This window comes from Actinoplanes cyaneus (assembly GCF_016862095.1).
Classification (GTDB): domain Bacteria; phylum Actinomycetota; class Actinomycetes; order Mycobacteriales; family Micromonosporaceae; genus Actinoplanes; species Actinoplanes cyaneus.
The window spans coordinates 114,316-171,297 of record NZ_BOMH01000027.1 but is presented as its reverse complement, the minus strand read 5'-3'; the positions used below and the strand labels follow the sequence as shown (position 1 = coordinate 171,297).

At 71.4% G+C, this 56,982-nt stretch carries 51 protein-coding genes (2 of these 51 cut by a window edge); 27 read left to right on the top strand and 24 right to left on the bottom strand.

All coding sequences use genetic code 11. The features are described 5' to 3' along the window. From Acy02nite_RS17765 to Acy02nite_RS17755, 3 genes are all read left to right on the top strand, one after another. Nucleotides 1-1,291 carry the 3' portion of a cellulase family glycosylhydrolase gene (locus Acy02nite_RS17765; RefSeq protein ID WP_239174966.1) on the top strand. It extends 371 nt beyond the left edge of the window, so 1,291 of the gene's 1,662 nt are visible here — the last part of the coding sequence; the start codon falls outside the window, past its left edge; its stop codon occupies nt 1,289-1,291. Between the two features lie 60 nt (nt 1,292-1,351). After that, the gene (locus Acy02nite_RS17760; RefSeq protein ID WP_203741955.1) at nt 1,352-2,122 is read left to right on the top strand and encodes a metallophosphoesterase family protein; all 771 of its coding nucleotides are present in this window, start codon (nt 1,352-1,354) and stop codon (nt 2,120-2,122) included. A 363-nt stretch (nt 2,123-2,485) separates the two neighbouring features. Further along, nucleotides 2,486-3,097 (top strand): VOC family protein, encoded by a 612-nt coding sequence (locus tag Acy02nite_RS17755; protein ID WP_239174965.1) that lies wholly within the window; start codon nt 2,486-2,488, stop codon nt 3,095-3,097. Between the two features lie 92 nt (nt 3,098-3,189). Here Acy02nite_RS17755 and Acy02nite_RS17750 read toward each other — a convergent pair whose 3' ends face one another. Then, nucleotides 3,190-4,236, bottom strand: coding sequence for an alanine racemase (locus tag Acy02nite_RS17750; RefSeq protein ID WP_203741953.1), 1,047 nt, complete (start codon nt 4,234-4,236; stop codon nt 3,190-3,192). Nucleotides 4,237-4,470: 234 nt separating this feature from the next. Between Acy02nite_RS17750 and Acy02nite_RS17745 the strand changes: the two genes are divergently transcribed. Together Acy02nite_RS17745 and Acy02nite_RS17740 are read left to right on the top strand one after the other, a co-directional pair. After that, entirely contained in the window at nt 4,471-4,938 is a 468-nt protein-coding gene (locus Acy02nite_RS17745) for an Hsp20/alpha crystallin family protein (RefSeq protein WP_203741951.1), read from the top strand. Between the two features lie 109 nt (nt 4,939-5,047). Next, entirely contained in the window at nt 5,048-5,482 is a 435-nt protein-coding gene (locus Acy02nite_RS17740) for a tautomerase family protein (RefSeq protein WP_239174964.1), read from the top strand. Between the two features lie 58 nt (nt 5,483-5,540). Here Acy02nite_RS17740 and abc-f read toward each other — a convergent pair whose 3' ends face one another. Next, nucleotides 5,541-7,169, bottom strand: coding sequence for a ribosomal protection-like ABC-F family protein (gene abc-f, locus Acy02nite_RS17735; protein ID WP_203741949.1), 1,629 nt, complete (start codon nt 7,167-7,169; stop codon nt 5,541-5,543). Nucleotides 7,170-7,463: 294 nt separating this feature from the next. Between abc-f and Acy02nite_RS17730 the strand changes: the two genes are divergently transcribed. The 3 genes from Acy02nite_RS17730 (at nt 7,464) to Acy02nite_RS17720 (ending at nt 12,784) form a co-directional block, all read left to right on the top strand. Beyond that, a complete protein-coding gene (locus Acy02nite_RS17730) occupies nt 7,464-8,846 on the top strand; it encodes a serine hydrolase domain-containing protein (protein ID WP_203741947.1) in 1,383 nt (460 codons plus the stop codon). Nucleotides 8,847-8,859: 13 nt separating this feature from the next. Then, entirely contained in the window at nt 8,860-9,606 is a 747-nt protein-coding gene (locus Acy02nite_RS17725) for a MerR family transcriptional regulator (RefSeq protein WP_239174963.1), read from the top strand. A gap of 253 nt (nt 9,607-9,859) precedes the next feature. Further along, nucleotides 9,860-12,784: an AfsR/SARP family transcriptional regulator gene (locus tag Acy02nite_RS17720; protein ID WP_239174962.1), complete on the top strand. Its 2,925-nt coding sequence runs from the start codon at nt 9,860-9,862 to the stop codon at nt 12,782-12,784. Here Acy02nite_RS17720 and Acy02nite_RS17715 read toward each other — a convergent pair. The 5 genes from Acy02nite_RS17715 to Acy02nite_RS17695 all read right to left on the bottom strand — a co-directional run bounded on the left by Acy02nite_RS17715 (nt 12,766) and on the right by Acy02nite_RS17695 (nt 21,547). Next, on the bottom strand, nt 12,766-16,095 hold the full coding sequence (locus tag Acy02nite_RS17715) for a TIR domain-containing protein (RefSeq protein ID WP_203741943.1): 3,330 nt from the start codon (nt 16,093-16,095) through the stop codon (nt 12,766-12,768). The genes Acy02nite_RS17720 and Acy02nite_RS17715 overlap by 19 nt on opposite strands. A gap of 759 nt (nt 16,096-16,854) precedes the next feature. Continuing rightward, a complete protein-coding gene (locus Acy02nite_RS17710) occupies nt 16,855-17,766 on the bottom strand; it encodes an intradiol ring-cleavage dioxygenase (RefSeq protein ID WP_203741941.1) in 912 nt (303 codons plus the stop codon). Beyond that, nucleotides 17,763-18,743: a maleylacetate reductase gene (locus Acy02nite_RS17705; protein WP_203741939.1), complete on the bottom strand. Its 981-nt coding sequence runs from the start codon at nt 18,741-18,743 to the stop codon at nt 17,763-17,765. The genes Acy02nite_RS17710 and Acy02nite_RS17705 overlap by 4 nt, the downstream gene beginning before the upstream one ends. Further along, nucleotides 18,740-20,488, bottom strand: coding sequence for an FAD-dependent monooxygenase (locus Acy02nite_RS17700; RefSeq protein WP_203741937.1), 1,749 nt, complete (start codon nt 20,486-20,488; stop codon nt 18,740-18,742). Before Acy02nite_RS17700 ends, Acy02nite_RS17705 begins: the two co-directional genes overlap by 4 nt. Nucleotides 20,489-20,662: 174 nt before the next feature. Next, a complete protein-coding gene (locus tag Acy02nite_RS17695; protein WP_203741935.1) occupies nt 20,663-21,547 on the bottom strand; it encodes a LysR family transcriptional regulator in 885 nt (294 codons plus the stop codon). Between the two features lie 71 nt (nt 21,548-21,618). Here Acy02nite_RS17695 and Acy02nite_RS17690 point away from each other — a divergent pair, with 71 nt between their 5' ends. From Acy02nite_RS17690 to Acy02nite_RS17670, 5 genes are all read left to right on the top strand, one after another. Next, nucleotides 21,619-22,800: a thiolase family protein gene (locus Acy02nite_RS17690; RefSeq protein WP_203741933.1), complete on the top strand. Its 1,182-nt coding sequence runs from the start codon at nt 21,619-21,621 to the stop codon at nt 22,798-22,800. 73 nt (nt 22,801-22,873) lie between these two features. Further along, nucleotides 22,874-23,536, top strand: a complete 663-nt coding sequence (locus tag Acy02nite_RS17685; RefSeq protein WP_203741931.1) for a 3-oxoacid CoA-transferase subunit A — start codon at nt 22,874-22,876, stop codon at nt 23,534-23,536. After that, nucleotides 23,533-24,168 carry a 3-oxoacid CoA-transferase subunit B gene (locus Acy02nite_RS17680; RefSeq protein ID WP_203741929.1) on the top strand — a complete coding sequence of 212 codons (636 nt, stop codon included), beginning with the start codon at nt 23,533-23,535 and terminating at the stop codon, nt 24,166-24,168. The genes Acy02nite_RS17685 and Acy02nite_RS17680 overlap by 4 nt, the downstream gene beginning before the upstream one ends. 105 nt (nt 24,169-24,273) lie before the next feature. Then, nucleotides 24,274-24,786: a LytR C-terminal domain-containing protein gene (locus tag Acy02nite_RS17675; protein WP_239174961.1), complete on the top strand. Its 513-nt coding sequence runs from the start codon at nt 24,274-24,276 to the stop codon at nt 24,784-24,786. A gap of 561 nt (nt 24,787-25,347) precedes the next feature. Continuing rightward, nucleotides 25,348-27,111 (top strand): CocE/NonD family hydrolase, encoded by a 1,764-nt coding sequence (locus tag Acy02nite_RS17670; protein ID WP_203741926.1) that lies wholly within the window; start codon nt 25,348-25,350, stop codon nt 27,109-27,111. A 167-nt stretch (nt 27,112-27,278) separates the two neighbouring features. Here Acy02nite_RS17670 and Acy02nite_RS17665 read toward each other — a convergent pair whose 3' ends face one another. The 7 genes from Acy02nite_RS17665 to Acy02nite_RS17635 all read right to left on the bottom strand — a co-directional run bounded on the left by Acy02nite_RS17665 (nt 27,279) and on the right by Acy02nite_RS17635 (nt 36,145). Beyond that, nucleotides 27,279-28,256, bottom strand: coding sequence for a polysaccharide deacetylase family protein (locus Acy02nite_RS17665; RefSeq protein WP_203741924.1), 978 nt, complete (start codon nt 28,254-28,256; stop codon nt 27,279-27,281). Nucleotides 28,257-28,911: 655 nt separating this feature from the next. Continuing rightward, nucleotides 28,912-30,399: a COG1361 family protein gene (locus Acy02nite_RS17660; protein ID WP_203741922.1), complete on the bottom strand. Its 1,488-nt coding sequence runs from the start codon at nt 30,397-30,399 to the stop codon at nt 28,912-28,914. 195 nt (nt 30,400-30,594) lie between these two features. Continuing rightward, complete coding sequence (locus tag Acy02nite_RS17655; RefSeq protein ID WP_203741920.1) at nt 30,595-31,851, bottom strand: RNA polymerase sigma factor; 1,257 nt, start codon at nt 31,849-31,851, stop codon at nt 30,595-30,597. A 35-nt stretch (nt 31,852-31,886) separates the two neighbouring features. Next, complete coding sequence (locus tag Acy02nite_RS17650) at nt 31,887-32,330, bottom strand: YciI family protein (RefSeq protein WP_203741919.1); 444 nt, start codon at nt 32,328-32,330, stop codon at nt 31,887-31,889. Nucleotides 32,331-32,465: 135 nt separating this feature from the next. Next, nucleotides 32,466-34,028 carry a methyl-accepting chemotaxis protein gene (locus Acy02nite_RS17645; RefSeq protein WP_239174960.1) on the bottom strand — a complete coding sequence of 521 codons (1,563 nt, stop codon included), beginning with the start codon at nt 34,026-34,028 and terminating at the stop codon, nt 32,466-32,468. A 213-nt stretch (nt 34,029-34,241) separates the two neighbouring features. Continuing rightward, nucleotides 34,242-34,901: a response regulator gene (locus Acy02nite_RS17640; protein WP_264653314.1), complete on the bottom strand. Its 660-nt coding sequence runs from the start codon at nt 34,899-34,901 to the stop codon at nt 34,242-34,244. Then, nucleotides 34,898-36,145, bottom strand: a complete 1,248-nt coding sequence (locus Acy02nite_RS17635; RefSeq protein ID WP_203741917.1) for a sensor histidine kinase — start codon at nt 36,143-36,145, stop codon at nt 34,898-34,900. Before Acy02nite_RS17635 ends, Acy02nite_RS17640 begins: the two co-directional genes overlap by 4 nt. 267 nt (nt 36,146-36,412) lie before the next feature. Here Acy02nite_RS17635 and Acy02nite_RS17630 point away from each other — a divergent pair, with 267 nt between their 5' ends. Genes Acy02nite_RS17630 through Acy02nite_RS17620 form a run of 3 tightly spaced genes read left to right on the top strand, consistent with a single transcriptional unit; the run spans nt 36,413 to nt 38,381 of the window. Continuing rightward, complete coding sequence (locus Acy02nite_RS17630; RefSeq protein WP_203741916.1) at nt 36,413-37,357, top strand: radical SAM protein; 945 nt, start codon at nt 36,413-36,415, stop codon at nt 37,355-37,357. Further along, nucleotides 37,354-37,749 carry a hypothetical protein gene (locus Acy02nite_RS17625; protein WP_203741915.1) on the top strand — a complete coding sequence of 132 codons (396 nt, stop codon included), beginning with the start codon at nt 37,354-37,356 and terminating at the stop codon, nt 37,747-37,749. The genes Acy02nite_RS17630 and Acy02nite_RS17625 overlap by 4 nt, the downstream gene beginning before the upstream one ends. Next, entirely contained in the window at nt 37,746-38,381 is a 636-nt protein-coding gene (locus tag Acy02nite_RS17620; protein ID WP_203741913.1) for a hypothetical protein, read from the top strand. The genes Acy02nite_RS17625 and Acy02nite_RS17620 overlap by 4 nt, the downstream gene beginning before the upstream one ends. Nucleotides 38,382-38,764: 383 nt before the next feature. On the opposite strand, the gene Acy02nite_RS17615 is transcribed toward Acy02nite_RS17620, so the two are convergent. The 3 genes from Acy02nite_RS17615 to Acy02nite_RS17605 are packed head-to-tail and all read right to left on the bottom strand — an operon-like array spanning nt 38,765 to nt 40,907. Continuing rightward, entirely contained in the window at nt 38,765-39,718 is a 954-nt protein-coding gene (locus tag Acy02nite_RS17615; RefSeq protein WP_203741911.1) for a hypothetical protein, read from the bottom strand. Continuing rightward, complete coding sequence (locus Acy02nite_RS17610; protein ID WP_203741908.1) at nt 39,715-40,335, bottom strand: thymidylate synthase; 621 nt, start codon at nt 40,333-40,335, stop codon at nt 39,715-39,717. The genes Acy02nite_RS17615 and Acy02nite_RS17610 overlap by 4 nt, the downstream gene beginning before the upstream one ends. Before the next feature lie 2 nt (nt 40,336-40,337). Beyond that, nucleotides 40,338-40,907: a hypothetical protein gene (locus Acy02nite_RS17605; RefSeq protein ID WP_203741906.1), complete on the bottom strand. Its 570-nt coding sequence runs from the start codon at nt 40,905-40,907 to the stop codon at nt 40,338-40,340. Nucleotides 40,908-41,032: 125 nt separating this feature from the next. On the opposite strand from Acy02nite_RS17605, the gene Acy02nite_RS17600 reads away from it, so the two are divergent. The 4 genes from Acy02nite_RS17600 (at nt 41,033) to Acy02nite_RS17585 (ending at nt 43,934) form a co-directional block, all read left to right on the top strand. Continuing rightward, entirely contained in the window at nt 41,033-41,452 is a 420-nt protein-coding gene (locus tag Acy02nite_RS17600) for an NUDIX domain-containing protein (protein ID WP_203741904.1), read from the top strand. Nucleotides 41,453-41,605: 153 nt separating this feature from the next. Then, nucleotides 41,606-42,388, top strand: coding sequence for an ABC transporter ATP-binding protein (locus Acy02nite_RS17595; protein WP_203741902.1), 783 nt, complete (start codon nt 41,606-41,608; stop codon nt 42,386-42,388). After that, on the top strand, nt 42,385-43,146 hold the full coding sequence (locus tag Acy02nite_RS17590; RefSeq protein ID WP_203741900.1) for an ABC transporter permease: 762 nt from the start codon (nt 42,385-42,387) through the stop codon (nt 43,144-43,146). The genes Acy02nite_RS17595 and Acy02nite_RS17590 overlap by 4 nt, the downstream gene beginning before the upstream one ends. Nucleotides 43,147-43,160: 14 nt before the next feature. Next, nucleotides 43,161-43,934 (top strand): MerR family transcriptional regulator, encoded by a 774-nt coding sequence (locus Acy02nite_RS17585; RefSeq protein WP_203741898.1) that lies wholly within the window; start codon nt 43,161-43,163, stop codon nt 43,932-43,934. Between the two features lie 28 nt (nt 43,935-43,962). Here Acy02nite_RS17585 and Acy02nite_RS17580 read toward each other — a convergent pair whose 3' ends face one another. Further along, nucleotides 43,963-44,640: an HAD family hydrolase gene (locus Acy02nite_RS17580; protein WP_203741896.1), complete on the bottom strand. Its 678-nt coding sequence runs from the start codon at nt 44,638-44,640 to the stop codon at nt 43,963-43,965. 145 nt (nt 44,641-44,785) lie between these two features. Here Acy02nite_RS17580 and Acy02nite_RS17575 point away from each other — a divergent pair, with 145 nt between their 5' ends. Together Acy02nite_RS17575 and Acy02nite_RS17570 are read left to right on the top strand one after the other, a co-directional pair. After that, complete coding sequence (locus Acy02nite_RS17575) at nt 44,786-45,076, top strand: hypothetical protein (protein WP_203741894.1); 291 nt, start codon at nt 44,786-44,788, stop codon at nt 45,074-45,076. 75 nt (nt 45,077-45,151) lie between these two features. Continuing rightward, nucleotides 45,152-47,422: a putative bifunctional diguanylate cyclase/phosphodiesterase gene (locus Acy02nite_RS17570; protein WP_239174972.1), complete on the top strand. Its 2,271-nt coding sequence runs from the start codon at nt 45,152-45,154 to the stop codon at nt 47,420-47,422. Here the strand turns inward: Acy02nite_RS17570 and Acy02nite_RS17565 are convergent. From Acy02nite_RS17565 to Acy02nite_RS17550, 4 genes are read right to left on the bottom strand one after another with little or no spacing between them, the layout of a single operon-like run. Continuing rightward, nucleotides 47,419-48,297: an ADP-ribosylglycohydrolase family protein gene (locus tag Acy02nite_RS17565; RefSeq protein WP_239174959.1), complete on the bottom strand. Its 879-nt coding sequence runs from the start codon at nt 48,295-48,297 to the stop codon at nt 47,419-47,421. The two genes, Acy02nite_RS17570 and Acy02nite_RS17565, sit on opposite strands and share 4 nt — an antisense overlap. A gap of 28 nt (nt 48,298-48,325) precedes the next feature. After that, nucleotides 48,326-48,976 (bottom strand): response regulator, encoded by a 651-nt coding sequence (locus Acy02nite_RS17560; RefSeq protein WP_203741888.1) that lies wholly within the window; start codon nt 48,974-48,976, stop codon nt 48,326-48,328. Nucleotides 48,977-49,031: 55 nt separating this feature from the next. Beyond that, complete coding sequence (locus Acy02nite_RS17555; protein WP_203741885.1) at nt 49,032-50,174, bottom strand: sensor histidine kinase; 1,143 nt, start codon at nt 50,172-50,174, stop codon at nt 49,032-49,034. Beyond that, nucleotides 50,171-50,998, bottom strand: a complete 828-nt coding sequence (locus Acy02nite_RS17550; protein WP_203741883.1) for a CPBP family intramembrane glutamic endopeptidase — start codon at nt 50,996-50,998, stop codon at nt 50,171-50,173. The genes Acy02nite_RS17555 and Acy02nite_RS17550 overlap by 4 nt, the downstream gene beginning before the upstream one ends. Nucleotides 50,999-51,139: 141 nt before the next feature. On the opposite strand from Acy02nite_RS17550, the gene Acy02nite_RS17545 reads away from it, so the two are divergent. Continuing rightward, on the top strand, nt 51,140-51,685 hold the full coding sequence (locus tag Acy02nite_RS17545) for a hypothetical protein (protein ID WP_203741881.1): 546 nt from the start codon (nt 51,140-51,142) through the stop codon (nt 51,683-51,685). Between the two features lie 162 nt (nt 51,686-51,847). Next, nucleotides 51,848-52,816 (top strand): diacylglycerol/lipid kinase family protein, encoded by a 969-nt coding sequence (locus tag Acy02nite_RS17540; RefSeq protein ID WP_203741879.1) that lies wholly within the window; start codon nt 51,848-51,850, stop codon nt 52,814-52,816. Between the two features lie 49 nt (nt 52,817-52,865). Here the strand turns inward: Acy02nite_RS17540 and lexA are convergent, their stop codons facing one another. Together lexA and Acy02nite_RS17530 are read right to left on the bottom strand one after the other, a co-directional pair. Beyond that, nucleotides 52,866-53,507, bottom strand: coding sequence for a transcriptional repressor LexA (gene lexA, locus Acy02nite_RS17535; RefSeq protein ID WP_239174958.1), 642 nt, complete (start codon nt 53,505-53,507; stop codon nt 52,866-52,868). A 217-nt stretch (nt 53,508-53,724) separates the two neighbouring features. Continuing rightward, nucleotides 53,725-53,892, bottom strand: a complete 168-nt coding sequence (locus Acy02nite_RS17530; protein ID WP_203741876.1) for a hypothetical protein — start codon at nt 53,890-53,892, stop codon at nt 53,725-53,727. Nucleotides 53,893-54,222: 330 nt separating this feature from the next. Between Acy02nite_RS17530 and Acy02nite_RS17525 the strand changes: the two genes are divergently transcribed. The 3 genes from Acy02nite_RS17525 to Acy02nite_RS17515 form a co-directional block, all read left to right on the top strand. Continuing rightward, nucleotides 54,223-56,124 (top strand): PI-PLC domain-containing protein, encoded by a 1,902-nt coding sequence (locus Acy02nite_RS17525; protein ID WP_203741874.1) that lies wholly within the window; start codon nt 54,223-54,225, stop codon nt 56,122-56,124. Between the two features lie 126 nt (nt 56,125-56,250). After that, complete coding sequence (locus Acy02nite_RS17520; protein ID WP_203741872.1) at nt 56,251-56,658, top strand: hypothetical protein; 408 nt, start codon at nt 56,251-56,253, stop codon at nt 56,656-56,658. A gap of 302 nt (nt 56,659-56,960) precedes the next feature. Continuing rightward, on the top strand, nt 56,961-56,982 hold the 5' end (the start) of the coding sequence (locus Acy02nite_RS17515; protein ID WP_203741870.1) for a VanZ family protein. 635 nt of this gene lie beyond the right edge of the window; only the first 22 of its 657 coding nucleotides appear in the window; the start codon lies at nt 56,961-56,963; its stop codon lies off the right edge, out of view.

Here is a 56,982-nt window from a genome sequence, read left to right as displayed (position 1 = left end):
GACGGCGATGTGGACGCGCTTCGACGCCGCGCAGATCGACACCGACCTGGCCCGGATCTCGGCGCTCGGCGCGGACAGCGTCCGGATCGTCGTCTTCCCGCGGGTCTTCGGCTTCCCCGCACCGAAGCCGGAGTACCTCGACCGGCTCGACGACTTCGTCGACATCGCGGCGCGGAACAACCTGGCCGTGAAGCTGACCCTGTTCGACTGGTGGTCGTCCTACAAGCTCGTCGGCGGCAGCGTCGAGTGGACGCAGGCCGTGATCGGCCCCTACCTCGACGACCCGCGCGTGATCGCGGTCGAGGTCAAGAACGAGATGTCGCCGTACGATCTCCCGGCCGTGCGCTGGGCCCGCCGGGTCATCCCGGCGATCCGCGACTTCGCGCCGACGATGCCGCTGACCGTCTCGGTCGACGGGCACGCCGGCCCGGACGGCCTGGCCGAGCTGCGCGACGCGTTCGGCGACGTGCCGCTGGACTACCACGACTACCACTTCTACGGCCAGTCCGAGCAGGCGCTCCCCGACATCCTGCAGGCCCGGGACTCGGTCGCGCCGGAGCCCATGGTGATCGGCGAGACCGGGCTGAGCACCGGCGTCGGCAGCCCCGGTGAACAGGCCGCCTACCTGGCACGGGTGTTCCGGGCGGCCGCGGTCGCCGGGATCCGCTCGGTGTCACCGTGGACGCTGACCGACTTCGCCCAGGGCGCGATCCCGGCCGGGTCGATGGTGTCGGTGACGCCGTCGCAGTACCAGTTCGGGCTCTACCGCCTCGACGGCACCGCCAAGCCGGCCGCCGCGGTGGTCCGCAACGCGTGGACCGCCACGGAGAGCTACGAGGACGTGCTCGACCTCAGCTTCGAGCAGGACCACCGGGACTCGCCGTGGCGGGACAACCTGCCCGCGGCCGGGGCCGCCGAGCAGACCGACGAGGTGGCGCACGACGGGACGTACTCGGTGCGCTTCTCCGGCACCGGCCGTGACCCGCGCGGACTGCCGTCACTGCGAATCTCGCCGGTGACGCCGGTGCGCGGCGGCCAGACCTGGTCGGCGTCCGCGTGGGCCCGTGGCGAGAACGCGACCGGGACCACCGAGATCGCGCTGAGCTGGTTCGACGAGCGGGGTCGGTGGATCCGGCAGGACACGTCGGCACGGCTCAAGCGCGGGACGACCGGCTGGACGAAGCTGACCGTGAACGCTGTCGCGCCGGACCACGCCGCCGGTCTGCAACTGCACCTCAAGTCCGGCGACAACGCGGGCTCGGTCTGGTTCGACGACGTCAGCCTGTCCTGAGCCTTCCTCCGATCCTCGGACCGGGCCGGTCCGAGGATCGGACGGTCCTAGGATCGGAGGGTGACCCGGCCCGATCGCATCGCGCTCATCTCCGACGTCCACGGCAACCTCACCGCGCTCGAGGCGGTGCTGCGGGACATCGGCGACCGCGGGATCGACCGTGTCTACAACCTGGGCGACTTCGTCGGGAAGGGCCCGCGCGGCCGCGAGGTCGTGGACCTCTGCCAGGAACGCTGCGAAGTCAACATCCTCGGCAACTGGGACGACTTCCTGCCCGACCCGGAGCGGACCTACGACAGCGAGGGCATGCGCTGGTGGCTCGCCCAGCTCGGCGAGGGCCAGGGCAAGTGGCTCCGCGACCTGCCGTTCTGCCACGACTTCTGGCTCAGCGGCCGCCGCGTCCGGCTGTTCCACGCCTCCGCGACGAGCGTGCACCATCGGGTCCGTTTCGACCACGGCGAGGAGGAGTTCCGGGGCATGTTCGCCAACACCCCGGCCACCGGCCTCGACGGCCCGGCGCCCACGATCGTCGGCTACGGCGACACCCACGACCCGTTCTACGAGGTCGGGCCGGACGGTTTGACCCTGTTCAACACCGGCAGCGTCGGGAACTCGATGGACGACCCGACCCCGGTCTACGTGATCCTGGAAGGCATTCTCGACTCCCGCGAGCCGGCGTCGTTCTCCGTCCAGTTCGTCCGCGTTCCTTGCGACCTGGAGGCCGAGCTGGCCGAGGCAGCAAGGCTCGGCATGCCCGAACTCGACGGCTATGTCTCGGAGTTGCGCCACGGCCTGTACCGGGCCCGGACCACCCCGATCTACCACCGCTGACCACCGAAGGGTCCGGCTGGTGCTCATGGTCGTTATCCGAGCCGGATAACGACCATGAGCACCAGCCGGACAGCTCGCGCCGCAGTGCTGCCCGGACCCCAGCCGCCCTTGCGTCGGAGCGCTTCCGGCCCGTCGTGCCGCTGGGCTCCCGGATCAGCCGCGCAACGGCGTATGGCAAATGGTGCTTCTCGCTTCGGCCCTCGAACCCGCCTCCGGTGCAGGCCTCGCCCGTGGTGAGCCTTTTCGGGGGCGGCCCCGGGAGTTCACCAGGGTTCTCCACGGGGGCGACGGGCCATCGCGCTGCGGCAGAGTGGGGACCCAGCGAGATGCCGCCAGGCATCCGGCGCAGCGGAGGAGCTGACGATGGTGGACTTCAAGGTCGAGATCGTGGTCCTGCCGGTCTCGGACGTGGACCGGGCCAAGGACTTCTACAACAAGCTCGGCTGGCGGGAGGACGTGGAGTTCCGGGGCGCCGACGACTTCCGGCTGGTGCACTTCACCCCGCCCGGCTCGGCCACGTCGATCATCATCGGCAGCGGGGTCAGCGACGCCGCGCCCGGCTCCAGCAAGGGTGTGCACATCGTCGTCGACGACATCGTCGCCGCCCGCGAGGAACTGGTCGCCAAGGGCGCCGAGCCGAGCGAGATCTTCCACGACGCGGGCGGCGTGTTCCACCACGCCGGCACCACCGCCCGGGTCGCCGGGCCGCACCCGGACCGCCAGTCGTACGGCTCGTTCCTGAGTTTCGCCGACCCGGACGGGAACCTGTTCTTCCTGCAGGAGGTCACCTCGCGCGCCCCCGGCCGGGTCAGCCACGTCGTGTACGGCTCGGCCGCCGAGCTGGAGCACGCGCTGCGCGGCGCGGCGGCCGCCCACGGCAAGTACGAGGCCGAGGAGCTGGGCGGCAAGTTCGACGAGGACTGGCCGGCCTGGTACGCCGCGTTCATGGCGAAGGCCGCCGGCCTCGGGTCCTGAGGCGTCAGCCCGGAGAAGGACCGCCCGGTGGTCCTTCTCCCTGATGGCGTCGTTCGTCAGCCCGTGCGCGACCCGTCTCGGGCCTGGGGGTGTCACGTGTTGGCGTTGCGGGCGGCGATGCGCCAGCGGTCCACTTCAGCCCCCGCGGCGGTCACCACGAGTTCGTCGGCGAGGTTCACGGTCGTACACACATGATTGGGAACGACGCGGAGAACGTCGCCGAGCCGGGGGAGCGGCACCCCGTCGGGGAGCGCGACGGTCGCGTGGTGCTCGGAGAGCGCGACGATCCGGGCGTCCGGATGCTCCACGAGCCGGCCGAATCCGGTGGCCCACGCCTGCCGGTCGGCGCCGAGCACCTTGCTGCCGGCGTCCAGGACGAACCGGTTCCCGGTGCGGCTGACCACGGTGGACAGCACGGTCAGCGCCACGTCGTCCCAGCCGCAGGTGCCCATCTCCAACTGCTGGGCGTCGCCGAAGACGTACACCCCGGGGCGCATCTCGGTCAGCACGCCGGGGCCGGTCAGCGCGGCGGTCGGCGTCGAACCGCCACTGCGGACCTCGGCGTCCAGACCCGCCGCGGCCTCGGCGAGCGCCGCGGATTCCTGCTCGGCGGCCGATCGCTGCTGGTCGGGGCCGTACGCGTGGCCGGGGAAGGTGAACACCCCTCGTACCGTCAATCCGGCATTGTCCGCCGCGGCCGCGAGCGCGCCGGCCGCACCGGGAGCAACGCCGCTGCGATGGTGCCCGCTGTCCACCTCGACCAGCACCTCCAGCCCCGGCACCGCCGTGGCCAGCGCTTGCGCACTCTCCGCGGAGTCCACGCCGATCCGCAGCCGGACCCGCGACGCGAGTTCCCGGAGGCGGGCGGCACGCTGCGGGGCGGGCCAGACCGGGTACGCGATGAACAGGTCGTCGAACCCGGCCGCGGCGAAGGTCTCCGCCTCGCTGACGGTCGCCACGGTCAGCCCGGCGGCCCCGAACTCCAGCTGACGCCGCGCGATCTCCACGCATTTGTGCGTCTTGGCGTGCGGCCGCAGCGCGATCCCGCGCCCGGCCGCGGCCTGCGCCATCGCCCGCAGGTTCCGGTCGAGCACGTCCCGGTCGACGATCAGGCACGGGGTCGGCAGGTCAAGAACCACAACATCCTCCTGGGGTACGGCGTCACGGCCGCTCCCAGTAAAGATCATCGGCGAGAATCTTGGCGAAAGGACTTGGCACTCCCGCCGGGACAGTGCTAAAAACTTACTTGTCGCTGCTGGTCATTCGCGGTGATGAACCGCAAGACCTCATGCAACGACCTCGGCAGATTTGATCTTTAGCCGAGCGCCACGTGCTCGCCGGAAAGGCCGGCGGGCAGTCATGAGGAGGTGTTCGTGGTGCTGACTTTCGATCCTTTCCGCGAGTTCGACCGTCTCGCCGGGCAGATGATGAGCGGCAGCGCCGCCGGTCTGGCGATGCCGATGGACCTCTACCGTTCCGGCGAGCACTTCGTCCTGCACTGTGACCTGGCCGGCGTCGACCCGGGCTCGGTGCAGATCGACGTCGACCGGCGGGTCCTGACGATTCGCGCCGAGCGGTCCGCGCGCACCGACGACGACGTCCAGTGGCTGCGCCGCGAGCGCCCCACCGGCACGTTCGAGCGCCGCATCACTCTGGGCGACGGCCTGGACCTCGACAAGATCGCCGCCACGTGGCAGGACGGCGTGCTGACGCTGACGATCCCGGTGGCCGAGGCCGCGAAACCGCGCCGCATCGCCATCACGACCAGTGACCGCCGCGAGACCACCGACCAGCCGGAGGTCGTCGAGGGCACCAGCTCGCCCGCCCTCACCAAGTCCTGACCTTGCGGATCCGGGCTGCCCGGTTCGGGCAGCCCGGACAGGTCCCGGGAGCTGACTTCGGTCACGTCCCGGCTGGTGCTCATGGTCGTCATAAGGGACGAATACGACCGTGAGCACCAGCCGACGTGCGGATGGCTCTAGGCTCCTGCCGGTGCCCCATGTGACGTTGTATGCGCTGGAAGAAGAACTCGCCGGGCGTGAGCCCGGGCTCATCACCGCACTGACCGACGCCGTCGTGTCCGTGTACGGCGACTGGGCCCGCGCCTCGGTCGAGGTCAGGTTGATCGGTGTTCCCGCCGGCCGCTGGGCGCGCGGCGGTGCGGCGGTCACCCGGGCGGCGCCGGCGGTGACGTTCGGCCTGCGTGAAGAGGTGTTCGCGCGGGACGACGCGGCCACCGTCGTCGCGCGGCTCGTGTCCGCTCTCACCGATGCGGTGACCGCCGTGTTCGGGGACGGCTGCCGCGATGAGGTTCTCGTCGAGCTGGTTGGGCAGCCCACGACACGGTCCGGGCTCGGCGGAACAGTGATCGGCCAGGGACAGTGATCGGCCAGGGTTGACCCCGCGTGGCCGGGCCGCACCGGGCCCGGCCGCGCAGGGGCCATCAGACCGTCACCGGGCCCGCGGTCTCGGTGAGGCGCCCGCCGGCCAGCCGGAGCCAGCGGGTGATGCCGATCTCCGCGAGGAACCGCTCGTCGTGGCTGACGACCACGAACGCGCCCCGATACGCCGTCAACGCCGCCTCCAGCTGGGCCACGCTGTCCAGGTCGAGGTTGTTGGTCGGCTCGTCGAGCAGCAGCAACTGCGGGGCCGGGTCGCCGAACAGCACGCACGCCAGGGTGGCCCGCAGTCGTTCGCCGCCGCTGAGGACGCGGACCGGCAGCTGCGCCCGGGCGCCCCGGAACAGGAAGCGGGCCAGCAGGTTCATCCGTTCCGCGTCGGTCAGCGCGGGCGCCCGCTCGGTGAGGTTCTCCAGCACCGTGCGGGACTCGTCGAGCAGGTCGAGGCGCTGGGACAGGTGCGCCACGCGACCCTCCACGCGGGTCACGGTGCCGGAATCGGGCTGCTGAGCACCGTTGATCAGCCGCATCAGGGTGGACTTGCCCGCGCCGTTGGGACCGATCAGGGCGATCCGCTCCGGCCCGCGGACGTCCAGGTCGACGCCGGGAGGATCGAAGACGGGCCTGCCGCCGTACGCAATCTGCAGTCTCTCCCCATGGAAAACGGTGCGCCCCGCCGGAACCGTGGTGCCCGGCAACTCGATGGCGATCTTGTCGTCCTGCCGGGCGGCGCGGGACGCCTGGTCGAGGCGGGCCTGGGCGTCACCGACCCGGTTGGCGTGCGTCTCGCCGGCCTTGGCCGCGGACACCTGCGCGTCCCGTTTCAGCCCGCCGGCGACGATTCGCGCGAGCCCGGCGTCGGCGAGGTTGCGGGAGGCGTTCGACGCGCGCCGCTGGGCCCGCTCCCGCGCCTGCTGCATCTCCCGTTTCTGCCGTTTGAGGTCCTGCTCGGCGTTGCGGACCTGCCGCTCGGCGACCTCGCGCCCGGCCTGGACGGCCTCGGTGTACGCCGTGAAGTTGCCGCCGTACCACCGCACCTCGCCGTGCTCGAGCGCGGCGATCCGATCCATCTCGTCGAGCAGCGCGCGGTCGTGGCTGACCACCAGCAGGCAGCCGGTCCACCCGCGCAGCACCTCGGTCAGACGCTCGCGCGCCGGCCCGTCGAGGTTGTTGGTCGGCTCGTCGAGCAGCAGCGCGTCGGGCCGTTTCAGCAGCTGGCCGGCGAGCCCGAGGGACACTGCCTGGCCGCCGCTGAGCGTGCCGAGGCGCCGGTCGAGCGCGATGCCGCCCAGCCCGAGCCGGTCCAGCTCGGCGCGGGTGCGCTCCTCGATGTCCCAGTCGTTGCCGATCGTGGTGAAGTGCTCCTCGGCGGCGTCGCCGGACTCGATCGCGTGCAGTGCCGCCAGGATCCGGTCGACGCCGAGCACCTCGGCGACGGTCTGCCCGGCGAGGAACGGCAGGTGCTGCGGCAGATAGCCGAGCGTGCCCTCGACCACGACGCTGCCACCGGCCGGGGTCAGTTCGCCGGTGATCAGGCGCAGCAGCGTGCTCTTGCCGGACCCGTTGGCGGCGACCAGGCCGGTGCGCCCCTGCGGGAACGAGACCGACAGGTCGTCGAAGACCGGGGAGTCATCCGGCCAGGAAAAGGACAGATTGGTGCAAACGATAGACATCAGAAGGCCTCAGCGGGTACGAAGATGAACCGTGATCAGGGAACGACGAGGAAGGCCACGCGGACGGCGCGGGGAAACGCGCACGTCGGTGACCGCTTCAGCGGGTTGTCCCCGAAACGTCGTCGTCCACTGACACCGGTCTGCTCCCGTTCTCGAGACCGCCTCGATGTTAGCCCGAGTCCGCGGCATTTGTCTTTCGGCAGTGCTCATCACCATGCGTCGACGCGACGAGCCGGCGGATCGTCGGATCAGCGCTTGACCTTGCCCCAGGGGCAGGGTTCGAGGATCTACGGCATGAACGAGATCGCACGTATCAAGGAGCGGATCGCCGCCTTCTGCGACGCCACCCAGGTTCCCGGCATCGTCGCCGGCCTCTACCACGCCGGGGAGCAGGCCGTCGTCGCCCACGGCGTGGCGAACCTCGCCACCGGGGCGCCCATGCGCGAGGACACCGGCTTCCTGTTCGGATCCATCACCAAGATCATGACCACGACGCTCGTGCTTCAGCAGGTCGAGCGGGGCCTCCTCGACCTGGACGCGCGGGTCGTCGACCATCTGCCGGAGTTCCGGCTGACCACGCCGGGCGCCGCCGAGAAGATCCGGGTTCGTCACCTCGTCACGCACACCAGCGGCATCGACGCCGACCTGTTCTTCCCGGACGCCGGGGGCCGCGACGCCCTCGAGATCTACGTGGAGCGGCTCGGCCGCGAATGCGGCAGCCTCTTCGCGCCGGGCGAGTACGTCAGCTACTCCAACGGTGGCATGATCGTCGCCGGTCGGCTGCTGGAGGTGGTCACCGGCCGGCCGTACCACGAACTGCTCGAACACGACGTCTTCGCGGCCGCCGGGATGGCCGGCGCGTGCACCTCCGCCGAGCGGGCCATCCTGCGCTCCACCGCTGTCGGGCACTTCCCCGACCCGGCCACCGGCGAGGTCCGGCCGACCGGCATGTTCATGCTGCCCCGGACGTGGGGACCGGCCGGTGGCACGCCGATCGGCACCGTCGCGGATCTGCTCGCCTTCGGTCGGGTGCACCTCGGTGACGGCTCGGCGGTGTCGGGCACGCGGGTGCTGTCCGCGGAGTCGGTCGCCGGCATGCGGACGATCACCCACGACCTGGGTACGCCGGACACGACGCCCGTGGGCCTCGGCTGGCTGGTGCGGTCGCTGGGTGGCACGACGGTGCTGACCATGTCCGGCGCGTCGCCCGGCGGGGTGGCGGTGCTGGCCGTCGTGCCGGAGCACGACCTGGTGTTCACCGCGTACGGCAACGATTCCCGGGCGCTCGCGCTGCACGACGAACTGCTGCACCGGCTAGCTGGCCAGTTCGGCGAGGTGGAGACGCCGGCCTACGCGCCAGAGGAGGTCGATCTCGAGCCGTACGCGGGAACCTACCGCTCGAACCAGCTGCGGATCGACGTGCGCGTCGTGGACGGCGGACTGGAGGAGCAGGTGACCTACGAGCCGGCGGACACCAGCCAGGAGCAGATCTTCACCGGCTTCGTGGGTGGCTCGTTCACGGCACCACCGCGACGCTACGTGCCGGTCGGCAAGGACCTCTTCGCCCCGGCCGGGGTGCCGCTGGACGCGCTGCCGTCGTACTACCTGGTGTCCTACCACGGTGGGGCGGCGTACCGGTGCGCCGGCGGTCGGCTGACCCGCCGCGTTTCCATCTGAGATCATGCGGCTCATGAGCGACGGGCCGGCCGGTGGGCGGCATCTGCTGACCATCGGCCAGCTCGCCGGGTATGCGGGCGTGACGATCAAGGCGGTGCGGGTCTATCACGACCGGGACCTGTTGCCGGAGCCGCCCCGCGACTCCTCCGGCTATCGACGCTACGGCGCCGAGCATGCGATCCAGCTCGTCAAGATCAGGACCTTGGCCGAGGCCGGGGTTCCGCTGGCCCGGATCAAGGAGCTCCTCGCCGCCGGGCCGGAGCAGTTCGCCGAAGCGATCGGCGAGATCGAGAGCAACCTGCGCAAGCGTGCCGAGCAGATCCGCCGGGCCGGGGAACGGATCGCCCAACTCCACGGCGGGGACCGGCTGTTCGTCTCGCCGGAGGTCGCCGGCTACCTGGAGCGGCTGCGCGAGATCGGGGTCAGCGAGCGCACCGTGCTGCTCGAGCGCGACCTGTGGATCCTGTTGCAGTCAGTGGCGCCCGGACAGGCGGCGGCCTGGATCGCCGACAAACTCGCGGCCATCGCCGATCCCGAGTTCCGCACCCTGTACGTGGACTACGACGCCGCGTTCGACTGGTCGCCGGACGATCCGCGCCTGCGCCCGTTGGCCGAGCGGACCCGGCAATGGTTCACCAGCCGGCACGCCGAGGCCGAGGCGGCGCCCGACCCGACGATCGCCCGGTTGGCCGCCGTGACGGCCGGCGCGTCCTCACCGGCCTGGGCCCGGATCGCCGAGCTGGCGAAGACTAACCTTTGAGTCCGGGCGCGCGGGCCCGGATCACGGCAGCGCCGCGGAACGGGCGGGGCAAAGGGCAGGTCGCTCGTCGCCGGTGAAGTCGCTGTGGCGTCCCGATTCCCCCGTTACGCAGGCGTAACCGGGCGCGGGCGACCTGCCGCCCCTTGCAACGCGTCCATGCTCGCCGGTTGACCTTGTACGAAGCATGCGAAACTCGTACCGTCCTGGTGGATTTCTTGAATCGCCTGGTGGGCGACGGGCGTGCGGAGGTCAGTTGGCGGCGGAGTTCGGTGTGCTCGGCGTGGTGGAGGCCCGCGTCGGCGGCGAGATCGTCGATCTGGGACATGCCCGGCAGCGATCCGTGCTCGGCGTGCTGCTCGTCGAGGCCGGTCGTCCGGTCACCGTGGACCAGCTCGTCGATCGTGTGTGGGGCGGAAACGCGCCGCAGCGGGCGGCCGGCGCGCTCTACAGCTACCTGTCCCGGCTGCGGCGGGCCGCCGGGGTGGAGATCCGCAAGGAGTCCGGCGGCTATCAGCTCGCCGTGGATCCGCAGGCGGTGGACCTGCACCGGTTCCGGCGGCTGATGACCGCGAGCCGGGCGGCCGATTCCGATCAGGAAGCGGCCCGTCTGGTCGCGGAGGCGCTCGGCCTGTGGCGGGCCGAGCCGTTCGCCGGTCTGGACACGCCGTGGCTGAACGCGCTGCGCCGCACGCTGCTCGACGAACGGTTCGCCGCCGAGCTCGACGGCAACGACGTGCTGTTGCGGCTGGGCCGGCACGGCGAGCTGCTGCCCGGGTTGTCCGCGGCCGTCGCCGAGCATCCGCTGGACGAGCGGCTGGCCGCGCAGGCGATGCTGGCGCTGTACCGATGTGGCCGCCAGGCCGACGCCGACGAGCAGTACCGGCGCATCCGTCGGGCCCTCTCCGAGGAGCTGGGCAGCGACCCGGGCGTGGCACTGCGCCGGTTGCACGAGCAGATCCTCGCCGCCGATCCCGCCCTCGACCTGCCGGGCAACGATTCCGTGGTTTCGCCGGCCGCGACCGCGCCGGTTCCGGCTCAACTTCCCGCTGAGGTACGGGCGTTCACCGGGCGTGCCGGCGAGCTCGCCACCCTGGACGGCCTGCTGGTCTCGCCCGGCGGCGACGAACCGCCGCTGACCGTCGCGCTGCTGTCCGGCACGGCCGGGGTCGGCAAGTCCGCGCTGGCCGTGCGGTGGGCGCACCGGGTCCGGGACGCCTTCCCGGACGGGCAGCTCTACGTGAACCTGCGCGGCTACGACGCCGAGCAGCCGGTGACGGTCGCCGACGCGCTCGCCGGGTTCCTCACCGCGCTCGGCGTGCGCGGGCCGGAGATCCCGCCCGGCACGGAGGAGCGCGCCGGGCGGTACCGGTCCGAGCTCACCGGCCGGCGCATGCTCGTGCTGCTCGACAACGCGTCCTCGGTGGAGCAGATCCGGCCGCTGCTGCCCGGCACCGGCTCGTGTCTGGTCCTGATCACCAGTCGCGACTCGCTGCCCGGGATGGTGGCGGTGCACGGCGCCGAGCGGGTGAACCTGGATCTGCTGCCGCTTCGGGACGCGGTGGTATTGCTGCGCAAGCTGATCGGCGTACGGGTGGATCGGGAACCCGCCGCCGCCGAAGCGCTGGCCGGGGCGTGTGCCCGGCTGCCGCTCGCGCTGCGGATCGCCGCCGAGCTGGCCGCCGGTCGCGGTGACGTGCCCCTGGCCGACCTCGTCGACGAGCTCGGCGACCATCAGGGCCGGCTCGACCTGCTCGACGCGGGCGGGGACCCGCGGGCCGAGGTCCGGGCGGTGTTCTCCTGGTCGTACCGGAACCTGCCGGCCGCCGCGGCCCGGATGTTCCGGCTGCTCGGGCTGCACCCCGGCGAGACCGCGCACCTCGACGCGGTGGCGGCGCTGGCCGGCGTCGGCCCGGTCGAGGCGCGGCGACTGCTCGGCGTGCTCGTCCGGGCCAGTCTGGTCCAGGCCGGCCGGGGTGGCCGGTACGGCATGCACGATCTGCTGCGTGCCTACGCCGCGGAGCTGGCCGCCGGGCACGACACCGAGCCGGACCGGCGGGCGGCGCTGACCCGGCTCTTCGATCACTACCTCGCCGGGGCGAGCGCGGCGGCGACCAGTGCGGACGGTGCCCCGGCGTGGCTCGAGGCGGAGCGGCCCAACCTGGCCGTGATGTGCGCGTACGGCACGGCGCACGGCTGGTACGAGCAGACCGTCGCCCTGGCCGAGACGCTGTTCCGGTACCTCGACGCCGGCGGCCCGGCAGCGGAGGCGGCGACCGTGACGGCGTCGGCGGTGACCGCGGCCCGCGCCGTCGGGGACCGTGCGGCGCAGGCACGGGCGTTGGCGCATCTCGGCCGGCTGCATCGGCGGCAGGGACGCCCGGATGCGGCCGTCACGACGTACCGGCAAGCCTTGGCTCTCTACGAGGAGCTGGGTGATCGCGCGGCCGAAGCGCAGGTGCTGCGCAACCTGGGCAGCGTCGACTGGCTGCTGGGCGACTACCGGCGGGCCGTCGGCCGTTACCACCAGGCGTGGGAGCTGCATCGACAGCTCGGCGACGAGCCCGGGCAGGCCGACGCGCTGGTCCGGCTGGGACTGATCGACGCACGGCTCGGCGAGCCGGAGCGGGCGGCGCAGCGGTTCGGGTGCGCACTGAACCTGTACGTCACGCTCGGTGACGAATTCAGCGAGGCGTACGTGTTGTCGCTGCTCGCGCGGCTGCCGCGGCGACCGGTGCCGCTCGACCGCGCCGCCGCCCACCTCGAACGGAGCCTCGGCACGGTCCGGCGCACCGGTGACCGGACCGCGGAGGCGTACGTGCTCACCGATCTGGCCGCGATCCACGCCCGCCAGGATCGGCTCACCGAGGCAGCCGAGCACCTGCGGCGGGCGCTGCTGCTGCACCGGCGGATCGGCGACCGGGCCAGCGAGGCCGAGGCGCTGAACGATTTCGGACAGGTGCTGCGCCGGGCGGGGGAGACCAGTGAGGCTCGCGCCCAGCACGAGCAGGCCCTGCGGCTGGCCGGGGAGATCGGCGATCGCTACGAGACGGCGCGCGCCCACGACGGCCTCGCCGCGACCGACCCCGACCCGGGCGCGGCCGAGTCACACCTCGCCCGCGCCCGCGGCATCCTCGCCGACCTCCGGGTGCCCCCGCTCGATCAGCAGGTGGGCCGGTAGGGCAGCTCCGGCACGTACTGCTTCCACTCGCCGGCGTCCAGGCCGCGCCCGCTGATCGTGCACGCCCGCCGCACCGGGTCGGCGGCCAGGTCGGCAGGCACCGTCGCGTCCCACAGCGTCACGTTCCTGCTCGGCTCGCCGTAGGTGCCGCCCGCCGCGAGCATGCGTCCGTCCGGGCTGAACGCCACGTTGAAACTCTGCAGGTCAGGGCTCTTCATCAGCGCGTACGGGATCGGGCTCACCGGGTCAGCGACGTCCCACAGCATCATGGCGTTGTCCAGGCTGGCACTGGCCAGGGTGCGGCCGTCCGGGCCGAACGCGACCCACAGCACCTGGTTCGTGTGACCGACCAGCGTCCCGGTCAGGTAGGGCTGCGCGGGGTCGGCGACGTCCCACAGCATGGTCGTCGCGTTGTCGGCGCCCGCCGCCAGGGTGCGCCCGTCCGGGCTGAAGGCGAGCGCGTTCGCGGCGTACGCGTAATCCTTGAGCTGCACCGACGTGAGCTGCGCCGGCGCGGCGGGTTTCGTCACGTCGACCATCGCCACGTAGTTGCTCTCGCCGACGGCCATGGTCCGCCCGTCCGGAGTGAACGCGATCGCCGAGATCGGTGCGCGCAGAGGCAGGGCGGCGAGCCGCGCAGGCCGATCAGGAACGGTCAGATCCCACAGGGTCGTCGTCCCGTCGCTGCGGCCGACGGCCAGGGTGCGCCCATCCGGAGCGAATGTCACCGCGGCCACGGCGGCGGTGCCGTCCTTGATCGTGGCCAGCGTCGGCGGTGCGGCCGGGCGGCTCAGGTCGAGCAGCGTCACCGTCGCGTCCGTGCCGGCGACAGCGAGGGTCCCGCCGTCCGGGCTGAGCGTGATCCCCTCGACGGTGCCGCCGGGCAGCGGCACCGCGTCACCACGCACCGGACCCGCCGGGTCGGTCACGTCCCACGACATGGCCCCGCCCTTCCTGCCCGCCGCGATCAGCGAGCGGCCGCCGGCCCCGAAGGCCAAGCCGACGATCTTCTGCGGAACAGGCCCCGGCAGTACGGCTGTCGCGTCCCGCGCGAAGGGACCCTTGACGCTCCACAGTGTCGCTGTCCGGCGCGCGCCGGCGGTGATCAGCGTCCGCCCGTCGCCGCTGAAACCCAGCGACCGGACCGGCCCGCCGGGCGTGCTCAGCGTGGCCAGCCGGGTCGAGAGCCACGGCCAGTCGCCGGGCTCGACGTTCCACAGCACTGTCGTGCCGGCGGCGTCGGCGAACGCGAGCGTGCGCCCGTCCGCGCTGAACCGCATCGCGCTCAGATGAGCCTTCCCGGTCACCGCCAGCTTCGACGCCCCAGGCTGCGGGTGGGCCGGATCGGTCAGGTCCCACAGCGCCACGTAGTCCCCACCGGCCTCGACGGCCACGACCGGCAGCTTCGGGTCGACCTCGATGCGGGCGTCGGCGAACGGCTCGCCGAACGATGGAGCGAGCTTGGCGCCCGCCACCGGATGAGCCGGGTCCGCCACGTCCCAGACCGTGGCGATCGCGCCGCTGGTGACAGCGTTCCGCCCGTCCGAGGTGAATTGCAGCCGGTACGCGTCCTGCAGCGTGGACAGCACCACCGGAACGCCCCCGGAGATGTCCCAGAGGACCGAATCCTTGTCGCTGGTGCCGGTCGCGACGGTCCTGCCGTCCGGGCTGAACGCCAGCGACACGATCCCCGCGGCGTCGGTGAGCGGCGCGAGGCGCACCGGACGGGCCGGATCGGCCACATTCCACAGAGCCGCCGATCGGCCGTCGACGACGGCGACGGTACGGCCGTCGGGGCTCGCCACCAGCGACGTCGCCGCCGTCGCGCCGGCCTCCAACGTCGCCAGGTGGACCGGCCCGGCCGGGTTCGCCACGTCCCACAGCACCACCGTCGTGCCGGCGCCGACGGTGGCGACCGTCTGCCCGGCGAGCCACACGACGTCGCTCACGTCGCCCAGCGCGCCGGCGTGATGCGTCGACATGACCAGATGGCTGAGCTGCTCGGCGGTCCGCGCGCCCGGGTTCAGGCGCTGCGCGGCCACCCCCAGCATCAGGGCCTTGCGGGGATCGTCGGCGGCCATCGCGCGGGCCCGCGCCAGCAGACGGCTGCTGATCTCGACCCGCTGCTGCGCCGCCGAAGCCTCCCGCTGACGGCGGGCCTCGTCGGCCGCCGCCCGGGCCAGCCGCTCCTGCCGTTCCCGCTCCTCGTCGGCCCGGCGGGCAGCCCGGCGGTACTCCTCGGCGAGCGCTCGCTGCTCCTTGGCCCGCGCCGTCGCCTGGTCGGCGAGCGTCTGCTGGCGGCGGGCCTCCGCCTTCTGCCGCCCCGCCTCGGCCCGCTGCCGCTCCGCGTCCTCGCCGGCACCCCGCGCCAGCTGCTCCTGCCGTTCCGCATTGGCCTTCTGCCGCTCCGCGCCGGCCCGGTAACGGTCCGCCGCGTCCTGCTGCCGCTTCGCCTCCGCCGACGCCTCGTCAGCCAGCGCCCGCTGCTCCCCGGCGAGCAGCTTCTGCCGCGCGGTCTCGACCTTCGCGGCGCTCGCCCGCTCCTCCTGGACCTGCGCGTACTGCTGCTGACGCTGCGACTCCTCGGTGGCGCGCTCGGCGGTGGTGCGCTGCTGCGACGCCACCTGCTGCTGCACCCGGGCCTCGGCCGCCGCCGTGGTGGCCCGGCCGGCGTTGCGCACCGCGACGAACCCGGTCAACGACGCCACCAGGGTCAGCAGCACCAGCATCGCCGTCGCCGCGGTCCACAGCCGGCGTGCCCGCCGGTGCTGCCGGACGTCCTCACCCTCCAGGTCGTCCTTGCTCATCCCGTGCATCGGGGCGGCGAGCTGCGCGATCGCGTCCCGGAAGCGGACGTGCTGCAGGCTCAGGTGCAGATCGTCGCGGGCCCAGCGCAGACCCAGGAAGAGCGGCTCCTCGGCGAACACGCCCCGCAGCGCCGTCGGCACCGCGGTGGAGTCGTCGGTGAAGTCCCCGGCGCCGGCGTCCCACCGCCACTCGCCGTCGGTGACCACCGGCAGGATCAGGTCGGCGGACTTCGTCGCCAGCCAGTGCTCGATCTCCCGGTTCACCCACGACGACCGCGCCGCCTCCGGCGACGCCATCAACACGAAATGCTTCGACCCGTCCAGCGCCTCCCGGATGGACGTCCACAACTTCGGCGTGACCGCCAGCCCGGTCTGATCCCGGAAGATCCACAACGCGCGCCGCCGGTGCCACGGCTTCGCCAACCGATGCAGACCACGCTGGACAGCCGGCGCCAGACGCCCATCAGCGGCGTGACTGTAGGAGATAAAACCATCAAATGGCATGACATTCCCGCGGTCTAGATGATCAGCGGGGACCGATTCTCCATGTCAGCAGTCCACGGGTAAAGCGAAGCCAGCCCGTCCCTCCCGCCCGTCCTTCCCGCCCGCCCGGGCGTTGCCGCCCGCATGCCCTGCTCGCCCGGGCGTTGCCGCCCGCATGCCCTGCTCGCCCCGGCGTTGCCGCCCGCACGCCTGCTCGCCGCGGCGTCGCCGCCCGCACGCCCCGCGATTCCGCCGCCGCCCGCCCGTTCCTCCTACACGCCCTGCCCACTCCGGCGTTGCCGCCACCCAGCCGGCCGGCGCCGCGTCTTCGAGCGCCGTGCGATGGCGCTCGGTTGTGGCCGCGCCATTTGCGCCGCGTGATGGCCGCTCGGTTGTGGCCGCGCCGGCCTGCGCCGCGCGCCGGCCTGCGCCGCGCGATGGCCGCGCCACTCGGCGAGCCGCCGCCTGCCGTCTGCCCGCCGTCCGTGCCCCGGGTCGACGGTGCGGCCGAGGCCTCGTCGACTCCGCGACATTCAATGGCGCACACCGCATAGCGGACATGAGGGGTCATGTGCTTTGATCTACATGGGCCGGGCATCTTCCCCCGTGGATGTCCGGCCCCCTAACATTCCGCTGCGCTGAAGCCGACGCCAGCCATGACTGATGCCACCTCGGCCGCCCACGTGCCAGCCGCTGCAGAAACGCTGCCCAATGGCTCGACCCCAGCCGCCGCTCCGAACTGGACGACGGCTCGCGCTGCCAGTGGCGCGCCTCGGAGCCCTACCTCCGATCTGGGGCCTGAGCGCCGGCTGGCACTCCGGGGGCCGGGGCGAGGACGATGTCGAAGCGCACCCTGGTCCATGGGCGGTCACCGAGGTCACGGCCGTCCGGGGTGGGGGTGCCGGGCGGATGGGGCACGAAGTCCTTGATCAGGGAGTCGCGGACGCCGAAGACGCTGTCGGAGTCGAGCAGCTTGTCGCCGCGTACGAAGATGTGCGTCACCAGGGTGCGCAAGCCTTCCGCCTCGACCATGAAGTGCAGGTGGGAGGCGCGCAGCGGGGAACGGCCGGTGGCTGTCAGGAGCGTGCCGACCGGGCCGTCGTGCGGGATCGGATAGGGCGTGGGCACGATCGCCCAGAACCGGTACGACCCGTCCGGCCCGGAGAACAGGTGGCCGCGCGCGGCGGTGCGATCGTCGTCGTACTGAACATCGTAGAAGCCGTCGTCGTCGGCCTCCCACACCTCGATCCGCGCGCCCGGCACCGGCTTGCCGTCGGTGTCGGTGACCGTGCCCTCCACCCAGCACGGCTGCCCGGGCGCTTCACCGGCGATGTCGCCGCCGGGCGGGATCTCGGGGGAGTCCGCCACGAAGAACGGGCCGAGCACGGTGGCCTCGGTGGCATCCCGGTACGCCTCGTTGTTGACCGTCACGGTCTGCATGGACGCGCCGAACACGTCGGAGAGCAGAATGAACTCCTGCCGCCGGTCGTCGGTGAGGTGCCCTGTCGCGGTCAGGAACGCGATCGCTTGCTGCCACTCGGCCTCGGTCAGCCGGACCTCACGGATGAACGCGTGCAGGTGCCGGGTGAGGGCCTGGGTCACCTCCTTGAGGCGCGGGTCGGGCGTGTTCTCGAAGGACGTGACGACGCGCTCGGTGAGCTGCTGCTCGCGCGCCTGCTGTTCGGCACTCATGTCGGCTCCTCACCGGCCCAGGCGTGGTGCAGCAATGCGGTCAGGGTCCCGGCGGTTACGGGCACCGGGTTGCCGGCCGGCACGACTGGGAGGATCGCGTCGACGGCGGCCGGGATGTCGATGTCGCGGAAGCCGAAGTCGCGGAGGGCCCGCGGCGCGCCGACCTCCTCGCGCAGGCCGCGCAGTCCGATCAGGACATCCGCGATGTGCGGCGGTACGCCGGAGATGTTCAGCGCGGTCACGTGCGGCAGGACGACGGCGTGGGTCTGCGCGTGAGGCAGGTTGAACATGCCACCGAGCACGTGACAGATCTTGTGGTGCAGGCCCGACCCGGCGGAGGCGAACGCGACCGCGGCCAGGTGGGCCCCGTACAAGGTCTGCTCTCTGCCCTCCAGGTCGTGCCGTGGCAGGCCGGCCCGCAACGCACGGATGCCTTCCAGCGCCAGGGTCTGGTTGATCGGGTCGGCGCGTGGCGCCCACATCGAGTCGACACAGTGGGCCAGCGCGTTCAGCCCGGAAGCGACCGCCATGTCGTCGGGCAGAGGCAGGGTCAGTGCGGCGTCGTAGAGGACCGTGCGGGGGAGCACCCGGTCGTCGGAGCCGGTGGTCTTACGACCGTTCTCGGTCAGGCCCCAGACGTTGGTGGCCTCCGACCCAGCGAATGTCGTGGGGACCGCGACGATCGGCAGGCCGGTGGTCAGCGCCACCGCCTTGGCCAGCCCGGTCGTGGAACCGCCACCGACGCTGACCAGCACGTCGTGCTTCTCCGCGGCCTCCCGCGCACGGTTCGCCACCTCGACCGGGACGTGCATCGCGACCTCACGGAAATACGCCGCGCCGGGGAGCACCCCGTCGGCGCGGGTGCTGATCACCAGCGGTCGCTCACCGAATCTGGCGACCTCCTCGGGCAGCCGCGTGAACGCCTGCCCGGAGGCGAAGACAACCCGCTGCGGCAGGGTCTCGTGGGTGAAGTTCATGTTGCCCGTCCCAGAATTGTGGCCAGCGCGGAGCGCAGGGCCCGGTACGGGTCGCCGGGCAGGCTCGTCGAGCGCCAGCCGATGTGTTTGTCAGGGCGGACCAGAATGGCCCCGTCCTCGCCGACCTCGCGGACACGGGCCCAGTCGTAGTACAGATCCGTCACCGCTCGGCCGGGACCGATCACCACGGTCTCGAGCGGCACGCCGAGGTCCTGCGCGACCTTCTCCGCGACGTCTGCCCAGGCCTCGCCGGCGATGCCGGTGAACAGGGTGAACCGGGTCATCGGGGCAAGATCCAGCGTCGAGACGCGGTGGCGGGCGTCGCCGACCCAGACGTGCGGCAGCCGCGAGCCGGGGACGGTGGACGGCTCGTAGAAGAGCTCCGGATCGCGGGCCGGCTCGGGACGGGTGGAACCGTCGCCGACGATCGCGGCCGACTCGTAGAACTGGCCGAGTTCGACCCCGTGCGCGTTGAACTCGTAGTGCTTGAGCTCCATCGCGGACACCAGGGCGGCCCGCTTGGCGGCGCCGGCCGGGGTGTTCGCCTTGCGCTCCTCGATCCGCGCTGCCATCTCGGTCTCGTCCTTTGCGTCGAGCAGGCCCAGCACCTCGAAGAACTGCACGAACTCGCGGCTCGACCGGTTGGCCCGGGTGACGATCTGCTCGGCAACCGGAGCACGCTCGGTCGTATAGGTCTCCAGCAGTGACGGATCGGCCTGGCCGCGCAGCACCGCGGCGAGCTTCCAGGCCAGGTTGTAGGAGTCCTGGATCGACGTGTTCGATCCGAGGCCGTTGGACGGCGGGTGCCGGTGGACGGCGTCGCCGGCGCAGAACACCCGCCCGTGGTGCAGCCGTCTCGCGAACATCTCGTTGTTGCCCCACAACGATGTGCCGGTGATCTCGACGTCGATGCCGGGCAGGCCGAGCAGACTGCGGACGACGGCGACGGCGGCAGCCTCGTCGACGACCGGTGGTGGCTGGGTGATGTCGTAACCCCAGACGATCAGCCACTCGTTCCACGGCCGGATCATGCGGACCAGGCGCGCGCCGATGCCGCCGACATTCGACCCCGGCTGGATCACCCAATACAGCACCGCGGGACGGTTTCCGACGTACGGCGAAAGGTCTGCCTTGAAGTTGATGTTCATGGACCCGGCGATGTCCATGGCGCCCTCCATCGGCAGCCCGATGTCCTCGGCCACCTGGGAGCGAGCGCCGTCGGCGCCGATCAGATACTTCGCGCGGATCGTGTATTCCTGGCCGGTGACACGGTCGCGCACGTCGACGTCGACGCCGTCATCATCCTGATGGTGGCTCAGGTATTCGGTGGAGAACAGGGTCCGCGTGCCGCGCTCGGTCGCGTTGCGGACCAGGATCGGCTCCAGATAGGTCTGCGGAATGTCGACCGGCAGGCACGGCGAGGCCAGCTCATAGTCCCCGTGCCGGCCCGGGTGCGTGCCCCACGTGAGGATCCGGCCGATCTCCTCACCGGCGATCGCGGTGCAGAAGACCGTGTCGCCCATCAGATGGTGCGGTGTGGCGTCGGCGAGAACCTGCTGCTCGATGCCGGCGTCGCGGAAGACCTCCATCGCGCGCTGGTTGGTGATGTGCGCGCGAGGCGTGTTCGCGGTCCACCGATACTTCGTGATCATGATGTTCGGGATGCCGAGCGTGGACAGCAGCAGAGCCGCGCCCGCGCCGGCCGGACCCGAGCCCACGACGAGCACATCGGTGGTCACGACCATGGTTCTGCCTCCTTCGCCGGCGGTGTTCGGGGCCAGTCTGGTGGTCTGCCCCAGGGGCAGAGCAAGCCCGTGCGAGAAAAGAAGGCGGAAATCTGCGTGCGCGGCGGAGATTCACGATCACGGAGAGGGAGAGATGCGTCGTAGGTCCGTCGCACTCCAGCCGCCGAGGCGGGGTCACGAGGAGCAGCGTACGACGATGTCGGCCACCTGACGAACCGCCGCCGAGCTCTCGCCGGCCCGGGTCGCGATCGCCAGGTCGATGGTCGGCGCATTGTCGATCAGCACGTAGTCGACGCCCTCGAGGTCGAGACTGCGGACCGCCTCGGGGACCAAAGCCACGCCCAGGCCGGCGGCGACGAAGACGACCAGGGTCGCGGTCTCGCCCACCTCCATGATCGAGGCGGGCCGGAAACCGGCAGCGGCGCACGCGGCCAGCACGTGCTCGTGCATCGACGAGCGGTGGCCGGAGAAGTGCATGACGAACGGGTCGCGGGACAACTCGGACAGGTCGATGCTCTCGCGGTCGGCCAGGTCGTGCCAGTCGGGCAGCACCGCGATCAGGCGCTCGGTGCGCAGCACACGCAGGTCCAGCTCGGGCCGGACGATGCCGTCGGGACGCAGGACGACCAGGTCGTACGTCCCGTCCAGCAGGCCGTCGAGCAACGCCGGGCTCAGCGACTCACCGTGCACCTCCAGCCGCACCTCCGGCAGCAGACGCCGCACTTCACGGGTCGCCTGGGGGAGCAGGTCATAGGTGGCGGTGCCGATGAAGCCGACCGAGACCCGCCCGGTGTGCCCGGAGGCGAACAGGGACATGTCGGTGGCGGCGCGCTCGACCGAAGCCAGCACGGTGCGGGCGTGCTCGGCGAAGCGCAGCCCGGCCTCGGTCAGCTCGACCCGCCGCGTGGTGCGGCTGACCAGCTGCACGCCGAACTCCCGCTCCAGCTGCTTGACCTGCTGTGACAAGGCGGGTTGGGCGAGGTGCAGGCGCTCGGCGGCCCGGCCGAAGTGCCGCTCCTCGGCGAGCGCCACGAACGAGCGCAGGTGACGCAGATCCATGCACGCAGCTTATCAATCCAGCGTGATTCAGTATTGGCCACAATCGGTGCGCTGGGCCTAGGTTGGATGGCATGACTTCCGCGTACCTCTACGCCGCGGCCCGCACACCGTTCGGGCGGTTCGGCGGCGCCCTCGCCGAGAGCCGTCCGGACGATCTGGCCGCGATCGCCCTGCAAGGCGTGTTGAACAAGGCTCCCGGCCTGGATCCGGCCGCGATCGGCGACGTCGTGTGGGGTTGTGCGAACCAGGCCGGCGAGGACAACCGTAACGTCGGCCGGATGGCCGTGCTCCTCGCCGGCCTCCCCGTCTCCGTCCCGGCGAACACGGTGAACCGGCTCTGCGGCTCCTCCCTGGATGCCGCGATCATCGGTTCGCGCACGATCGAGTCCGGCGACGCCGACGTGGTGGTGGCCGGCGGGGTCGAGTCGATGACCCGGGCGCCCTGGGTGCTGCCGAAGCCGTCACGGGCCTTCCCGGCCGGCAACCTGACCGCGGTGTCGACCACGCTGGGCTGGCGGCTGGTCAACGACAACATGCCGAAGGAGTGGACGATCTCGCTGGGCGAGTGCAACGAGTTGCTCGGCGACAAGTTCGGGATCTCCCGCGAGCGGCAGGACGAGTTCGCCGCCCGCTCCCACAACCTGGCCGACGCCGCGTGGGACGCCGGCTTCTACAACGACCTGGTGGTGCCGGTTCCCGGGGCGGATCTCGACCGTGACGAGGGCATCCGGCCGGGCTCCTCGGCGGAGAAACTGGCGAGGCTGAAGCCGTCGTTCCGTCCCGACGGGACGATCACGGCAGGCAACGCGTCACCGCTCAACGACGGGGCGTCCGCGATCCTGCTCGGCTCCGAGGCCGCCGCCGACCGGATCGGGTCGGCACCGATCGCCCGCGTCGCCGGGCGCGGGGTCGCCGCTGTCGACCCGGTGATGTTCGGCTTCGCGCCCGTCGAGGCCGCCGACCGCGCCCTCGCCCGCGCCGGGATCACCTGGGCGGACGTTGCGGCGGTCGAGCTGAACGAGGCGTTCGCGGTGCAGTCGCTGGCCTGTGTCGACGCGTGGGACATCGACCCGGAGATCGTCAACGCCAAGGGCGGCGCGATCGCCATCGGGCATCCGCTCGGCGCGTCCGGCGGCCGGATCCTGGGCACGCTCGCCGCGCGGCTCAAGGAGTCCGGCGGGCGCTACGGCGTCGCGGCCATCTGCATCGGCGTGGGTCAGGCTCTCGCCGTCGTCCTGGAGAACGTGGCATGAGCGAGCGTGGGAGCGCATTATCGGGCTCAGTGCCGGACCCTTCCCGGCGGCGCCCCGGGGCGCAGGTGACGGCATGAGCGCCGTCAAGATCTGCGACAGTACGGCGGAGGCGGTTGCCGGCATCGAGGATGGGTCGACCATCCTGATCGGCGGGTTCGGGCTGGCGGGGATGCCCGTGCAGCTGATCGACGCGCTGATCGAGCAGGGCGCCACCGATCTCACGGTGGTGTCCAACAACGCCGGGAACGGGGACACCGGGCTAGCCGCGCTGCTGGCCAAGGGCCGTGTCCGCAAGGTGATCTGCTCGTTCCCGCGGCAGTCGGACTCGTGGGTGTTCGACGGGCTCTACCGGGCCGGCAAGATCGAGCTGGAGGTCGTGCCGCAGGGCAACCTCGCCGAGCGGATGCGGGCCGCCGGGGCCGGGATCGGCGCGTTCTACTGTCCGACCGCGGTCGGCACACCCCTGGCCGAGGGCAAGGAGACCCGGGAGATCGACGGCCGGACGTATGTGCTGGAGTTCCCGATCAAGGGTGACGTCGCGCTGATCGGGGCCTACCGGTCGGACCGGATGGGCAACCTGGTCTACCGCAAGACCGCGCGTAACTTCGGGCCGGTCATGGCGACCGCCGGTAGGACGGTGATCGCCCAGGTCACCGAGATCGTCGACACCGGGCGGCTCGACCCCGAAGTGATCGTGACCCCGAGCATCTACGTCGACCGGGTGGTGGCCGTATGAGCCTGAACAAGCACGAGATGGCGGCGCTGGTGGCCCGTGACATCGAGGCCGGCTCGTTCGTGAACCTCGGGATCGGCCAGCCGACCCTGGTCGCCGACCACCTGCCGGCCGACGCGGGCATCGTGCTGCACACCGAGAACGGCATGCTGAACATGGGCCCGGCCGCGACCGGCGACCAGATCGACCCCGACCTGATCAACGCGGGCAAGGTGCCGGTGACCGAGCTTCCCGGCTCGGCGTATTTCCACCATGCCGACTCGTTCGCGATGATGCGCGGCGGGCACCTGGACGTGTGTGTGCTCGGCGCGTTCCAGGTCTCGGCGCGCGGCGACCTGGCCAACTGGCACACCGGCGAGCCCGATGCGATCCCCGCCGTCGGCGGCGCGATGGATCTCGCGGTCGGGGCCAAGAGCGTCTACGTGATGATGACCCTGTTCACCAAGGTCGGGACGCCGAAGCTGGTGCCCGACTGCACGTACCCGCTGACCGGGCTGGGGTGTGTGAACCGGATCTACACCGATTTGGCGACGTTCGTGATCACGGCCGGTGGCGTGGTGGTCCGGGAGACGTTCGGCATCTCGTTCGACGAGCTCAGCGCACGACTGGCGGTGCCATTGCGGGAAGCCGAGTAACCGGGCGTCCGGGGGTCTCGTTGGTGAGAGCGAGATCACCGGCCGGGACGTCACGGCTTGATAGAGGAAGGTTCACCGCGCCCGGGCGGTGGGCACAAGGGTGGCATGAAGGACACGCGATCGCGGGCCTACCGCGTCATCAGCGCCATGGCTGCCACGGCTGCCGCTGTCGCGGTCGTCGCGGTGGTTCACGATACCCAGGGCGTGGCGATAGCGAGTGAGAGCTGCACCGCCAAGGTGAACGTCAAGCTGCCCGACAACGCCGAGCAGGTGAAGCTGCGCGTGCTCAACGGGACCCGGACAACCGGTGTCGCCGAGCAGGTCAGCGAGGACTTCAAGAACCGTGGCTTCCAGGTGCAGCCGGCCGTGAAGAGCAAGACGAAGGTCGACCAGATCGCGGTCGTGCAGTTCGGGCCGAAGACGGTCGGTGCGGCGCAGTGGATCCGGGCGTTCTTCCTGGGCGACGCGGAGCCGCAGTTCAACCCGGCGCGGACCAGCGACGTGATCGACGTGGTGATCGGCTCGCGGTATCGGCAGCTGGCCACGTTCACCGAGGTGAACCAGTCGCTGGCGCAGCTCGGCGAGCCCACCGTGCCGCCGGGCACCTGCGCGGCCTGATCATCCCGCGACTGCGTAGCCTGATCACCCCGCGACTGCGTAGCCTGATCATCCTTCGGCTGCGCGGCCATCCCGCCCGGTAGCTGTGGCCTGAACTCGCGGAGCGGCAGGCCGCTCCATGGATGCGGCTCCTGTGTCGCCTGCTCAGGTACGGCAACCGCGTGCGCGGTGGGCTGTGTCGAGGGTGCGCTTCGGTTGGGCTTGCTTGTGTCCGGCGGGCTTTGTGGGCTGCTTCGGTGTGGCCCACTCATGTCCGGCAACTGTGCGAAGCGCAGGCCGCGTCGACGCGGTGTTCCCGTCCGTGCCTGGTAGCGCCGAGGAGCGTAGGCGCGGGGTGGCCGGGAGCTTCCCGGCGGGGCCACGGCCTCGTCGACCTCAGCCAGGGCCCACTGCCGATGGGCAGGCTCCCGGCACGAGCTGGGCTCCGCCGGTGACAACGCCGGGGCGCGGACGCGACGCGGAAGAGCCGTGGACTTTCTCACCTCTGACCGACTCCATTGAGGACGCTGACGGGATAGCGTCGAGACTCGCAGAGATGCTGGTCGATTCAATGGAGGGCAGATGAGCATACGCAGAGGGGCGGCCACCGCCGCGCTGATTGCGGCGGTGGCGCTCGCGGTGAGTGGGACGGCGACCGCCGCCACCGCCGCGCCGGCGCCGAAGGGGGTCACTCACGAGGAGAACCCACGCGTGCCGGAGGGCTCGGTGTGGACCGAGGAGTACTTCCCGTCCGCCGATCGCAGCGGCGTCGAGCTGCACGCCGATGTGCTGCGGCCGGCGAACCTGCCGGCCCGGACGAAGACACCGGTGATCCTGGCGATCGGGCCGTACTTCGCGCATGCCGGGCAGACCGGGCCGGAGGGGTGGGCGCAGACCGGTCCGTCCGCCCGGTTCGCGGACTTCACCACCGGCACCGACCTGTTCGCGCGCGGTTACACGTACGTCATGGTGGATTTGCGGGGTTTCGGCGGCAGCACCGGTTGCCTGGACTGGGTGGGGCCGGGTGAGCAGGCGGATGTGAAAGCCGCCATCCAGTGGGCCGCCTCCCAGCCGTGGTCGACCGGGAAGGTCGGCATGTACGGCAAGTCCTACGACGCCGTGACCGGCCTGGTCGGCAACAACCTGCGACTTGGAGCCCTGAAGGCCGTCGTGGCGCAGGAGCCGGTGTGGAACATGTACAACTACCTGTTCAGCAACGAGGTTCCGCGGCCGAACGTGACCGGCACGCCGAACGCCTACAACAGCATCGCGACGCTGGCGCCGCTGCCCGACGACAGCGCCCGGTACAAGGCCAACGCGACCTACGAGACGGGTCACCCGCAGTGCCTGTCCGACAACGTGACGAACAACAACAACCCTGAGCTGAACTCGCCCTACTGGCGGGCCCGCAACCTGGCGGCGAGCGCGAAGGGCACGAGCACCCCGCTCTTCGTCACGCAGGGCTTCATCGAGAACAACACCAAGCCCGAGGACATGGAGGAGTTCCTGGACAACCACCGCGGCGTCGAGCGCGGCTGGCTCGGGCAGTGGGAGCACGTCCGCGGCAACGAGACGAACGGTGACGGGCAGCTGCTCCAGGGGCGGGCCGGCTTCTTCGACGAGGTCATGCGCTTCTACGACCGGTATCTGAAGGGCATCCGGCCGGCGGTCAAGGATCCCGCGTACGCGATCGAGGACAGCACCGGCGTCTGGCGCGCGCAGCCGACCTGGCCGCTGCCGACCTCGGCGAGCACGGAGAGCCTGGTGGACGGGCAGTACGTGGACGACGGCATTCCGTCCACGCTCGCCGCGCCGGCCGGGCAGCAGTGGGACATGGAGCACTACGCCGATACTGCCCCGCTCGCCGCGAACAAACTCGCCTTCGACGACGCGCACAGCTACTTCAGCTGGTCGACGCCGGTGAAGTCGCGCCTGCGGATCACCGCCACCCCGGCGGTCACGCTGAACGCGAGCGCGCCCGGCAACGTCATGGTGCGGCTGTGGGACGTCGCTCCGGGCGGCAGCTCGGTGATGTTCGACGAGAACGTGGCGCTGATCGAGCGGGCGGGCCGGGTCGCGTTCGACCTGAAGTCCACCGACTGGACCTTGGAGCCCGGCCACCAGCTCGGTGTCCAGATCGGCACGATCGGCAGCGGGAGCTGGCTGGACACCCCGAGCGGCAACACGATCGCGGTCACCCGGGCCCGGCTGGGCCTGGAGTTGCAGAACCCGCGGTTCGACGTGCCGACGCAGGGGGACCGGTCGCCGTTCCTCGACACGTACCTGCGGCAGTACACCCGGACGCTGACCGGGGTCGGCCCGGGAACGTTCCGGCTCGGTCGCTGACCGCACCGGCTGCCCGGCCCGGCACCGGGCCGGGCAGCCGACGGTCACGGCGATTCACCCGTGGCGAAGGGTGTGCGCCGGACAGCCCGCGGCGAGAGTGGGGGAGCCGGCAAGCGCCGACGCGGCGGCCGGTGGGAACCGGCCGCCGCGCCCTGGGAGCGGGAAGGTCAGGCGGTACTGCAGGAGACCGACGGCCAGTTCCAGTTGCCGTTGGCCTGCACGGTGAGGCCGAAGGCGTTGCCGCTGCCGTTCGGCTTGGCGACGAGCGTCTGCGCGTTCGGGTAACTCGCCGTCGTGTTCCAGGTGGAGAGAACCTTCGCCGGGGACGGGATGTTCAGCGTGACCGTCCAGTTGCTGGAGCCGGAGACGGTGACGTTGAGGTTGTAGCGGTCACTCCACGACGAGCCGGCTGACAGCGACGCCGTGCACGTGCCGTTCTGCGGCGGCGTGCTGGTGCCACCGCCACCGCCGTTCCCGGTGGGTGCGACAGCCCTGCCGGTCGACGGCGAGATCATCCCGGCGCACAGGTTACGGCTGGCCAGACCCTGGGCGATGCGCGGAATGGCGGCGACCGTGTTGGCCGGCCAGTCGTGCATCAGGATGACCTGCCCGTTGGTGAGCCGGCTCGCGGCCGCCACGATGGCGTCGGTGCTCGCATTGTTCCAGTCCTGCGAGTCGACATCCCAGATGATCTCGGTGAGTCCGTATCTCTGCTCGACGGACTTGAGCGTCGCATTCGTTTCCCCGTACGGCGGCCGGAACAACTTCGGGGTGCCGCCGCCCGCATTGGCGATCGCCGATTGCGTACGGGAAATCTCCGAATCGATTGTCGCCTGGCTCTGCTGCGTCAGATGCGGGTGCGTGTAGCTGTGGTTGCCCACCCACATTCCCGCGTCCACCTGAGCCCTGACCAGGCCGGGATTGGCCGCGGCGTATTGCCCCTCGTTGAACATCGTGGCCCGCAGCCCGTTGGCCTTGAGGGTGTTCAGCAGATTCTGCGTGTTTCCGGCGGTCGGGCCGTCGTCATAGGTCAGTCCCACATAGCCGTTGCAGGTGGCCGCCTCCGATTCGGTGGTGACGTTGATGGCCACGAAACTGGCGAAGACGGTCAGTGCGGCGAGTCCGGCGGCAGTGATCTTACGCATTCTCCAACCCCTTTCCGGGTAGGGCGTCAGCTTGCGGAACAGGACACGGAAGGCCACGTCCGGTCACCGTTGCCCGGATCGTCACGCCGAACGAATTGCCGGCCACCAGCGTCTGCGGTGCAGGCGACACCGAAAGCCATTCTGAGGCGGCCCGATTGCGGGGTTGCGCGGGAGCGTCTGGCATTGCGGTTTCCTTCAGGGAAGCCTGGATGGGGAGCCAGGCGGGCGGAAGCAGAAGCCGACTCTGATCGACGGTGGGCGATCCCTGCCGACAGCGTGAGTATTTGCCCGTCGATACGGCGCTGTCAACAACTTACGGAAACATATCGGTACTGAACATCGCGCCTGTCGAGAAATGTGCGCAGCCCAATGCCGTTGTTAGCGTTCACGATTGCGGCTTGGCTTCGTAACATCCACCAAGTTGCGGAGACCATTACCGAAAGTTTCGGACAGGAAGACAATCAGGTCCCCTCTCCGCTGTGGTCCTTCTCCGCCGCTCCCGCGGGGACCCTTCCGGGCCGAGCAGGCCGCTGGGGCGGCCAGAACGCTCGCCCCGCAAGGGCGGCGTCCATGGGTGGGCGCGGTCAGAGCAGACAGAAAAGCGCCGGCGGCCGGGTCACGTACCCCAGCCGCCGGCGCCCTTCGCCGGTTCGTGTCAGTCCACGACGGTGACGATGCGGCGGCGGCGTGCCATCCGGACCACGAACAGGCCCGCCACGAGCAGCACCGCGCCCGCCCCGGCCAGCAGCCCGGCCGACGGGCCGGTCAGCGGCAGGCTGTCCTGCACCTCCACGGTCAGCGGCGCCCGGTCGTTGCCCGCCACGGTGTCCTGCACACCGTTCTCCGCCTGCACGAACCCGGCCTCGTGCGCGCCGTCCTCGATCGTGGCGGTCAGGGTGAACAGGCTCTTGCGACCCTTGGGCACCTGAACGAGGACCAGGCAGACCCAGTCCCGGCCGGCGGGCGCACCGTCCAGCGCGACGTCCTTGGGGGAGGTGCCCGGCAGGCACATGTCGTCGGCCGCGTTCAGCGTGACCCCCGTCGGCAGCTGGACGTGCACGTACCTCAGCGAGGTGAGGCTCAGCGGCACCGTCGCGAACGGGCCCAGGTTCTCCGTGCCGACCTCGACGGTGACCCGGTCGCCGGGCGCGCCGCGGAAGACGGCGCCGACGGCCTTGCCGTCCGCGGGCGCGGTCGGCGCGGTGACCTGGAAGGTGGCGGCGTTGTCGTCGGGGTTGAGGTCGTCGCCGACGTCGCCGTCGGTGAGGCCCGCCGCCGAGGAGGTGGTCTTCAGGGCCAGCGTGTCACCGGTCCGGCCCGCGTTGCGCTTGGTGAACGCGGCCACGTACTTGTCGGTCAGGCCCACGGCGAAGACCGCAGCGCTGTAGCTCGCCGGGCCGGGCGTGTTCTTGCCGAGCCGGAACGCCAACGGGGTGGATGGGTCGACGGCGGCCTTCTGACCCGGGGCCAGCGTCTGGTCGAGAACGCAGACCACGACTCCCTCGACGTCGTCATGCTCGCAGTTGCGGTAGCGGTCCATGTCGGGCGCGACGCCGTCCAGGGACCCCAGGATCAGGCCGAGGGTTGCGGACGTGCCACTGCCGGTGTTCCGGATGGTGACCGGCGGCAGGCTCGCAGACTCGCCGCGGCTCAGTTCGAGGTCCTTGACGGCGCTGATCTCGAGGTCGGCCGAGGACCGGGTGGTGCGAACCACCTGCACGTCGATCCCGTCCAGCTCCTCGCCGCCGAGCACGAGACTCACCGTGAACGACGAGGTGAGCGGGACCGTGCTGTCCGGCTTCACGGTGAAGGTGTAGCTGTGTTTCTTCCCGGGCGCGAGCGTACCCAGCTTGCACTCGGTGGCCGAACAGCCGGCCGGCGGCACGAAACCGAGGCCGACCGGCAGCGAACCGAACCGGATCACCGTGTCCTCGGCCGCACCGCCGCCGGCGAGGTTGTCGACGGCGAACCTGACCGTCTTCGACTGCCCGTCGACCACGGTGATCGTGTCGGTGAAGTCGAGCGCCAGCAGCGGGAAGTCGGTGAGCGAATCCGCCCGGGCGGGCAGGGCCAGGCCGGCCACGGCCAGACCCGCGGCGAGCGGGGGCAGGACGAGGCGGCGGAGCAGGGCACGCAGACTCATGATCACCGTTCTTCGAAGGCGCCCGCTCAGCTCGGCGGACAGGAAGCGTGAGCAGCGTAGACCGGCACCCGCGCATGATCATCGGCTGATCGGCCCATCTCGTCGGGACGCGACGCCGCCGGGCGAGGCCGGACGGGCGGGCCGGGCACGATCAGCGACGACGGCACCGCAGGAGACCCGGCAGGGGACGTCGGGTCAGCGGTCGCAGGCGGCGGCCCGGTCGAGAAGGAGCGTGCGCTCCCGCTCGTTGCGGGTCAGCGACGCGGCCCGCTCGAACTCGGCCCGCGCCTCGGCGGACCGGCCGAGCCTGACCAGGAAGTCACCGCGAGCGCTGGGCATCAGGTGGTAGTCGCGCAGAGCCGGGAAGGCCATCAGCTGATCCAGCAGATCAAGACCAGCCTCCGGCCCGTACGCCATGGAGAGCGCGACCGCCCGGTTCAGCTCGACCACCGGCGACGGCGTGGCCTGCGCCAGCCCCTCGTAGAGCCCGGCGATCCGCTCCCAGTCGGTGTCCTCGAAGTGCCGGGCGCGCGCGTGGCAGGCGGCGATCGCGGCCTGCAACACGTACGGCCCGGGGCGGTCACCGGTCAGCGACTCGGCCCGCCGCAGCGCGGTCAGGCCACGGCGGACGAGCAGCTGATCCCAACGGGCCCGGTTCTGATCGGCCAGCAGGATCGGCTCACCGCCCGGCCCGGTGCGCGCGGCCGACCGGGACGCCTGGATCTCCATCAGCGCGACCAGGCCGTGCACCTCCGGCTCGCGCGGCGCCAGCCGGGCCAGGACCCGCCCCAGCCGCAGGGCGTCCTCGCAGAGCGCCGGGCGCATCCAGTCGTCACCGGCGGTCGCCGAGTAGCCCTCGTTGAAGATCAGGTACACGACCTCCAGCACCGAGGAGAGCCGGGACGCCAGCTCGTCGCCCATCGGCACCTCGAACGGCACCTTCGCGGCGGCCAGGGTCTTCTTGGCACGCACGATCCGCTGCGCCACCGTCGGCTCCGGCACCAGGAAGGCCCGGGCGATCTCGTCGGTGGTCAGGCCGCCGAGCAGGCGCAAGGTCAGCGCGGCGCGCGCCTCGGCCGACAGCACCGGATGGCAGGCCACGAAGACCAGCCGCAGCAGGTCGTCGCCGATGCCGTCGTCCTCGGCCACCAGCGCGCCGATGTCCGGGGAGGTCTCCGTCAGGTCGCGCCCGGCCTCGGCGAGCTTGCGCCGGTACGTCTCGTCGCGCCGGATCCGGTCGATCGCCCGGCGCTTCGCGGTGGTCATCAGCCACGCGCCGGGATTGTCCGGAACCCCGTCGACGGGCCACTGCTCCAGCGCCGCGACCAGCGCGTCCTGCGCCAGCTCCTCGGCCGCCCCGAGGTCACGGACCACCCGGGTCAGGCCGGCGATCAGCCGGGGTGCCTCGATCCGCCAGACCGTCTCGATCGCGCGGTGGGTGTCAGTGACCACGTCACCCGTCTACCCCACCGCGCGATCAGCCGCAACTACGCCGACTTGAAGCCCGGGGCGGCGCTCTCCTCGCGGCGCTTGACGGCCTCCCGCTGCTCGGCGGTGAACTCGTCGCCGAAGTCCTCCGCCGAGTACAGCCGCCGGATCTCGATGTTCGTCGACTCGCCCGGGCCGACCTGCGGGAGCGGGCAGCGCCGGAACCACTCGACGCACTCCTCGAGCGACTTCATCTCGACCAGGTAGAAGCCGGCGATCAGCTCCTTGGTCTCGGCGAACGGGCCGTCCACCACGGTCTTCTTCTCGCCGTCGAAGTAGATCCGCGCGCCCGTGGAACTGGGCCCGATGCCCTCCGCGGCCAGCAGCACACCGGCGTCGACCAGTTCCTCGATGAACTTGCCCGCCGTCTCGAAATCCTCGGTGGCGGGCATGACCCCGGCCTCGCTCGCCGCCGTGGCCTTGGTGATCACCATGAACCGCATGTCGCTGTCTCCTCGTGTCAGGGTGCCTTCTCACCTACGCGTCGAACGGCGGACGGCCCACTCGACACCCTGCCGGAGAAATCTTCCGCGGTGCTCACCCCGTACCGGGAAATCGTCTTTTGATCTGCGAGAACGTCAGTAGCGGAACGTGCCGATGATGTCCTGGAGCTGGGTGGAGATCCGGGCCAGGTCGGTCGCGGCGGTCTCGGTGGCGTCCGCGGCCCTCGCGGTGGTGGCGGTGACGTTGACGACCTCGGCGAGCTGCGAGCTGATGTCGGAGGTGCCGTCGGCGGCCCGGCCCAGGTCGTCGGTCATGCCCTTGGTGGTGGCGCTCTGCTCCTCGACGGCCGAGGCGATGGTGTTCTGGAAGTCGTTGATGTTGCCGATGATCTGGCCGATGCCGGCGATCGACTCGACCGCCTCCTTGGCGTCGCGCTGGATCGCCTCGACCCGGCGGGAGATGTCCTCGGTGGCCTTCGCGGTCTCCTGCGCGAGATCCTTGACCTCGGAGGCGACGACGGCGAAACCCTTGCCGAGCTCGCCGGCCCGGGCGGCCTCGATCGTGGCGTTCAGCGCCAGCAGGTTCGTCTGCTCGGCGATCGCGGTGATCGTCTTGACCACGCTGTCGATCTCGCCGGACGAGACGTCCAGTTTGGTCATCAGGGTCTCGGCCTGCGCGGCGACCTCGACCGCGCCGGACGCCACGTTCGCGGCCTGACCGGCGCTGATCGCGATCTCCCGGATCGCCGCGCCCATCTCCTGCGCGCCACCGGCGACCGCCTGCACACCCGCGGTCACCGCCTCCGCGGCCCGGTCGATCGAGCTGACCCGGCTGGAGGTCTGCTCGACGCCGCCGGACAGGTTGCGGCTCGCCTCCTGCATGTCCTCGGAACGCTGGGTCAGGCCGGAACTCGCCTCCGACAGCGTCTGCATGACGGTCCGCATGTGATCGACCGCGGCGACCGCCGACCGGGACATCCGGCCGATCTCGTCGCCGCCGTTGTCCGCCCGGCGTTCCCGCAGGTCACCGGAGGCCATCGCGGACATCACCGCCTCCAGTGCGGCCAGCCGGCGGGCCAGCACCCGGGCCACCAGCAGGACCAGCGCGCCGGCCAGCAGGATGCCGGCGATCAGCGTGGCGATGATCGCGATCCGGGCGGTGGCGGCGGCATCATGCGCGTCCGTGGCGGCGGCCGCCGCCTTGTCCCGGGAGAGAGTCTTGAGCTCCTCGAGGTGCTTGACCGCCTCCACGATGGCCGGGTTCAGCTTCGTGGTGCGGATGTTCTGCCACTCGTCGAGGTTGCCGGCGTCCTTCGCGGCGATCGCTTGGGCGCGATAGGTCAGGTAACCCTCCCAGGTCGCCTGCACCTGGGACATCGCCGACTTCTCGGCGGTGCTCACGTCGAGGCTGCCGTAATCGGTGATCTGCCGCGTCACCAGATCGATGTACTGGGTGGCCTCCGCGTTGTAGGCCTTCGCCTTGACCGGGTCCGTCGACGTCGTGCCGGACAGGCTCGCCCACCGCGAGTGCCAGATCACCTGCTGGATGTCGATCACCGCGGCGATCGGCTGCAGCGCCTTGGTGTAGATCGCGTCCGCGCGGTCCGCGATCGACGTCATCCGGACGATCCCGACGACACCGACCACGGTTGCCACGATCAGGCCGACCGCGGCCGTCACCAGCAAACTGGAGCGCATGCTCAGCGAGCTCAGACGTCCGCCAGTGGACACCATGCCGGTCACCAGGCCCCTTCACGGCGAGAGCGACACGTCGCCGGGGCGACGACCGAACAGGATTCACGGTAAGAGGCCGGAGCGGCGCGGGTACCCACATTGCGATCACCGGAACATCAGACTTCTCCCGGTCGTCCGGTGCCGTGCCCGCGCGGGCGGCTCGCCCGGCCGGCTCGCTCATCCGGCCGGGCTGACCAGGCCCGACTCGTAGGCGGCGATGACGGCCTGGGTGCGGTCCCTCGCTCCGAGCTTGGCGAGCACGTTGCCGACGTGCGTCTTCACCGTCTCCACGCCGAGGAACAGGTCGGCGGCGATCTCGGCGTTGGACCGCCCGGCCGCCATCCGGCGCAGCACGTCCAGCTCGCGACCGGTCAGCCGGGCGTCGGCCAGCCGGGTCGCGCCCCGGCCACCGGCGTAGGCGCCCGCCAGCCGCCGGATCGCCGCCGGGAACAGCAGCGAGTCACCCCGGGCCACCACCCTGATCGCGTCGGCCAGTTGGGCCGGCCGGGCCCGTTTCAGCACGAAACCGCTGGCACCGGCCCGTAAGGCGGCATACACATACTCGTCGTTCTCGAACGTGGTGATCACCAGCACGCGCGGCGGCCGGTCGGTGCGGGCCAGCAGGTGCCGGCAGGCCTGGATCCCGTCGATGGCGGGCATCCGCACATCCATCAGCACGACGTCCGGCCGCAGGCGGGCCACCAGCGGCAGCACCTCCGCACCGTCCGCACCCTGCCCGACCACCCGCAGGTCCGGCTGGGCGTCGACGACCGCGCACAGCCCCATCCGGACCAGCTCCTCGTCGTCGACGATCAGCACCGTCGTGGGCTCGCTCACCGGCCGTCACCCGGGTCGCGCAGCGGCAGCCGGGCCGTCACCCGCCACCGGCCGGCGTGGTGGCCGAAGGTGAGCCGGCCACGCAGCAGATCGACGCGCTCCCGCATGCCGCCGAGCCCGTGCCCGCCGCGCCGCTGGACCGGCGGCGGCTCCGGCATCGGGTTGAGCACCTCGATGGTCAGCTCGTCACCGGCCACGGCGACCCGCACGGTCGCCGGCGCCCGCCCGGCGTGCCGGGCAACGTTCGTCAGGGCCTCCTGCACGATCCGGAAACCCTCGCGGGACATCGTCGCGGGCACCGCCGCCAGCGGGCCGGCCACCGTGAGGTCGACGGGGACCCCGGCCGCCTCCGCGTCCTGACACAACTGGCCGAGGTGGACCAGGGTGCGCCGCGGGCGCGGTGTGCCGTCGTGGTCGCGCGCGTCACGCAGCACCCCGAGAACGTGGTCGAGATCGTCCATCGCGGCCCGGCTGGTCTCCTCGATGACGGTCAGCGCCCGGCGGGCGAACGCCGGATCGGTGTCGAAGACCTGCCCGGCCGCGCCCGCCTGCAGCGTGGCCAGCGTCAGCGCGTGACCGATGGAGTCGTGCAACTCCCGGGCCAGCCGGTTGCGCTCGGCGAGCTGCCGGGCCCGGACCTCGAGGGCATGCTCGCGCTCGGTGGCCGACGGGCCGAGCAGGACCGGCGCCATCAGCGCGGCGAGCGCCCCGAACGCGGCCACGACATACACCGTCCCGGCGAGCACGCCGAGGGCCACGAGGACCCAGGCCACCGCCTCGAGGACGGTCACCGGGGCGGGGATCGGCAGGTCGCCGGGCCGCAGGCCGAGCAGCCGGCCGAGGACCAGCACGACCACCGGCAGGGCGGTCAGCAGCAGCACGGCGATCACGGCGCCCGCGGCGAGATGCAGCCCGAACCACAACGCACCCCGGATCCGCGTCTCCGCGGGCAGCCGCTTGCCCGGCACAGTGTCCGGCAGGCCGACGCCGAGCAGGGACCGGGCGGCGGCGATCTCCAGCGCGCGGGTGCTGCCGAGGAACGCCGGCACCGCGGCGACGGCGGCGGCCACGACCGCGGTCACGACGAACAGGCTCCGGTTGGCCGGGTCCTCGGCGATCATCCGCCGGAACGCGACGGCGAGCAACACGTACGGCAGGGCGATCACCGCGCCCAGGAGCAGATGAACGCCTCGCCGGTACGTGACACCGCTGATCAGCGGTGCCACCAGGCCGGGAAGAGTCATCCGTCCATTGTGTCAGCGGCTCCCCGGGGCCGGATCCCTCCTGAGAGCTAGTCAGTACAGTCGGGTCCTCACGCCTCGGTCTCCACCCACCCGGCGCGTCGGGTGGTCACCTGGACAGGTGACCACACCGCGGGGGACCATCGATGTCGGTCTCATTCCTGGCAGCATCGCCGGACCGCAGGGACAGGTGGGTCAATGACAACCCCTTCAGCAAACCGTGCCATCCAGCGCGCTTACACCCAGGTACGCACGCCCACGGGGCAGATCTTGCTGACCGACCTGACGAAGACCAAGCTCGGCGCTGTCCAGAACCGTTTCTTCCGGCTGTTCGTCCCGGTGAAGCGGAGCCGGTTGCGGCTGCCGACCGGTCTTCCGGAGTTCAGCGGCATGCGGCACCTAGCGACGCTGTCGGACAGCCCGGTGCTGGCGGCTGCCCGGCTCGGCGGCCATTGGAGCGACCACAATCTCGCGGCCATCTGCCATGTCGCAGCCTGTAACCTGCGTTGCCCGTACTGTTACGTGGAGTTCCGGCATCTGAGCGCCCAGGACAGTTTCCGAACCACCGCCGCCGATCTAGTGGGTGCGTTCGTGGCTCTTCGTCGCGAGCGGCAGGAGGCCGGAGAGCAAGTGTCCATCCTCCGCATCAGCGGCGGCGAGCCCCTGCTCGTTCCCGAATTCGTCGCCGACGTGCACGACGAACTGCGGCGACACGATCTCGCCGAGATCTGCCTGCTCAAGGTTGAGAGCAACATGACCGCCTTCGCGTACGCCCTGGAGTCCGCCCCTGCCGGGACCACCGCCCGGTTACACTCGATCGGCGGATTGGCGGTCCACGTCACCATCCATCCGACGCCCGATGACGCCGACTGGCCACGGGTCCTCATGGGTCTGCGCCGGGCTCTCGAACTCGGCATCGACGTCTACCCGGCGATCGGCGGCGCCGGTTGGAGTGACGCCCACCTGTCCGATTTGTATGCGGCATTGGCCGAGCTGGCGCCCGATCTGCCGTTGCGTCTCGCCGTACGGCCGTTCAACCTCTCGTACGACGCGCTGACCACCCGCCGCGGCCTCGACCACTATGCCGTGCCGGCCGGTCCCTCCCCCTCGATGCGCTGGGAGCAGCTGACGACCGCGAAGCGGGGCCGACGGTATCTTCAGTGCCCACGGCATCTGGTCTCGCTGGGAGACCCCGCGAAAGGAGCGGCATCGTGAGCGCGCGCGAGCTGACCATCTGCAGCAGTTCCAAGTACTACGATGTGGTGCGGATCGTCACTGGTCACCTCGCCGAGCGCGGGATCACCGTCAACACCCCGCGGTTTGACTTCAACGAACAACTGGTCGAGGTGACACCGGAACAGAAGCGGGAGCTCACCCACGAGTTTCTCGACAAGATCCGGCGCTCGGCCGCAATCTACATCGTCGCCGCCGACGGCTACACGGGCCGCAGCGTCTGCATCGAGACGGGCTTCGCGGCCGCACTAGGTCTGCCCGTCTACATCTCCGAGCCACCGGCCGAAGCGGCCGTCGCCGCGCTGGTCACGGAGGTCGTCAGCACCGCGGACGCACCGGATTTCCTCGCCGAGGCGCTGAAGGACAGCAGATGAGAATCTGCGCGCCGTCGCTGTCGAGCCGCCTGCACATGCCGGCCTACGCCCATCTGCGGAACACGTTCGGGCTCACCGAGGAGATCGAACAGCACCGACAACTGCGGTTGCAGGCAGGGGATCACGACATCCTGTTGTGCAGGGGCACCGATGTCCCGCAGATCGTGGCACTGGAAGTCGCGGACGTCGGCCTGACCGGCTACGACGTCGCCGTCGAGTGGGCGCTCGCCAACAACCGGGAGTTGGACATCCGCGATCTGGGGCCGAGCCGGGCGTCCTTCGTGTGCTTCGTGGCCGTCCCCGGTCGCCAGGTGGGCCGGATCTACTCGGAGTATCCCGCGATCACCACCCGCTGGCTGACCGAGTCGCGGCAGTACGACCAGTTACCGATCGTGCCCATGCACGGCTCCTCCGAGGCGGTGATCGCCGCGGACCCGCTGGGCGGCGGGGTCCTGCTGGTCACCAGCGGCGACACGCTGCGCGCCAACGGCCTCAGCGACGTCTTCCCGCTGCTCTCCACCGACCTGTGTCTCGTGTCGCTGCCCGGCCGGATGCCGGAGCGCTGGGGTGGGCAGCCGACCGCGGAACTGCCCTCATTGCCCGTGTCAGCAAAGCCGCCGATCGGCCGCTGACAACGCCCGTCTTATTCGCCGGAGGTCCCGCGCACACTCCTGCGCCATCGCCGGCAACAGCCACCAGAACAGGAGGTCGGCGGGATTCGGCGAGCCGCGCTCCCGAGCGGCCACCGAAACAGCCCAGACGTACTGAAAGGCGAGGGCGTGGCGCGCGCCGTCGATGGCGAAGGAGAGCCGGAAACAATCGCCGGCCTGGGGTGGCAACAGGAAGACCTGGTCACGCCGGCGCCGGTCGGTGAGATTCCGTGCCAGGGCCGGCAAGGTGAGGTCGTGCGGGAGGCTGGCGACAGCCTAGTGGATCCGGCTGCTCAGCGACAGATTCGCGGCACTCTCCATGACGCCCAGGCAGCCGGGCGCCGAGATCTTCCGTGAGCGCATCGTCAACGGGGCGGGGGCGCATGCTGCCCGAGCCGGCGCTCCAGGTGCATCAGCATCAAGTAGGGCTGAGCTTCCTTCGCCCGCCTGCGCCAGGTGAATGCGTTCAGCGCGTACTTCACCAGGACGCTCGGCGGCATCACCATGCCCAGCACGTCGAACGCGACGTCAGTGGCGAGCGCACCGGTCTGCGAGCGCAGGTTCATCCGGGTGGTTGTCTCGCGGTACCGGTTGACGATTTCCTGTGCCGCCGCCTCGGGCGTGATGACCGGGTCCATTCCCCGGGAGATTGCGAGAAGGGCCTCGTCCAGCAGCCGGCGGAACCCGGCGTTGTTCCGGCGGGCGACAGCGATCTCCTCAGGGGTGAGCATGCTCAGAGGGCCTAGCCGCAGCCGGCCGACGACCTCCTGCGCCACCGCCTCACGGAAGGTGGCCGGGCGGTCGACCCCACCGGGCTGGAGCAGAATGCCTCGGGCGGCAGGGTTCGCGAGCAGGCCGTCCTGGCCGAGTTCGGCGGAGATGACCAGGGAGCTCAGGTGGTTGCGCAGGCTGACGACCTCGGCGACGCCCTGCCGCAGCGGTCGCCCGGGGTGGCGGCGGTAAGCCTCGTCCCTACTCACCCGCAGCATGTCGTTCATTTCCGCAAGCCGTTCGGCGAGTCCGGCTGCTTCGACGACGACATCGGCGGTGCGACGGTCGGAACCCGGGGCGAACGGGGCGCGCACCCGGCCCGCGTCATCGACCTCGTACTCGTGCGCCCAGAGGGAGACGAGCTTCTGTTCGTGCAGGTCGGTCAGCCGCCGGTCGATCTGCCGAGCTCGGGGCTTGTCCGGGCCGGCGACTCGGTACGAGGCCCGCACGGCGACCGCGTCAGCGAAGAACACCACCGACTGCAGCACCCGGTCGATCGTCCCGCGGTCGACCGACCCGCTGTCCAGTAGGGTCAGCACCCGGCTCATCGGAGCCTCCGCATCGGTGTCAGGAAGTCGATCTCGTAGAGGTGGGCGCTCCAGCAGTGCACCTGCAGGCGGGCGTCCGCCAGGCCCAAGTCCAGCGCCATGTCGGTCGCCACCCGGGCAAAGGCCAGCAGTTCCGGCACCAGGCCGAGCATCACGTCCACGCTACGAACAGTGAGGAACAGCCACAGCACGTCCTCGATGACGCGGAAACACCCGCCGACCGGCGAGACCGGGAAATCGGCGCCCAGATCCTCGCCGACATCCCAGAGGTCGAACACCGCGCCCCGTGTGCTTTCCTCGGCCCGGAGCAGACTGCGGATCTCGTCGAGCTGATCCCGGTCCGTGCCACCGGCCGTGCTCTTGCGGCGCAGCCGCCGGTCCACCAGGGAGTCGGCTTTCGCCTCGCCGAAGAGCCGGCTGGCGTAGTCGGTGATGAGCTCCGGAAAGGCGAATTCAGCAGGTGGTCGCCGGTCATGCGGATCGAGCACGACGATGCTGAGACCGGGTAAGTCGAAGGAGATGCCATGCCGGGTCGAAATGCGGGTGGCCTGCTCGCCACGGCAGGCGGCCACGATCTGCGGCCAGCCGGTGGCCACGTTCTCCACGACGATCTCCACAGTCACCCCTCCGCCCGGGCCAGCAGGAACTTGTTGGACTGGTAGAAGCTCTCCACCGAGCCCGGCAGCCACCAGCCCGTCAGTTCGGGACGGACGAGGAGGTCCGGCCGATGGAAGGGCAGCCGGTGCGGGCTGAGCTGCGACCGCAGCCATCCAGGGTCGGGATCCTTGTCCACCCCGCCCAGCCGGACGAGTTGGTCACCGCGGAACCACACACCGAGGCGTACCAGGCAGCGCCGGATCGCGATGTCCTCGAGATGGTGACCGGGCGCGTCCTGATGTCGATAATCGAGTCCTGCCGCAGTGTCTGACGGGTCGTGCACGAAGACGTCGCATGCGGTGCTCACCAACGCCTCGCGCGTCTCCGCGCTGCCGTGCAGGAGATGGAAGTAGGCATCTTCGTACAGGCTGAGCGACGCATTGCCGTCATGGTATTGACCGGCGATGAGCCAGGCCAGACGCCACGATCCCGGGCCGTACGTGTCATCCCATTCAGCGACGCGCAGTGGCCGGCCGCTGCCAAGCCGGCCCGGGCGTTCCATGATGCGCCATCCGTCCACGTCGTCCTCCACAGCGCGGCGCCGCGAAGCTCCACGATATCCACCGTCATCGAGACTCCGTGCATGAGAGCCGCCCTGGCGCGCCCTCGACAGCGTGACTGCCCGGCTCTCGCAGCGGCAGCGCCGACCATGGCCGAGTGCGAGACACGAGCGTGGCGGTGGTGGTCGTCCGCGACCGGGCGGGGTGGTACTTCATCAACCGCCGCGCTCTTTGGCGGGCGCGTTACCCCGGCCGCTTCGGCATCGGCGCAGGGGGGAAAGTCAACGACGCGGAGACCGCCGAGGCCGCCGCCGCGCGAGAACTGCGAGAGGAGACCGGGCTGGACGGCCACCCCAGTCCGGTGCTTGCCTTCCTCTACGACGACGGGGCGGTCCGGCACACCGTCCATCTGTTCGACATCGTCATCGACCGGGTGCCCATCCCGAACTGCGCGGCGGAGTGGAGCGCTTCCGGCTGGGTACCACCCGATGTCGTCGACCGCCTGCATCGCGCCGGTCTGCTGAGCCCCGACACCGCCGCCCTGTGGGACCGCTACCGAGGCACGCGGCCGGTCTGACGGACTGCGCGAAGGCCCTGCCGCGACCATCGACCGGCACGCGCTACGACGTCCGCACAGTCACCATCACCAAAGACCGCACGTCGCCCGGGTCGAGGCTCGCGTCAGATCGGGCTTGACCCTGACGCAGCGTCAACCCTTGATGCTGACGGCATGAGTGTTACCCCACTGATGGATCGGGCCGGCGCGGCCATACGCGTCCAGGGCCTGGAGAAGTCGTTCGGACAAGTGAGCGTGCTGCGCGGTGTGGACATCGACGTGGCCCGCGGCAGCATCTTCGCTCTGCTCGGCTCGAACGGGGCCGGCAAGACGACCCTGGTGAAGATCCTGTCGACCCTGCTCAAAGCCGATGCCGGTCGCGCCGAGGTCAACGGGTTCGACGTCGGGCGGCAGGCGGCCGGCGTCCGCGAGTCGATCAGCCTGACCGGTCAGTTCGCGGCGGTCGACGAGATCCTGACCGGGCGGGAGAACCTGGTCATGGTCGCCCGGCTGCGGCATCTCAAGAACGCCGGCACGATCGCCGACGACCTGCTGCGCCGCTTCTCGCTGACCGAGGCGGGCGCCCGGCGGGTGGCGGCGTACTCCGGCGGTATGCGGCGCCGGCTGGACATCGCGATGAGCCTGGCCGGGAACCCGCCGGTGATCTTCCTGGACGAGCCGACCACCGGGCTGGACCCGGAGGGGCGCCTCGAGGTCTGGCGGGCCGTCCGGGAACTCGCCTCGGGCGGCACGACAGTGCTGCTCACCACCCAGCACCTCGACGAGGCGGAGCACCTGGCCGACCGGATCGCGATCCTGCACGAGGGCCGGATCCTCGTGAACGGCACCCTCGACGAGCTGCGCAAGCTGCTGCCGCAGGCCACTGTCGAGTACGTCGAGAAGCGGCCCACCCTCGAGGACGTCTTCCTCGCACTGGTCACCGGGGAGAAACGATGAACAAGCACTTCGCCGGGGACACCGCTGTCCTGCTGGGCCGGTCGCTGCGCCACATCGCGCGCAGCCCGGACACGATCATCACGACGGTGATCACGCCGATCGCCATGATGCTGCTGTTCGTGTACGTCCTGGGCGGCGCGATCCGGACCGGCACCGGCTCGTACGTGAACTACCTGCTGCCCGGCATCCTGATCATCACGATCGCGTCCGGGATCTCGTACACCGCGTACCGGCTGTTCCTGGATCTGCAGGGTGGCATCTTCGAGCGTTTCCAGTCGATGCCGATCGCCCGGTCCGCCGTACTGTGGTCGCATGTCCTGACCTCGGTGGTGGCCAACCTGATCTCGCTCGTGGTGGTGCTGCTGGTCGCCCTCGCGATGGGCTTCCGGACCGGAGCAGACGTGCTCGGCTGGCTGGCGGTCGCCGGCATCCTGGTCCTGTTCACCCTGGCTCTGACCTGGCTGGCGGTGATCCCGGGCCTGACCGCCAGCTCCGTGGACGGCGCGAGCGCGTTCGCCTACCCGCTGATCTTCCTGCCGTTCGTCAGCTCGGCGTTCGTGCCCACCGAGTCGATGCCCGGCCCGGTACGCGCGTTCGCCGAGAACCAGCCGGTGACCTCCATCGTGGACAGTCTGCGGGCGCTGTTCGCCGGGCAGCCGGTCGGCTCGGGCATCTGGATCGCACTGGCCTGGTGCCTGGGCATTCTGGCGGTGGCTGTCGCCTTCGCGGGTCTGATCTACCGCCGCCGGGTCGGCTGAGCCAGGATCGGGCCATGCTGACGATCGGGCAACTGGCCGCGTACGCCGGCGTCACGGTGCGGGCGGTGCGCCACTACCACCAGATCGGGCTGCTGCCGGAGCCGGAGCGCGACGCCTCCGGCTACCGGAAGTACGGTGCGCCGGCCGTGGTGTCGCTCATCAAGATCCGCACTCTCGCCGAGGCCGGCGTGCCGCTGGGACGGATCGCCCGGATGCTCGACGCCGACGGGACGGCCTTCGCCGAGGCGGTCGAGCGGATCGACGCGCATCTGCGTGCCGAGATCGACCGCCTGGAGAACAGCCGCAAACAGGTCGCGCAGCTCGCCGCCGGTGACAGCCTGGTGCTGCCACCACCGGTCGTCGCCTACCTCGACCGGCTCCGGGAAATCGGGGCGTCCGAGCGGATGCTCGCCGGCGAGCGGGACGGCTGGATCCTGATCGCGGCCCGCTGGCCCGGCAAGGTGGCGGAGTGGATCCCGGACAAGTTCGCTCAGCTCGAGGATCCGCGGATCGTCCGGCTCTACCAGGTTCTGTCGGCGCTGATGGAGACGAAGGGGCTCGACGATCCGCTCGTGCTGGAAGCGGTCGACCTGCTGGTCGAGCTCGCGGAGGAGGCGGAGGCCGCCGGGTTCGACTCCGGGGTGGCCGAGGGGGACGACATGTTCTTCGCCCTGCTGGACAACCTTGCCGACGAGAGCGACGACCGGGCGTGGCGGCTGCGCGAGCTGATGCGCGAGCGCGGCTGGGACGGATGGACCCGGATGCGACGAGTCACCGGCCAAGCCTGAGCGGGGCCGCGATCGCGGCCCCGCCGGGTCACTCGCCTCGCTTGAGCAGGGTCGCGATCGCGGAGTCGTCGAGGGCGGCCAGCAGCGCGGCCGGGTCGTCGTAGACCGCGACGGCGCCCGCCTCCTCGAGCTCGGCGGCCGATGTCCCGCCGCAGGTCAGCCCGATGCACGGGATGTCGAGCCGGCCCGCGGCCTGCACGTCCCAGACCGAGTCGCCGACGAAGACCGCGGCGTGCTGGTCGACGTCCGACTGGTCGAGCGCGGCCTGCAGGATGTCCGGCGCGGGCTTGCTCTGCTCGGCGTCGGAGGACGAGGTCGCCGCGGCGATCACGTCGTCGGCCCCGAGCACCCGGCGCAGCTGATCGAGCTCCGACTCCTTGGCCGACGACGCCAGCACGACCGCGAGCCCCCGGTCCGCCACCGCCCGCAGCAGCTCGGCCGCCCCGGGAAGCGGCCGCAGCCGTTCCCACCAGGCGCCGTAGAGCACGTCGTGCGCGGTGGAGAGCTGCTCGTCGCCGCCGGTGTCCCGATCCTCACCGAGCAGATGATCGAGCAGTTTGTCCGACCCCATCCCGATGCCGCGGTGGATCTTCGCCATCGGAATGTCCGCACCCGACTGCCGGAGCGCCTCCCACCAGGCGACGGCGTGCAGATACGTGCTGTCGACAAGCGTGCCGTCGACGTCGAACAGAACCCCTGATCTCATGCACCACCGTTACCCACGTTCAGCCCCGCGAACCGCGCCGCCGTCCCCGATGCGGCTGGCGTCCGCCTGCTGATCTCCGTCACAGATCCCGATCAAAATCATCTTCCCGTACGGACATTGCCCGCGCACCGGGGAGAATCCGTACGTGACCCCGGCCCGGACGCTGCGCCCGCTGCACCTGTTCACCGACGGTGACGTCATCTGGGCCGTCGACGAGTTCCAGCCGGTCGCGGCGCTGCTCGACGCGTCCACCGGCACCCTGCGGGACCTGGTCTCGTGGCCCCGGCTTCCGCCGCCGCCCACGATCGAGACCTGGCAGGTTCTCGGCTGCGGCCGTGACCTCTGGGTGCAGCCGGGCGCCGGCGCCGTCGAGGACCTCGGGACCGGGCGTCTGCCGCCGCCGAGTGCCGCCGTCGACGGTTTCCTGGACGTCTGACCGTGCGGGTTCGGCTGGGGGAAACGCTCACCTGAGCAGCGTTTCGCCCGATTGGGGGGTGTGGTGTCGGTGACGATGGTGCCGCCGCGCGGCCGGGTCTGGCTGCGGGCCGGGTTCGGGCTGGGCGTCGTGCTGCTGATCGCCCAGTTCGTGGTGGTCGTGCCGGAGGCACGGGACTGGGCGGGCCGGCACCCCTGGTCGTACGACATCCTGCAGGACGCGACCTATCTGCTCGCCGTCGTGCTGGTGCTGGCGCGGGCGGCGGTCCTGCGGCAGGACCGGGGCGCCTGGCTGCTGATGGCGGGTGGGCTGGGCTGTTACGCCGCCGGCACGGTCTACTGGGTGGCGGTCCTGGTGCGGCTGGACCCGCCGCCGTACCCCTCGATCTCGGACGCGATGTGGCTGGCGTACTACCCTCTCGCCTACGCCGCGGTGCTGCGGCTGCTGCGGGCGCGCCGGTCCCGGTTCAGCGCGCCGACCTGGCTCGACGGGCTGATCGCCTCGGCGTGCGCGGCGGCGTTCGCGTCGGTGGTGTTCCTGACCGGGTTCGCCGGTGTCTCCGGTCAGCCGGCTGCGGCGGTGCTGGTGAGCCTGGCGTACCCGATCGCGGACATCGTGCTGGCCGGTCTGCTGCTCGGCGCGTGGGCGCTCAGCGGCTGGCGCACCGAGCGGGTCTGGGCGGTGCTGCTGGCCGGGATGGGGGTGAACACCGCGGCCAACGGCCTCCACATGTTCGAGACGACGCACGGCACGTTCATCCCGGGTGGCTGGACGGACGCGTTCTGGTCGGTGGCGGTGGCGGTCATCGTCGCCGCGGCCTGGCAGCGCCCGGAGGAGGCCTCGGCCCGCCCGCCGGTCCGGGCGCTGGTCGGGGTGGCGCTGCCGGCCGGGCTGGCCTGCGCGTCGATGGCCCTGCTGCTCTACGGCAGCTGGCGCGACGCCACGCTGCCCCGCACGAGCAGCGTGCTCGCGGCGGTCGCGATCGCGGCGGCGGTCGCGCGGATGCTGCTGACCGTCCGGACCGTGGAGGCGCTGGCCGACGCCCGCCGGCAGGCCCGCACCGACGACCTGACCGCGCTGCCCAACCGCCGCTCGTTCCAGGAGACCCTCGACCGTGAGCTGCTCCGCCGGGACCCGGACGAGCCGATGGCCGTGGCGATCGTCGACCTGGACCGGTTCAAGGAGATCAACGACAGTTTCGGGCACCACCTCGGCGACCGGTTGCTGCAGCTGGTCGCGACCCGGCTGACCGCGGCGTTCGGTGGCGCCGGGATGCTGGCCCGGCTCGGCGGGGACGAGTTCGGCGTGATCCTGCCCGTGGCCGGGGCGGACCGCGCGCTGGAGGTGGCGACGACGCTGCTCACCGCGCTGCGGCACCCGTTCGACCTGGAACAGGTGAGCCTGCACATCGACGCCAGCATCGGGCTGGCGGTCTTCCCCGGGCACGGCACCGACCGCGGCACGCTGCTCCGGCACGCCGACAACGCGATGTACACCGCGAAGAGCGACCACAGCGGCCTGGCCGTGGCCGTCGAGGGCGCCGACGACGACACCGGGCGGCGGCGCCTGACGACCCTGGAGGAGTTCCGCGCCGGGCTCGACCGGGACGAGCTGGTGCTGCACTACCAGCCGCAGCTCGACGTCGCGACCGGCGCGGTGGTGGGCGTGGAGGCCCTGGTGCGGTGGAACCATCCGGCTCGTGGGCTGGTCTACCCCGACGGGTTCCTGTCCCTGGCCGAGCACGCCGGGCTGATGGGACGGATCACCCTGCAGGTCCTGGAGAAGGCGCTCGGGCAGTGCCGGGACTGGCGGGCCGCCGGGCTGGGACTGACCGTCGCGGTGAACCTGTCGGCGTCGAACCTGCACGATCCCTCGCTGCCGGATCACGTCGCTGACGCTCTGGCCCGGTACGGCGTACCCCCGGCGGCTCTGCATCTGGAAGTCACCGAGGAGGTGCTGATGCGGGACGCGACGCGCGCGACCCGGACCCTCGACGAGCTGCGCGCCATGGGGATCCGGCTGGCCGTGGACGACTACGGCACCGGTTACTCGAGCCTGGCCTACCTGCACGCGCTGCCGGTCGACGATCTGAAACTGGACCGGGCGTTCGTGGCCCACTGCGACACCGACCCGCGCAGCGCCGCCATCGTGAAGAGCACCGTCGAGCTCGCGCACAACCTGGACATGCGGCTGATCGCCGAGGGGGTGGAGAACGAGGCGGTGCTCGACCGGCTCCGGGACTGGGACTGCGACCTGGTCCAGGGCTATCACCTGAGCCGGCCGCAGGCCCCGGAGCGCCTCACCCCGTGGCTGCTGGAGCGTCAGGTCACGCCGGTCGCTTCTTAGCCCACTTCGGCGACCCAGGCGGGGAGCGGCTCGCTGGACCAGTCCGCGGGCACCCCGTCCAGGCCGGTGCGCCCGCCGACGATCCCGCCGACGATGGCGCACGTCGTGTCGGAGTCGCCGCCGGGGATCGCGGTCGCCCAGAGGGCCCCGGGCAGGTCGTCGAGGTGCGCGGCGGCGGACCAGATCGCGTACGGGACCGTGTCCACGGCCGAGATCTGCTCGCCGCACCCGACCATGCCGGCGACATGGCTCGGCTCGGCTGTCAGCGCGACCCTGGCCACGCGGCGCAACCTCGAGGCGACTTCGCTGTCCGGCGTACGGGCGGTGACCGTCCCGATCAGCTCACCGCCCGCGACGCCGGTGACGCTCAGCGCCGCCGCGACCGCGACCGCCACCGCCCCGGCGACGGCTTCCGGATGGCCGTGGGTGACCTCGGCCGACCTGGCGGCCTCGGCCGCTGCCACACTCAGGTCGTCGGCGAACCAGGCGCCGAGCGGGGCGACCCGCATCGCCGCCCCGTTGCCCCACGAGCCCATCCCGCCGAACTTGCGCCGGGTCACCACGGACCACGGCTCGCCCTGGCCGATCGCGCGCAGGACCTCGTGCATCGATCCGCCGTACGAACGGTACGGGTCCGCCGCGTACGCCTCGGCGAATGCGAGCGCCAGCGCGTCCTGCTCGACGTGCCCGTGCCGGTCCAGGATCCGCAGCACCGACAGCGCCATCGCGGTGTCGTCGGTCCACGGCCACGGGCCGTCCGCGAGACGCCGCTCGGCCCCCGGCTCGGCGGCGGGCTGCAACAGCCACGACTCGCCGAACGCGTCACCGAGAGCCAGCCCGCGCATCGCCGCCACCGCCGCGGCCCGATTCGTCATGCGGGCCATCATCCCGGGTCGGCCCGGGTCAGGTGACCAGGCCGCGGCGGTAGGCGTAGACGACGGCCTGCACCCGGTCGCGCAGGTCCAGCTTGGTGAGGATCCTGGAGACGTACGTCTTGACGGTCTCGTGGCTGATCACCAGCGCCGCCGCGATCTCGCTGTTGGACAGGCCGTTCGCGATCAGGCACAGCACCTCCAGCTCGCGCGCGCTCAGCGGCACGTCATCGGGGGCGCCGGCGGCCGGGCGGATCCGGGCCGCGTACCGGCCGACCAGCTCGCGGGTCACCTCCGGGGCGAGCAGCGCGGCGCCGCCCGCCACGGTGCGGATGCCGTGCAGCAGCTGGGCCGGCGGGGCGTCCTTGAGCAGGAAACCGCTGGCGCCGGCGCGTAACGACTCGTAGACGTACTCGTCGAGGTTGAAGGTCGTCACGACCAGCACCTTCACCGGTCGGGCCACGCCGGCGCCGGCCAGCCGGGCGGTGGCCTCGATGCCGGTCAGGCCGGGCATGCGCACGTCCATCACCACCACGTCGGGCTGCAGCTCGCGGGCGAGCCGGACCGCCGTGACGCCGTCGCCGCACTCGCCGGCGACCGTCATGTCCGGCTGAGCGTCGATGATCGTGGCGAATCCGGTCCTGATCAGCGCCTGGTCGTCACAGACGAGCACCCGGATCACGACGTCACCCCGGCCGGCTTCATCAGGATGGCGTCGTTGCTGTTCAGCGCCTGGATCATGAGGTCACTCCGGCCGGGATCCGCGCGGTGACCAGGAAACCGCCTTCGGCGAGCGGGCCCGCGTCGAAGTCGCCGCCGAGCGTGCCGACCCGCTCGCGCAGCCCGGTCAGGCCGCGCCCGCCACCGCCGGGCGACGCGGTGCTCGACCCCGTCCCGTCCGTGCTGATCCGCACCTCGGTCTCCGTCTCTCCGTAGCGGACCGTCACGCTGGTCCGCGCGCCGTGGTCGTACTTCAGGGCGTTCGTCAAGGCCTCCTGCGCCACCCGGTAGACCGTGACGTCCGCGCCACCGACCTGCTCGACGGGCTGCCCGGCCCGCCGGGTCTGCTCGATCAGCTCCACCGGCTGCCCGGCCCGCCGGGTCTGCTCGACCAGCGCCCGCAGCTCGCCGCCGTGCCCGGGGTTGAGCAGGTCGAGCAGGTGCCGCAGGTCGGTGATCGCCCGCCGCCCGGTGTCCGACACCGCGCTCAGGGCCTCGTCGAGGCGTTCGGGCGCGGCCGTCAGGTACCGCGCGGCCTCGGCCTGCACCACCATCGCGGTCACGTGGTGGGTCACCACGTCGTGCATCTCCCGCGCGATCCGGGTGCGCTCGGCGGCGCGGGTCGCCTCCGCGAGATGGCGCCGGTGATCCATTTCGGCCAGCCGGTTGCGTCGCAGCCCCGCGCCGACCGCCCACATCGCGGCGAGCACGATGTAGAAGAGCACCACCACGTCCGGCCCGATCTGCCCGGTTTGGTGCAGGGCGGCGGTCAGTGCGAGGTATGCGGCGCTCGCCGCCACCATCGTGGCCGGCCGGTGGCGCGTCAGGTGGTTGCCCGCGCTGACCAGCGCGACCACCAGCGCGATGCCGCCGAGCGTGTTGTACCCGCAGAGCTGGTCGGCCGCGAACCCGGCGAACACCAGGGCGAGACCGGCGGCCGGCCACCGGCGGCGGACCGCCAGCGGCAGGCACTCGACGGCGATCACCAGGACGCCCCATCCGTCGAACGGCCGGGCCGGCACCAGCTCGGCGAGCCGGGTGCCGTGCCGCTGCCAGTCGGGAACCAGGGCCAGCGCGGTGAGCAGGGCCGCGAACGGAAGGTCCTGGACGATGACGTCGAGGCGGAGCCACCGGGCCCGCAGATCGGCAAGGCTGATCACCCGGCGAGCGTAAGGGTCCGGCGCGAGCGACGCATCGGCACCAGGTGACCGCGGCGGTGCGCCAGCCACAGGAACACGGTGGTGACGATCACGCCGGCCACCACGGTGAAGACGCTCGCCTCCGGGCCGAACTGCCCGCCGCTGATCCAGGCGTTCCCGGTCGACTCCGCCCGCAGGATCCCCTGCTGAGCGCCGTTGCCGGACACCTCCGAGGCGAAGATCGCCGACTGCGCCCAGTTCCAGCCGAAGTGCAGCCCGATCGGCAGCCACAGACTGCGGCTCGCGATGTACGCCGACGTCAGCATCCCGCCACCGGCGATCGCGACGCAGAGCGCGCCCCACAGCGTGGCATTCGGGTTGAGCAGGTGCATCGCGCCGAACGCGCACGCGGTCAGCGTGAACGCGAGCCAGGTCCCGGTGAGTCGTTCCAGGTGCCGGAACAGCACGCCGCGGAAGAGCAGTTCCTCGGTCGTCGCGGCGCCGGCCATGAACCCGATCAGCCCGACCGCGTTCAGCGGGTGGTCGCCGAGCCCGAGGATCCGGTAGCCGCCGTTGACGGCGATGTTGCCGATCACCGCGCCGAAGACCGCGACGCCCAGCAGCACGCCGCGGACCAGCCCGGACACCGCCGTCCGCCCGGCGAGCTCGGTCACCGGCCGTTTCTCCGTGACCCTGACCACGCCGCGGTAGACGAGCGTCGCGAGGGCGGCGGCGACCACTCCCACGATCAGCGAGAGCCAGTCGTTGCCGTCGACGGCGCCGACCGCCTGACCGGCCACGACCGACATCGCGAGCACCGCGAGAAGCTGGAGGAAGAACCGCATGACACACCCTTCACGAGAATCCCGCGGCGATCCGCCGCGGCTGCGAAGAAAGTTACGGATCTTCACATCGGAAAACGTCACCGCTGAGCGGACAATGGCGTGTGGCTCTGCCGAGCTACACGCAGTGGGGGAGGCGGTGTCATGAGCGAGTCCGGCCTGGTCGCCCGGCGGCAGGCGGAGCTGCGCCTGCGGGTCGGCGAGCATCTCGACGACGGCGAGACGCTGGACGCGGCCCTCTGGATCGCCCGCTCCCCGGGCCTGCCGCTGATCGCCAAGGTGACGCGCGCCCCGGCGGATCTGCCCGGCTTCGGTGGCTCGATGCTGGCGGCGAACCCGCAGAGCGGCCTGCACGGGCCCGCCGGGAGCATCGCCGCCGACCTGGACAGTCACCTTCCGGAGCACACGATCGCCGCGGCGCTGGCGCTGACCGGCACGCGGGTCCTGCTGTTGCGCATCTCGGAGGCGCCGTCGCCGGCCCTGCCGGAACCGTCCGGCCTGATGGACCGCGTCCGCCGGATGTTCGAGCGGGCCGAGCCCGAGCCGCTGCCGCCGCTGACCCCGGTCTGGCGCCGGCCCCGATCCGTGCTGGCCGCCACCGGGACCGGCGACCGGGGGAGTGAGCTGGCCCTGCGTTTCACCGACGGGTCGAGCCTCACCGTCGACGCGCCCCTCGCCCACCTGTTGTGAGGATCAACGGCCGATTCGCGCGTACGTCATGAGCCCGGCCCGGCGGCATCAGCGTTCCGCCTGCCCGGAGTGACCGGACCCCGCCCCGGCACGCGCGCGGACTAGCGAACTGCCGCCCGGGGTATGAGCAGGCGTCACACCTCTCGAACCCGAGGACTCCCCATGGACACAGCGCTGCGGTCAGCCGTCGTCGTCAACCCGGTGAAGGTTCCCGACCTGGACGATCTGCGCCGGACCATCACCGAAGCCCTCGCCACGGCGGGCTGGCCCGAGCCGATGTGGCTGGAGACCACCGTCGAGGATCCCGGCGCGGGCCAGGCCGCCCAGGCTGTCCGGGACGGCGCCGAGGTGGTCTTCGTCTGCGGCGGCGACGGCACCGTGATGGCCTGTGTCCGCGCGCTGGCCGGCACCGACGTCGCGCTCGCCGTGCTGCCGGCCGGCACCGGGAACCTGCTGGCCGCCAACCTCGGGCTCAGCAACGACCTGGCCACCGGCATCGAGGTGGCGCTGCAGGGCGGCCGCCGGCGCATCGACGTCGGCTGCGTCGGCGATCAGCGGTTCGCGGTGATGGCCGGCATGGGGTTCGACGCGCAGATGCTCGACGCCACCAACGACACCGCGAAGAAGCACGTCGGCTGGCTGGCGTACGTCGCCGGGGCACTGCGGCACCTGCGGGACCGCCCGATGCGCGTCCGGATCTCCCTCGACGGCGGACCGGCGTTCGCCCGCCGGCCCCGCACCGTGATCGTCGGCAACGTCGGCCGGCTCCAGGGTGGGATGCGCCTGCTCCAGGAGGCCCAGCCGGACGACGGGCTCCTCGACGTCGCCGTCCTCAGCCCGCGCACCCTGCGTCACTGGCTCGCGCTGGCCTGGGGAGTTCTGCGCCGCCGCGACGCCGTCCCGCGGATGGAGACGTTCACGGCGTCCACCGTGGAGATCCGCAGCAGCCGGCCGCAGCCGCGTCAGCTCGACGGCGACCTGATCGAGCCGGGGAAGGAACTCGTCGTCACGGTACGCCCGGAGGCGCTGCTGCTGTGCGTCCCGCGCCCGGCCACCGACCCGGACCTCGCGCACGACGCCGACGCGGTCGCCCGCGACGCCGACGAGATCCGGGAGACCACCGGCGCCTGACCCGGGCGTGTCACGCCGGTGCTGCCCTGGCGGCACCGGCTGCGGTGGATCAGACCCGCCGCAGCACCGAGACCACCTTGCCGAGGATGACCGCGTCGTCGCCGGGGATCGGCTCGTAGGCCGGGTTGCGGGGCTCCAGGAACACGTGCCCGCCCCGGCGCCGGAAGACCTTCACGGTCGCCTCCTCGTCGATCATGGCGGCGACGATGTCACCGTTCCAGGCCTCCGACTGCTGGCGGACCACGACGAGGTCGCCGTCGCAGATCGCGGCGTCGATCATCGAGTCACCCTGGACCCGCAGGCTGAACAGGGTGCCCCGGCCGACCAGGTCACGAGGCAGGTTCAGCAGCTCCTCGGCCGACTCGGACGCCAGGATCGGGGCGCCGGCCGCGATCGTGCCGACCAGCGGCACCCCGACGGTGTCGGCGGGCTGCGGCTGCTCGCCGGCCGGCCGCAGGAACATCCGGATGTCCACCGGACGGCCCACGCTGCGCCCGCGGCGCAGGAAGCCGTGCTCCTCGAGGGTGCGCAGATGGCGGCTGACCGAGGACGTGGACATGCCCAGGGCGTCGGCGATCTCGCGGGTGGGTGGCGCATAGCCGTACTTCACCGCGGCGTCGCGGATCACGGTGAGCACCCGGCGCAGGTGCTCGGGCAGGACGGACGTGTCGAACTCTTCCTCGGGTAGCACCGGCAGATCCTGCCCCATGACGAACGTGAACGCGGAACGCCGCGCCGAGCGCCGCCCGGGTGTGATGAATGCCCGCCGGGGCCGATCCCCGTGAATAGCCGATGACCATGAGTCACGAAATGCCCGCGTAATGGATCCGGGTATTACCGGTGGTGATTATCCGGCTGCGAAAGCAGATGTTTGCCGGAGCGTCATCTCCCGATCACCCGGAATGCGATCAGCCGCCGATCACCCGGACCGCCCAGACCAGCGCGACGCTGGGCACCGTCAGCACGGCGAGGGTGGCTCCGACCATGGCGAAGAATGTGCCGGAAAGGGTTCCTATTCGGCCCCACCGGGGTTCGCTGTGGATCTGTACATCGGACTCGTAGTCAAAATCGAACACGCCCGGAACGGTACACGAAACTGTCCGTTCGGGTCGCGCGCCATCATCGATTCGTTATTTCTGGGAATGGACATCCGGTCACGCATCGCTCAGCGGAGCCCGGCTGTCACGGAAACCACCAAAAGCCTTCGACGGGTACGGATGCCCGCCGAAAGCCCCGGATGCTCTCACCGCTGGTTCCGGCGGCGTCGCGGGGCGTACGTCCGGAACCCGTTCCGCCCGGATGGTGTGATGTGCCGCACGCCCGTCGGCCCATCTGTCCCCGGCGACAGACAGGGGATGACGCGGCTAACTATCGTCGTCGATGGACCGAGGCCTGAGGGGGTCAGGGTGCAGGACACGTTGTCGCCGTGGTGGACCGGGGTGCAGGACGCCGCCCGGCTGCTGGCCTCCCAGCTCAACGCCGCTGTCACCCGCGCCGCCGAGACCGGGGAGTACACCCCGCCGCCCGGCTCGCAGCCGCCGAGGCGCCGCCGCCGGCCCGCCTCGCTGCGCCACCTGGCGGAGGTGATCCGGTCCCACCGGCTGGCGCCGGGCATGTCCGTCGACAAGGACGACATCGCGGCGGTCCTCGGCGGGGAGCTGCGGGCCGTCACCAATCCGGTGCTCGTGGTCGCTGTCGCCCGCGCCACCCACCTCGTCGCCGGCGAGCCCTTCGGCGACCGTGACGCCGATCGGCTGGTCGTCGCCTGCGCCCACGTCAGGGCGCTGATCGACACCGCGCGGCAGGCCGACGAGCAGGCCGCGCGGGCCTCGCACTCCGTAGCCATCACCCTCTACGCCGATCCCGATCCCGATCCCGACGCCGACGCCGACGCCGACGCCGGCCGGCCGGTCCGGGAGCCCGTCGTCATCGACGCGTACTTCACCACGCGCCGGCCCGGGCGGCCCCGCGCGCTGATCGCCGGCGCCGTGGGCCTGATCCTGGTGGCCGCCGCCGTGACCCTGGTGGTGCTGCGTGGCCCGGCGTCGGGCGGCCAGCCGGCCGCGACGGCCTCGCCCGTGGACGCGCCGGCCGTGGTGACGCCCCGCGAGCACGGGCACGCCGGTAACGAGTACCGCAGCGCACGACCGTTGCAGGACGCGCTCGACCACGGGTACACCAGCGTGGAGACCGCGGTGGTCCTGCGGAACGGGAGCCTGGCGCTCTGTCCCCGGCCCGAGGGCGCCACCTGCGGCGAGCAGCCGTTCCCGGCGGCGTACCTGCAGGGGCTCAACGCCCGGGTCAGTGCGGCCGGCGGCCGGGTCTACCCCGGATACCACCAGCCGGTCCTGCTCTTCGTCGAGATCAGGTGTGCCGAGGCGGCGGACGGTTGCCGGCTGCCCGTGAACCCGGCGGAGGCGGCGGCGGACGAGAACAACCCGCTGCTGGTGGCCCGGCAGCTGATGAGCGCGCTCACGCCGTACCGGGGAATGCTCTTCCACACCGACAGCGAGGGCCGGAAGTGGGGGCCGGTGCAGCTCGTCGTCACCGGCAGCCACAACGACGATCAGGTGCCGTCCGGCGCCGGCGGTCACGACTCGGTGCGCGGGCTGCTCTCGCGGCAGGGCGACACGTACGCGTTCCTGGACGGCAGCTTCGGCGTCGACCGGGACCTGTACAACGCGGACCTCGTCCCGGTGATCAGCGTCCCGGATCCGGCCTTCGGCGCGAACTGCGCGTACGACAGCGGGAAATCGATCCAGGCCGTGCACTGGGACGACATCGCCACCGCCCAGAACACCGGTCATCACGTGCGCGTGACCCACCCCGCGGGCTGCCCGGACCGGGAGGACTCCTGGCTGGACGCGATCTACGCCGGGGTCGACTACCTCAGCGCCGGGCAGCTGTCACCGCTGAGCACCTGGCTCGGGGAGAACGCCGTCGGTGGTGGCGGCGGCAACTGCGCCGTCCCGTCCTGGATCGCCGCGAAACGGGTCCACGGCCAGTACTGCACGCTGGTGACCGGCGACGTGCCGGTCATGACCGAACCCAGCGACACGTCGGCGCGGGCCGGCTCCCTCGCCGGAAACGGCGCGCACTGGTTCGTGGGGCAGCAGCGGGGTGAGCTGTACACCTACCGGACGGCGACCAACTTCTGGTGGGCGTACACGCAGGCGGACAACGGTCAGTGGGGCTGGGTCTCGCTGGCCTACTTCACCAGCCCCGGCCGTGATCAGCCGGCCGACGGCCTGCAGTACGGGTGCTACGACGTACGCCCTGGTGAACCCGACAACTGTCACCCGTTCTGACCAGCTGTCCCCGCGCCCGAGCCAGCTGTCGGGCGGGGACAGCCGGCCGTTGTCCCCGCCCCGGATCGATCGACACCGTGGTGGAGGCGGTGCGGCAGTCGCACCCTTCACCACAGGGAGTTGAGCATGAGTCGACACGTCCTACGGCTGGCAGTGGCCGGGGTTCTGGCCGGCGGGATCCTGGCCGGCGGCGCCTCAGCGGCGACCGCGGCCCCCGTCCTCGAGCAGGGGGTGGCGGTCAGTGCGGCCGCCGCCTGCGCCGCCCACCCGGTCCGGCCGGTGAAGGTCGGCAGCACCATCCGCGGCGCCACGACGTTCTCCCGCTGCAGCGGCCGGGCGACGCTGACGGTGCAGCGCAAGCGGTGGTGGGGATGGGAGAACGTGAAGTCGGCCGGGGTGCCCGCCTCCGGCCGCCGCACCCTCGCCGCGAGCTGCCGGGGCAGCGGGACGTTCACGTACCGCACGCTGGTCACCGGCCGGGTCGCCGGTAACCCGAAGGCCTGGTCCTCGGCCACCTACCGGGTGCGCTGCTGACCTGCCGCACTCCACGGTGGACGCCTCCGCCCGGCCGGGCGGAGGCGCTCGCCCGGGCGGCCCCGGGGCAGGCACTCGCGCGCCCGGGCCGCGCCGGGGGATCGTGCCGGGCCGCGCGGGGAGATCGTCCGGGCCGCGGGGGTGGGCGGTGGGAGACCGTCCTGGCGGGGCGCCGGCTGCTCCGGGCGAGGAAACGCTTATGCCGCCATGACAAGCCGGCGTGTTCAATGACCCGCGTGAACGACACCGTGGCTTTGTCCGCCCCGCCCCGCCGTACCCGCAGAATCGGTTTTTGGATCTTGATGGTGGTCCTTGCCGTGGTGG

Bases quoted from the DNA above. Each gene is read 5' to 3' on its own strand.
- Acy02nite_RS17755 (WP_239174965.1), top strand. From the start codon at position 2,486: ATGGTGGACTTCAAGGTCGAGATCGTGGTCCTGCCGGTCTCGGACGTG.
- abc-f (WP_203741949.1), bottom strand. From the start codon at position 7,169: ATGTCTATCGTTTGCACCAATCTGTCCTTTTCCTGGCCGGATGACTCC.
- Acy02nite_RS17730 (WP_203741947.1), top strand. From the start codon at position 7,464: ATGAACGAGATCGCACGTATCAAGGAGCGGATCGCCGCCTTCTGCGAC.
- Acy02nite_RS17725 (WP_239174963.1), top strand. From the start codon at position 8,860: ATGAGCGACGGGCCGGCCGGTGGGCGGCATCTGCTGACCATCGGCCAG.
- Acy02nite_RS17715 (WP_203741943.1), bottom strand. From the start codon at position 16,095: ATGCCATTTGATGGTTTTATCTCCTACAGTCACGCCGCTGATGGGCGT.
- Acy02nite_RS17710 (WP_203741941.1), bottom strand. From the start codon at position 17,766: ATGAGTGCCGAACAGCAGGCGCGCGAGCAGCAGCTCACCGAGCGCGTC.
- Acy02nite_RS17705 (WP_203741939.1), bottom strand. From the start codon at position 18,743: ATGAACTTCACCCACGAGACCCTGCCGCAGCGGGTTGTCTTCGCCTCC.
- Acy02nite_RS17700 (WP_203741937.1), bottom strand. From the start codon at position 20,488: ATGGTCGTGACCACCGATGTGCTCGTCGTGGGCTCGGGTCCGGCCGGC.
- Acy02nite_RS17695 (WP_203741935.1), bottom strand. From the start codon at position 21,547: ATGGATCTGCGTCACCTGCGCTCGTTCGTGGCGCTCGCCGAGGAGCGG.
- Acy02nite_RS17690 (WP_203741933.1), top strand. From the start codon at position 21,619: ATGACTTCCGCGTACCTCTACGCCGCGGCCCGCACACCGTTCGGGCGG.
- Acy02nite_RS17685 (WP_203741931.1), top strand. From the start codon at position 22,874: ATGAGCGCCGTCAAGATCTGCGACAGTACGGCGGAGGCGGTTGCCGGC.
- Acy02nite_RS17680 (WP_203741929.1), top strand. From the start codon at position 23,533: ATGAGCCTGAACAAGCACGAGATGGCGGCGCTGGTGGCCCGTGACATC.
- Acy02nite_RS17675 (WP_239174961.1), top strand. From the start codon at position 24,274: ATGAAGGACACGCGATCGCGGGCCTACCGCGTCATCAGCGCCATGGCT.
- Acy02nite_RS17670 (WP_203741926.1), top strand. From the start codon at position 25,348: ATGAGCATACGCAGAGGGGCGGCCACCGCCGCGCTGATTGCGGCGGTG.
- Acy02nite_RS17665 (WP_203741924.1), bottom strand. From the start codon at position 28,256: ATGCGTAAGATCACTGCCGCCGGACTCGCCGCACTGACCGTCTTCGCC.
- Acy02nite_RS17660 (WP_203741922.1), bottom strand. From the start codon at position 30,399: ATGAGTCTGCGTGCCCTGCTCCGCCGCCTCGTCCTGCCCCCGCTCGCC.
- Acy02nite_RS17650 (WP_203741919.1), bottom strand. From the start codon at position 32,330: ATGCGGTTCATGGTGATCACCAAGGCCACGGCGGCGAGCGAGGCCGGG.
- Acy02nite_RS17645 (WP_239174960.1), bottom strand. From the start codon at position 34,028: ATGCGCTCCAGTTTGCTGGTGACGGCCGCGGTCGGCCTGATCGTGGCA.
- Acy02nite_RS17635 (WP_203741917.1), bottom strand. From the start codon at position 36,145: ATGACTCTTCCCGGCCTGGTGGCACCGCTGATCAGCGGTGTCACGTAC.
- Acy02nite_RS17620 (WP_203741913.1), top strand. From the start codon at position 37,746: ATGAGAATCTGCGCGCCGTCGCTGTCGAGCCGCCTGCACATGCCGGCC.
- Acy02nite_RS17615 (WP_203741911.1), bottom strand. From the start codon at position 39,718: ATGAGCCGGGTGCTGACCCTACTGGACAGCGGGTCGGTCGACCGCGGG.
- Acy02nite_RS17595 (WP_203741902.1), top strand. From the start codon at position 41,606: ATGAGTGTTACCCCACTGATGGATCGGGCCGGCGCGGCCATACGCGTC.
- Acy02nite_RS17590 (WP_203741900.1), top strand. From the start codon at position 42,385: ATGAACAAGCACTTCGCCGGGGACACCGCTGTCCTGCTGGGCCGGTCG.
- Acy02nite_RS17585 (WP_203741898.1), top strand. From the start codon at position 43,161: ATGCTGACGATCGGGCAACTGGCCGCGTACGCCGGCGTCACGGTGCGG.
- Acy02nite_RS17580 (WP_203741896.1), bottom strand. From the start codon at position 44,640: ATGAGATCAGGGGTTCTGTTCGACGTCGACGGCACGCTTGTCGACAGC.
- Acy02nite_RS17570 (WP_239174972.1), top strand. From the start codon at position 45,152: ATGGTGCCGCCGCGCGGCCGGGTCTGGCTGCGGGCCGGGTTCGGGCTG.
- Acy02nite_RS17565 (WP_239174959.1), bottom strand. From the start codon at position 48,297: ATGACGAATCGGGCCGCGGCGGTGGCGGCGATGCGCGGGCTGGCTCTC.
- Acy02nite_RS17550 (WP_203741883.1), bottom strand. From the start codon at position 50,998: ATGCGGTTCTTCCTCCAGCTTCTCGCGGTGCTCGCGATGTCGGTCGTG.
- Acy02nite_RS17545 (WP_203741881.1), top strand. From the start codon at position 51,140: ATGAGCGAGTCCGGCCTGGTCGCCCGGCGGCAGGCGGAGCTGCGCCTG.
- Acy02nite_RS17540 (WP_203741879.1), top strand. From the start codon at position 51,848: ATGGACACAGCGCTGCGGTCAGCCGTCGTCGTCAACCCGGTGAAGGTT.
- Acy02nite_RS17520 (WP_203741872.1), top strand. From the start codon at position 56,251: ATGAGTCGACACGTCCTACGGCTGGCAGTGGCCGGGGTTCTGGCCGGC.